Raw genomic sequence first — 57,671 nt, 5'->3', positions numbered from 1 at the left:
GTCATTGTTCAGGTTGTACACCTGAGAATCAAACAACGTCTCGACATGTTCAAGCTCTTGCTGCCGAACCTCTTCTAACCGATCCATTTTTTCTCCTCATAATAATCCTTCCAGATTCCTTCATCCCTAGCTCGTTCTTTCACAATCTTGGAGAAATAGGATTTGAGAATCGAAAGATCTTTTTCATTTTCCTTAGCAATCGTTCCAAGCATGTTCTGAACAAGGCGATCTAAAGCGATATCTTTATCTTCGTAATAATAGGATGTCATCGCACTCTGAACATAGACCGACACGGCTTCAGCCGTACTCATCGTTGCTTGTGGTGTATCGAGCTTATACCCTTCTCGCGTTAATCCTGTGCGAAGCTCCATGAAAGTTGTGGCTAACAGTTCGACCACGTCTGCATTGATATCAATATCAACACCGCTATGTAATAATAGGCTCCGAGCCTGTGACTCAATAATTTTGGCTTCCATTTTGACATTGCTGATCGGTTTGATCGTTTCAAAATTGAAACGACGCTTCAATGCACCGCTCATCTCGTTAACACCTTTATCCCGTATGTTGGCAGTAGCGATAACGTTGAATCCGGATTGCGCAAACAGGACGCCACCATCCAGTTCGGGGATACTCATCACCTTGTCACTCAGAATACTGATCAAGCTATCCTGCGCCTCTGCTGGACAACGGGTAATCTCTTCAAAACGTGTGATGATCCCTTTTTTCATTCCATTATATAGTGGTGACGGTACAAGGGCGGCTTCTGATGGACCTTTATCAAGCAGCATGGCATAATTCCATGAATACTTAATCATATCTTCTGTGGTGCCTGCTGTGCCTTGAATCGTATTTAAGCTCGTCCCTGAGATTGCTGCGGATAGTAATTCGCTAAGCATGGTCTTCGCTGTACCGGGTTCACCTACTAACATTAACCCTCGGTTGCCCGCAAGTGTGACGACTGCCCGTTCAATTAATACATCATTACCGTAAAATTTACGTGTAATGGGAATCTCTTCGCCATTCAATATGGCGGGTTTATCCCTGCCTATAATAAAATCCCTGACGTATACGGGAGATAACAACCAATGCGGAGGACGTTTCCCTGTGTCTTCTTCTCGTAGTGCCCGTAATTCAGTTTCATATAATGTCTCGGCGGGTGGTTTAAGCATCTCCATCGTCAAGATATCTCCTCTCGAATAAACAGATCGTATGTTCTTATAATAGGCATTTTATCACAGCATGCGCTGAACCACCGTAGAAAACGGTAAAAATGGTTGGAACGTCCTTCATCTCTGGCTTCTTATATAAGTCCATGGACATGGGTAGGAGTGTAAATGTGAACTTAAATCCACCAAAAAAGCACAGGCAATAACCTGTGCTCACAACTCTCTATCTTTCACTCTAAATTTTATATTCTACGTTCTACATCCTCCGTCCACAAGAAGCCGAGTATAACTCATACCACTCGTAGCGAGTCAGTTCAGTTTGCACAGCATCCTTGCAGGCTCTAATACGCTCTGGTCGGATGGAGCCGATAATAGGCTGGATACCCGCAGGGTGTTTCATCAACCATGCAAGTACAATAGCCTCAGATGTAACACCACGTTCCTTCGCCATACGTTCAACAAGTTGAGCTGTAGCTTCAATCTCTGGGCGTTGCCCATCAACCACTCTGCCTGTAAAACGTCCCTGAGCAAGTGCACCCCAAGCTTGGAGCTGAATATGCTCCGATTGACAGAACTCCATTGTTCCATAAGGAAATACATTATGAAGCGCTTGAGGGCGATTCACGGTAACTCCAGCTTCGACAAAACCAATTTTATCTAAGCTCATCTCAAGCTGATTCACGATAAAAGGTATGTTGCTATAGGACTGCAGGAGACGAATCTGCTCTGAGCCCATGTTGGAAACACCGAAGTGCCTTACCTTACCGGAATGATGAAGCTTAGCCAAGGATTCTGCAATCTCTTGCGGGTGTGCAAGCGGGTCTGGACGGTGTAACAGTAAAATATCCAAATAATCGATACCCAGACGTTGAAGGATACCATCCACACTGGCGAGGATATGTGAACCTGATGAATCATAACGTTGGGGGCCATCATCATCACCAACGAGGCGGATGCCACACTTGGACTGAATGATGATATGTTCCCTTAAGCCGGCTGACTCTGTTAATATACGTCCAAACACATGCTCCGCCTTGCCTCGTGTATAAATATCCGCTAGATCATAATGATTAATGCCAATCTCAAGTGCTGCTTCTACGGCCTGGTGTCCCTCGTAGACTAGATCATCGGTAATCGGGAGCCCATCCCACTCGCCTCCAAACCGCATACAGCCAAGGACAAGAGGATTTGCTGGGATATGATGATGATGCAGTGGTAATTGAGGATTAGACATGTTACATTTCGCCTCCGTTACATTTTTATAGTTGAAGACAGGTTTCAGCATTTCAATATGGAATATATACATGAATCAAACTTTATGTATGATAGAGCAAAACTTCCCTGTAATTCCTTAAACAAGAATATCACAATTCAAGCTTGTAGATGAAAGGAGATTTACAATTTGAACATGAATGAATCTTCTCAACCGGAGTTTTTTACTAAAGAATTTACACAGAACCCTTATCCCGTATATGAAAATCTTAGAAAGAACGATCCGATCTATAAAGTGATGTTCCCGAGTGGTGAGTTCGGCTGGATCATTACGCGATATGATGATGCTGTTGAGATCCTGAAAGATTCACGTCTGAGTAAAGATGTGGCTAAACGGTATGGAGCCGAGAACCAGAGCATTTTTGTCAATAATATGTTATTCTCCGATCCGCCGGATCACCGCCGTTTACGTGGGCTTGTGCAGAAAGCGTTCACCCCTAAATGGATTGCAGGTATGAGAGATCATATTCAATCTATCGCAGACAATCTACTCGATCAGCTAGAATCCAGGGATCAAATGAACCTGATTGATGATTATGCTTTTCCGTTACCCATCATCGTGATTAGTGAAATCCTCGGTGTTCCACTGGAAGATCAGGATAAATTCCGGATGTGGTCGAACACAATCATTGATGCAACGAGCTCTGAGCACGCCGAGATGTTTGAACAGCATGCCCAAGAGTTTATTGAATATCTAAATGCTTGGTTTGATAAGGTGCGTAAAGAGCCTGGGAATGATCTCATCAGTCAATTAGTCGTTGCCGAAGAAGCTGGTGAGAAGTTAACAGAGAACGAGCTGTTAGGCGTTGTTGCGCTACTCATTATTGCTGGACATGAGACAACGGTTAATCTCATTGGCAATGGTATCCTAGCTTTATTAGAACACCCGAGTCAGCGAGACCTTCTTATTGAACAACCCGAGTTGATTCATCAAGCCATTGAAGAAATGCTTCGTTACAACGGACCTGTTGAATTTAGCACATCGCGCTGGGCATTAGAAGATATTAAGTTCCGTGGTCAACATATTGCTCAAGGTGAGCTTGTGATAGTTGCCCTGGATTCTGCGAATCGAGATGAGCAGCAATTCCAAGATGCAGACGTATTCGACATCACGCGTGAGAAGAGTCCACATTTAGCTTTTGGAAAAGGAATTCATCTCTGTCTTGGGGCTCCATTAGCCCGTCTGGAGGGGGAGATCGCTGTGATGACACTCCTACGTCGATTCCCTAATATGCAGCTTCAAGCTGACGTGGATCAGCTTGAATGGAGACCCGGGATGATCGTCCGCGGAGTGAAAGAGATTCCGTTACAACTCTAATAATCCTTGTTTTAATTGAAAGTGAGGCACAGCATCATGGAAATGAACACAATGATATTCATCGTATTTTTGCTATTCATGTTAATCTCGCTAGTCCGGATGGCCAGCTTACAGCGGCAGGTGAATGAATTGAAAAGAGATGTTGAGCGTTTGGAAAATGGTGCCGGTGTGCCGTCAAATGTTTCAGCTCCATTAACCTCATCCTTATCTCAGCAGCAAAGTTCATCATCGTCGTTCACTGCTTCATCTTCGGCAATAGACACAGCGCCATTGGAATTAGATCAGGAGCTGCTATCCCTGCTTCAGAAGGATCAGAAAATTAAGGCAATCAAGCGACTTCGTGAAGCTAGAGGATTATCTCTTAAAGAAGCCAAAGATTATGTAGAATCCTTGGATCGTTAAGAGACTTGGCCGAGATGTAGTTAATTAGCTGTAGAATTCCACTCATCAATGTTTCAAAAGTAAACTCCCCCGCAAGATGGATCCATTCCGGTTAAAAGGTGTTTAACTTTAACGGAGTAGTGTCCATCTGAGCTGGGAGTTTACTTTTGATTCAAGTCATGGTACAGTTATTTCAATATTTTTAGAAATAAGAAATAAAGATGAAAGGAAGCATGAAAATGCAACAATACACTAATGAAATTGATCAGGCTGTCAAAATTCATAAAGCCTTAGGAGAGCAGACACGGTACAAAATTATTCAGATTCTGTCTAATGAAAGCAATCTATGTCCGGCAGACCTAGAAAATCGTCTTGTTACAGTTGCTCTATCCACCTTGTCCCACCATTTAAAACAATTGTATGATTGTGGTCTGCTTACTTCTCAAAAAAAAGGCACGTATATTTACTACAGCTTGAATACAGAGACTGCACAGAAGTTTGTTCCTTATCTTATAAAGACTTAAAATTTTTAGATATTATTTCTATAATTCTAGAAATATAAAAAATCATTTCAACACTATTACTACTGCAATATAGAGTGGAAAGCGATCAACCGTAAGCATAGTAAGCAAGAATATAATGCCAACAGGGTAGTTATCTATGGCTTCTCTTTTGTCGTTATTTCTATATTTCTAAAAATATAAATTTATATTAGAAAGAGGTAATCTTTTTTATGTCTAACACTTGGAAAATTTATGTTCTAGCTCTGGTTAGCTTTCTTGTAGGAACATCTGAATATGTCATCGCAGGTATTCTTGATCGGATTGCTGATACCATGAACATTTCACTCGTTGCTGCAGGGCAACTTATTTCAATCTTTTCACTTGTATATGCATTAGGTACGCCCTTACTTGTGGCTCTGACATCTCGGATTGACCGACGTAAGTTACTCATCTATTCCCTTGGTTTATTTGTACTAGCAAATCTATTTGCTTATGCCCTACCTGGATTTGGACTTTTTGTTGTTGCTCGGGTATTCATGGCGCTTGGGGCTGGAGTTGTTGTTGTAACTGCATTAACGGTTGCGGCCAAAATTGCAAGTGAAGGGAAACAAGCGAGTGCAATCGCAACAGTTGTTACAGGATTTACGGGATCTCTTATTATAGGTGTGCCTTTAGGCAGATTAGTTGCTGCATCATGGGACTGGAAGCTGATTTTTGTAGGGATCTCTGTTCTAGGTATTCTCGCTATGATCGTTATTGCATTGACCATTCCATCATCTGAAGGGGAAGCACCTATACCGTTGAAAAAACAATTAGCTTTGTTGAAGCAACCACGTATCTTATTTGCACTGTTCGTAACATTTTTCTGGTTAGGTGGTTACTCCATCGCTTATACGTACATCTCTCCATACTTGCTTTCCGTTGCTAATATGAATGAAACCTTGCTTAGCTCAGCTTTACTTGCATTTGGCATTGCCAGTTTAATTGGGTCTAAGATTGGTGGTTATAGTACAGATCGTTGGGGTGTAAAACGTACTCTTCTACTAGGAATGTCATTACACATCGTGAGTTTAATCTCACTGAATTTCAGTTCTCAATCAACAGTTGCTCTACTGATTATATTGGTGTTATGGTCTTTTGCTGCGTGGTCATCGGGACCTACACAACAATATAAACTAGTTACGATGGCGCCTGAATCCTCTGGTATTATGTTGAGCTTAAATAGTTCAGTAATGCAACTCGCGATGGCTGCTGGGGCTGGAATTGGTGGTATCGCAGTCAGTCAGATTTCCATCCAATCCATTACGTGGATTGGAGCTGTTGGTGTAGTTGTGGCAATTGTTATCATGATGATCTCCTATCATGCTGCTTCCTCTAACGCTAGAGAGAGTACGCCTGAAGCTACCTAAACACTAGTATAGTTTCTGTTCTCATTTCCGAATACAAAGAACAAAGAGGCACTGTCAGTTAGACAGATGCCTCTTTGTATTCATTATTGTAATGTTTAACAAGCATATATACGGTGCACGTAAGGTTATATTTGATAACTTACTGAGCAGTTACAGCACCATCAATTGGATATACAGCACCATTAATATACGGAGCTTCGTCACCAAGGAGGAACGCAACCAGGTTCGCAATTTCCTCTGGCTTACCTAAGCGTCCGGATGGAATGCTGTCCACGGTTGCTTTGAACACTTCCGGATTATCCTTACCAAACTGAACAACCATAGGAGTTTCAATCGTACCTGGTGCAATCGCATTGACACGAATGTTATCTTTGCCATATTCGATTGCGGCTGTACGTGTTAATCCAACGACTCCATGCTTCGTTGCTGCATAAGGAGCAACGGCTTGTACGCCTACAATTCCCGCTGTAGAGGCTGTGTTAAGAATGGCACCTCCGCCTGTTTTGAGCATTTCAGTAATCACATATTTCAAACCGTAAAATACACTTCTCAGGTTAATATCGATAATTTGATCAAATTGCTCAATCGTATGTTCGATTAATTTGACGCCAGGTCCCGAGATACCCGCATTATTGAAGAACATATCAATTCGTCCGAATTCCTCGACGGTCTTCTTCACATAGTTTTCTACATCTACTGCCTTACTTACGTCGGCTTGAACAAAGATCGCTTTGCCGCCTAACGCCTCAATCTGTTTCACCGTTTCTTGGCCTGTCGCTTCAACCAGATCAACGACCACAATAGATGCACCCTTCTCAGCGAGCTTCAATGCAGCTGCCTGTCCCAATCCACTTCCTGCTCCAGTGATAATGGCTACTTTTCCTGTATGACTCATTCTGATCTCCTCCATGTGTGTGTATTATCTCGTCGTTGGATCCAATAAATGAATATGATGCAGCTAGTAACACATCATGCAACATATGTATGTCAAAAAGACACCTAATCCTATCTGACAATATTTATTTTATAGGACTTACAAAATAAAAACAATTTTAAATAATATGATGCACGATAATATAGACATATACAACGTGATTAAACAAGGAGCGCCACACTCATGCGAAGCATGGCTAACTCCCTTTTAACAAGCAATCAGTCCTGTAATTATTCCAGAGATGGAACAAGAAATATGTTTCTAGCAAACTCAGCTGTTAGCTTAGTTAAGGTACATATCACTTCTCTACAAGCTCTGCGCTACTTACCGTAGCAGATTAGTCTTGGCTAGTTCAATCAGCTCATCGCCGCGACCATTCAGCACAGCTTTCATCATCCACAACGTGAATCCTTCAGCCTGTTTAATATTAATCTTCGGTGGCAACGAGAGCTCCTGACGATTCACGACAACGTCGATCAGGACAGGACCATCGTGCTGAAGTGCACGCTGGACTGCTCCTTCAAGCTCGGCCGGATCTTCCACTCGGATTCCTTCTATACCCATCGCCTGTGCAACCATAGCGAAGTTAGGGTTTACAAGTTCCGTCCCCGATTCTAGAAAACCAGCAGCCTTCATCTCCAGTTCAACAAAACTCAGTGCACCATTGTTGAATACAACCACATTAATCGGTAGGTTATGCTGCTTCAGCGTTAATAGATCGCCCATAAGCATTGCGATACCACCATCCCCGGATAGTGAGATGACCTGTCTACCTGGATTCGCAACTTGAGCACCAATCGCTTGGGGTAGCGCATTAGCCATTGTGCCATGGTTAAATGAACCAAGCAGCCTGCGATTACGGCTCATTTCAATATATCGAGCAGCCCACACTGTAGGCGTACCTACATCACAGGTGAAGATGGCATTCTCAGCTGCAGCGTCACTAATGATCTTCGTTAAGTATTGAGGATGGATTGGCTTTTTTCCCGGTTTGCCGATGGCTAGCTCGTCCAGCTCTTTACGTACTTTGATATAACGATCAACACTTTTCTTCAGATGTTTGTCAGAGTGTTCTTTAGTTAGATATGGCAACAAGGCTTCAATCGTTGATTTCACATCGCCACAGACACCAAAGTCTAGCTTCGTTCGACGTCCAAGATGCGAGGACTGAATGTCGACCTGTAATACCGTAGCATCCTCAGGATAGAACTGACGATACGGGAAGTCTGTACCCAGCATCAAAAGCACATCACAATCCATCATCGCATGGTAGCCGGAAGAATATCCGATCAGTCCCGTTAATCCGACGGAGTACGGATTGTCATATTCCAGGTATTCCTTGCCTCGTAGCGCAATGACCATGGGTGATTTAAGACGTTCGCATAGTTCCATTAATGGTTCACGAGCACCTGCACAACCAGCTCCGCAGAGTAATGTTATTTTTTTGTCTTGATTCAGGAATTCCGCAAGCTTGATTAGTTCAGGCTCAGAAGGATGCACGACAGGATTAGTCGGATGGTATACATGTTCAGGAACAGGAAGATCTGCCGCTTCTAGAGCCGCTACATCCCCGGGTAACACAACAACCGAAACACCTGAACGAGCGACTGCCGTCTGTATAGCCATCGTTAATGAACGAGGCATCTGTTTGGCTGTGGTAATGACTTCACAATAGTGACTACATTCTTGGAACAGATATTCTGGATGAGTGGCCTGAAAGTATTCACTCCCGATCTCGTCGCTCGGAATGTGGGCGGCAATGGCAAGTACCGGCACACGGTTGCGATGACAATCGTATAAACCATTGATTAGATGTGTGTTTCCCGGGCCGCTACTACCTGCACACACAGCAATACTACCGCTTACTTCGGCATCTGCACCAGCTGCAAAGGCGGCGACTTCTTCATGTCGAACATGAATCCATTCGATTTTACCTGATCGGCGGATCGAATCCAGGACAGCATTAAGAGAGTCACCAACAATGCCATAGATCCGCTTGATACCGGCATTTAATAGGGCTTCGACAAGAACGTCTGCAATTGTTTTCTTCATGATGATCTCCTTTTATTGCTTATTTTGAGTTAGGCTTCCACGTCATGAATATACCTATTCTTATACCCCAATGTTTTGAATATCGAATCAAATTTATATGTATGTATAGATATATTATAAGTGAATACAATAAGAAAAATCCGTCTGTCATAGGACAAACGGATTTCGGGATGAAATGCTTTATTTGACTGTTATGTGGACGTAATAGATGGATTAGATCGCAGGCATTACATTGCCGCCATTAACCGGTATGTATGCACCTGTAATAAATGAGGAAAGATCGGACGCAAGAAAAGCCACGGCATTGGCAATTTCCTGGTCTTCCCCTCTTCGTTTCAACGGCACAGTGCGTGTGTAGCCTTCATCATGTCCCGGTTCACTAGAACGATCACGCTCGCTAATTGTCCAGCCAGGAGCTACCTGATTAACGGTGATTTGATATTCGCCGACTTCTTTTGCTAGTACACGGTACAAGCCATCCATTCCGCGTTTACCCGCGGTATATGCGGACTGTGTCTCGAAATTTTGCATTGCACATTCGGTGTTAATGCCTATAAATCGCCCACCTTTAACCTCTTTCATATAAGGAATAAAGGCTTTGGCTAGATAGACGCTCTGCATTACACAAGACTCGAATTGTCCGAGGTAGTCTTCAGGCGCCTGTTCTAACACCGTTGTCCACGCATATTGAATGACAGCATTCGCCACAACGATATCTACCCCACATAGGCTAGATTGAATTTGTTCTTGCAAACGTGGAGCCGTCTCAGGTTTGGTAATGTCACCTTGAACAATAATGGCTTGTTTGCCCATGCTCTCAATTTCACGTTGAAGCTCCCGAGCCTTGGTCTCATTATTTATGTAATGCAAGGCAATATCAGCACCACAATCAGCGAGGGTACGCGCAATCACTCTTCCTAATTGACCCGTCGCTCCGGTAACCAACGCCGTCTTTCCTGTGAGATCCAACTGTTTCAACATCAACACCTACCTTTATGGAAAACGATTTCGGTATTCCGTATGAACAACTATGATTTTAATTTATGATGTATGTTGGATCAGATCAATTTCTTGGAAACGACTGACTTCTTTTTCCCAGCGTTCGGCTACATATTGGACATGAACCGGGTGGTTGTTGTATGCATCATAAGCGGCTTGATTCGCAAAAACCATCGAAAAGCTGTAATCGAATTCATTTTTCTCGCTCACTTGGCGAAACACTTGAAACTGCTCCACACCTGGGATCGCTGCTAGCGCCGTTTGGCTTTCCTGCAAAAAGGACTCTGCCTCAGGCGTATCCTTGCCCACGTAAAGTGTAAAAGTGACCATATGTGTAATGCTACTCATGTTAATGTCCTCCTTCAATATGATCTTGCTCTGTTTCTTAGTGTACCCTTGAATGTGATGTAAGCGCAATCCTAAATATACAGAATCATGTCTAAAGTTCGTTTGACAACACACATGGCTACCATTCACACGCAGTTCTCAAGAGAAACAAAAAAACCTTGGGAACGAATTCCCAAGGCTTTCATGCAATCTATGGACAGACTAGTTTTTGAGGTTGTATTTACGGTTGAACTTGTCAACACGACCACCGATGTCCACGTTTCTTTGTTTACCAGTGAAGAACGGGTGGGATGCGGAACTAGTGTCCACACGGATTACTGGGTAAGTGTTACCATCTTCCCATTCCATTGTTTCGTTCGAGAATTTAGTCGAAGAACTCAAGAATTTGTAATCAGCGCTTGCATCGTAGAAAATTACGATTTGTGTCTTTGGATGGATATCAGCTTTTGGCATATCTATTTACACTCCTTTAAAATGGGTACTTCCTAGAATCAAACTAAATTTTATTATACTCTTTTTTTGCAAGAAGCACCAGCAGGAATTGATCAAACGTTAAAAATTTTACAATTCGACGTCATTTGCACCTCTTCTGAAGTTATTTCCTTCCCTTCTCCAGCACATCTAACATGTACTCTAGAGCCTCAAGCTCATCCCAACCTCTGGTTTGCAATCTGACAATACTGCCTTGCCTTATAGGCAGAAGAGCCATACCGAGCAAGCTTTTGACATCAACTCGACGTTCATAATCAGCATCCAGAAACGACATTGATATATCGGAGGCAAAACGTGATGCTTGAGAAGAAACAGACATCAGATCATCTCGGTGAAAATCCGTGTGAATCGTAAATTCATGTGTTCTCACAACCTTCATATCCTTTCGCTAACTGTAAAATTAACCTACTCACGTACATACGAGCATGCCATATATTAAAATCTTCCAAGAATTATACCACTTTATATGGGCTTGTATAGCTTATTATGACTGTAAAATAAAAAAATAAGCCCCACTAACCGGGGCTTAACAGCAACGATTATCGAACAACCGCTGCCCGTTCTTATGACCTTTCAAGGATTGGTTATTTCATTACATCCCATTAGGGTAAACCATCACTTTAAGACTTCCGCTTTTGTTGTGCAAAGCTCGCTCCATCGCCTGCTGCGTATCCTCCAGGCTATAACGATCGGTAATCAGCGTCATCACGTCATGTTTACCAGAGCTCAAGAATTCAATCCCTGCACTATACGTATTCGCATAGCGGAATATCCCGTAAATATCGACCTCATTATCCGCAATAAAAGGAACATTCAGCGCTATTTCGTCCTGAGCAGGTAAACCAACAATGGCGAGTTTCCCTCCGCGACGTAGTGAATACAGCGCTGTCTGTAGTGCTTTGGGATTGCCGGCAGTTTCCCACGCGGTATCAACACCTTGACCATTCGTGAGTTCACGAATGATTGAAAGTGCGTCTTCATTCCGTACATTGATTGTGTGCGTAGCTCCGAGTCGGCGTGCGGCGTCAAGTCGAACTTCTTCCAAGTCTGTTACAATAATTCGCTCGACTCCGAACGACTTTGCCACGGCTACAGCCATTAAGCCTACTGGCCCCATGCCCATAATGGCTAACGTTGTTCCCGGAGCAAGCTTGCTACGACGTGCGGCATGAATACCTACCGAGAATGGTTCGTTCAAGGCTGCTTCCTCAAACGAAAGATGGTCTGGAATCGGAAATGCCATATCTTCACGTATCGTCATGTATTGAACAAATGCTCCATCGACAGGAGGTGTCGCCAAGAATTGCACATCCGGACACAAATTATAGCGCCCCTCCTTACAAGCCGAACACCTGCCACAGGTTACCCCAGGTTCGATGGCTACGCGGTCTCCCTGCTTGAGCCTGGTCACATCAGAGCCCACCGCTGCCACGATTCCAGCACACTCATGACCCAGTATAATCGGCTTTTCCACGACGAAGCGCCCAATTCGACCATGTTCGAAATAATGTACATCAGACCCACATACGCCTACAGCCATGACTTGGATGAGTACTTCATCTGCCTTAGGAACCGGAACTTTCTGCTCTTCAATGAGGATGTGCCCTGGTTCCTTCATAACAGCTGCCTTCATTGTCTCAGGAATTGAATGTTGTCTCATGCTGTGCCTCCTTCTTCTGTCCATACACGAGTGAGTGGTCTCCATGATATAGCCTACTAACGTTAATAAATCGTTCTGCCCTGTTCATCATTAATGCCACTCTTACGATAAAAGTAAGTATTAATCATGTCCCGCCATTCTTTCGCATGTTCAGCCTGTTCCTCCTGCAGTGCAGCAACTTTGTCGTATATGCTTGCATCAATCTTGCCTTCAAGGCTTCTCCATAGATTAGCAAGCTCTTCCGCCTGCGCTGCTCCTTCAAAGTGAGTATCATAAATGTGTTGAATGACCGTCTTGCCGGAGTGCAGCACATGCGTATAAGGCACATGATGGAAAAATAATATTAATTCATCTGGACACTGTTCAAGGGATTCATACATGTCTGCGTTCTGCTGGTGATACTGGGAAGTATACCCTGTGCCACTACGTACCGTTCGATCCACACCGATGCCTTCACAATCGGCAAAGTGGTAAGTTCCCCATTTGGAATACTCATATCCATCAACGTTAGGACCGTAATGATGATTCGGATTAACCATCCAGCCTACCCCCAGAGGTGCCGTATAGTTCTCATAAATGTCCAGTGAGCTCAGCAACATGCCTGAGATGGTGCGAATCAACTCTTCGTCTTGTCCAAACGTTAGGCGAATCCATTCCTCAGCGATCTCTTCCGCAGACAACTCGGGATTCCAAGCTAGTCGTCCATACCCATATAAGTTAGCCTGAGCAAGCGGGTGTCCTGTCCAGCAAGCATCTGCACCGATGTTCGAGACGGCTGCAAAGCCACTATAAAGTCTGTTGTACATCGATCCATCGACAATGCGTTTAACCTCAGACCCTTCGCCTTTGGCATACGTATCAAAATCCAAAACATCCTTCCATTGTGGTACCAAATAACACAGATGACGCTGCTGACCCGTATATTCCTGCGTAATCTGAAACTCAATCACTTGATTCGTCTGCTCCATGGCACCAAACAGTGGAGATACTGCTTCACGAACCTGGAAGTCCATGGGACCATTTTTGATCTGCAAAATGACATTGTCCGCAAAACGACCATCGAGCGGAGTGAAATGATCATAAGCCGCACGTGCACGGTCCGTGGAGCGATCACGCCAATCCTGTTTGCAGTTATAGACGAAGCAGCGCCAGATTACAACTCCATTGAATGGACGGAGTGCTTCTGCAAGCATATTGGCTCCATCCGCATGATCACGATTGTATGTGAAGGGACCAGGTCGATTTTCTGAATCTGCTTTTACCAAATAACCTCCAAAGTCAGGTATGGCGGCATACACTTTAGCGGTCTGCACATTCCACCATTCACGAACTTGCTCATTAAGAGGATCTGCTGTATTCAATCCACCGATCTCGATTGGGCTTGCGTAATTGACACTGAGGAAAAGCTGAATGCCATACGCTCTGAACTCAGAGGCAACACGTGCCACATCGCCTAAGAACTGTTCAGTCAGAAACAGGGACTCACGTTGATGCACATTCACATTATTGATGGAAATCGCGTTGATCCCGGTTGAGGCAAGAAGCCGTGCATAATCTCGAATCCGTCCAAGATCGCGGGTGAATTCACCTTTTTCATAGAAGATGGATTCCCCAGCATAACCTCGCTCAATACTGCCATCCACATTATCCCACTGATTAATCATTCGTAGAGAATTGCGTGGTTGTTCTGTAATGTAACGTAATCTAGACTCCAAAGGTTCTGCATCAATCGAACTTTCTTGAGCTAGCGTGAGCTCTCTCAGTACATGAAACGTACCATAAAGGACACCTTGAGCGGATTCGGCTCCAATGGCCAATTGACCTTGCTCTTCATTAAAACGAATAATGTAGCCTTCTCCCTGAACGGAGTTGCGTTCACCCTCACTGAATTGTCCAGCTGCGCTGGATGAACCTGACCAAGTGCCAAGCCATATGCCTGGTGTTACATCTGAGTTGGTTTGAGCGGCTTGAGCTTGATTGAGAGTTGGTTTCACACCATATAGATTCTCTACTCCCTGTATAAGTTCAGCAACAGCCGTAGATAAGACCTCATGCTCTTCATTTACAATAATGTGCTGAATCCAGGAAGGAGCATGTTTCACTACTCCCCCTCTTCTGGATGAACCTGAACGATAAGACAGCCATGCATCATATTGTGGACCCGATAAGTCCGTCTGAACGATGGATTGACTCATTGGACAGCCTCCTTACTTGCGTAGATACGTCCTAATTGATGACCTTTACCTTCAAGCAGCCACAAAATGGAGGTTACTCCGCGCGGATAATATTTACTTCCTACTGCAACGCCAGATAGAATCTGGTCACTCCAGCACCAGTAGGACTCTTCCGGATGCAATAACCAGTTTACATGGGCAGCATCGGCTTGTTTGCCGGATTCGTCCCACTCAAGCCCCAGAATCTCTCGTGTGATGAATTGAGATAAATAGATTTTGCTAAGCCATGAATTGTTGCTTGTCGAAGACAGCTTCCATCCACCATCCTCAAACAGACAAGTACCTGGTACTAGAACTGTGTTCAAATGCGTTCTCAGTGCTTGCAGATAGGAGCTGAAGCGACCATTAACATCAAGCGCACCTTCACATCCTGTGAAATACGGGAATACTAAGCCTTCGATTGCTGGGATGATTCGAGAATCATTGTTCTCCGCAATAACTGCTGGAATATACCCCGCTTCAGTTAACTGTGCTGCCACACTTGCTGCACAAAGATCAGCTTGGCGTCCCGCCTGATGGGACAGATCGGCAAGCTTCTCCGTTGCAAACAGCTTCTCCAGTGCGACATAAACGGCCCAGCATTTTCCTGCCAGATAGATATTGTTACGAGACTGCCCCAGTGACACATCTAGACTATCATAGGTTGTGATCTCTGCTCCGCCTTTGGTACGACTGCTATCCAGCCCCATGAGACCGTTTCGCTGCTGTTCTTCCGGGTGATCTCGGTTAAGCATGCTTTGGAAGCAATCCTGAATAACAGGTAACATTTCTTGGACAAAGCTATGGTCCTGCGTCTGCTCAATGTATACTGTCGCACAGCAGAGCCAGTTCACTAATTCCTCATGGCTCATCTGAGAGAAACAATCGTCAATGCCCACAAGCTCATAAGCGGAATGTCCGGGTCTAGAAAATACATTCGCTACTCCAATATCATGTGTGAACGTGATGCCACCGGGGTATTCTTGCTCTTCACCTGGAAAACGAACATGATCTGTGTAACTGTACCGCTTCACAAACCATTCCAGCTCGTTCCGCACCGTCCACGGATTAAGAGCCAATTCGAAATACAACTGATCTGCCGTCAGATCCAGTGTATTCATCATTCGATATTCCCCTTCGTTGACGATCCAGAACGGCTCTCCGTCCGCGTCAAGCAGCTGTGTGCTTGCATAATAACTGTGAATGGAATGAGCAAGCATGAAAGCCTGATCTTCTGAGAGAGAAGCCGTTCCTAGGCGTTGATCAGCCTCCTCGCAGGATGCTGCCAATTCATTGTACCGATTAAGCGCATACTGCCCTACTTCCTGTATATTTGCAAAATATCGAGTGTACCAATAAGTCGTATCGATTCCAGAGGTAGCAATGCCTCCGCGATAGAAGCAGACTGCAAAACGGTATGTACGCGTCTCGCCTGCTGGAACCTCCATTAACAATGCAGCCGTACCACCCAGGCCAAACGCAAGATTTTCGACATGTTTCTCTTGAAGAATTTTCTCTAATGTGAAACCCAAAGCTGGCCACAGTCCATCATCCGTAGACATGATCGCAGTTAAGCGCCCTTGACCAACACCGGTTAAAGCGCCGCCTTCTGGACCACCAATCATTCTCATTGCTGAATAAGGATCATTGCCTTGATAGCCAAAATACGCTTTGCGTGCCTGTTGTCCCTGCGTATTATCAATCGTCATCTCAACAAGTACCGCAGGTACCAGTGCATCCATCAACGCTTCACGCTCACCCTTCAGCGGCTCTGGTACAGGACGTACCGGTGAGTATATGCGGAAAGTTAAATCTCCTGCTGTCCACATATCTGTTCCGGAAGTGAACTTACGAGTGATCTCCTCATCTCGGAAAGCCGAAATATACGGCTGCTGTGCTCTTGTAGAAGATGCTGTGGATCCTTCAACTTCGGGTTGTCCTGCTTCTTGCTCTGCATCTGCACTTTCCAGCTTCTCCACGTCATATCGAACACTTTCGTCTTCTGTCGCTTCATAAAATGGAAGGGCTTGATATGTCTCGCCATCTCTAGACTGAACACCAATATAGATATTCTGATCCGCTGGCTTTCCCAGCTCCAGTCCGAGTCCACCCTTCGCTCCCTTATAACCTAAAGTAAAACTAGCAAAAGCGCCAATCGGTGAGTGATGGGCATTATAAAAAATAGATTTGGACGCGCTCATAAAATATGACCCCTCTCAAATGGTTTGCATACGTTTTCATTAGCCCCATCCTATCATGGGCATTGAATTGGATACCATGGTCAAATCAATCGGATATTTACCCAAATCGAGCTAATGTAGTACAATACAATAAAGCGCTTACAATTAATTATTAAGTCTTACTATCTATCTTTTAGTAACTGCTCAAAAAAGGCGGTATCCTCTGAATCAACTATTCTAATTATTGAAGGAGAGTTAATATGTCTTCTACTTATCTGCCTCCGCTTCTAGGAGAAAGTGTACATGAAGTCTTTTACCCGGATGTACAGACGACCGTCAATCTATTTGCGATCCACTTGCGCAGTGTTGCTGCAGATTGGGATTATCCGGCACATGAGCATCCTCAATATGAATTGAATTATGTAACAGAGGGCGAACAATGGATGACGGTTAACGGTCACGTATACAAGCAAAAGGCTGGCGAATTACTCCTGATTCCTCCAGGTAGCATTCATTCCAGCCAAAGTCGTAATGATCAAGGTTTTACATACTTCTGCATGCACTTTGATATCGATGACCAATTGTTTCTTTCTCTGCTTGCACGAATTAAACAAGTTCTGTTCAGTTCAGATAGCACAGTGACACAAAAAATTGAGCCTGTACTTCGTAAATTAATGAACACTGCCCCTCATCCTAATCCCAGTGCCATGGTGCAACGTATGCAACTTCAATCCGCTGTATTTGAATTGTTCGGTCACTTGTGGGAAGCTGTTTCGCAAGAAGTAGCTCAGTCATTTACAGACAGCTATGAGAAGATCGAACTCGCTCATCAAATACGGAATCGTCTACAGGGCTTGGTAAGCCAACAATTCAAGCAAGGTCGGGAAACAGATACACACTATGGCATCGACGATATTGCGTCAGAACTGGGAATCAGCTCTTCTCATTGTAATCGGGTATTCAAACAGGTATTTGGGCAATCTCCGCGCGTTGTTTTGTCCGAAATGGTTTTGCATGAAGCGAAGCTGTTACTGGTTAATTCAACTCGATCCATCCAGCAAATTTCATCCATGCTTGGTTACAAGGACATTGCTCATTTCAGTCGTCAATTCAAGCGCTGGTCAGGGATATCACCGTCTCAATACCGATTGGAACGAGCGAATGAGAAGTAACTATTTTAATAACCGCTTGATGGTTTTGAGTTTGCCTGCATAAGGTGGATACAGAATAGGCAGATTCAACTTTGTACTCTTTTTAAGCACACTTTTGAAATGTGAGAATGTCTCAATACTGAATTTTCCGTGATAAGAGCCAACGCCAGAGTTCCCTACTCCACCAAATGGCAGTTGAGGGTTAGCCACATGTGTAATGGTATCGTTAATACATCCACCACCAAAGGATACCTCCGACATAACCTTGTCTTGCAACTGTGTATCTGTCGTGAATAGGTACAGAGCCAGTGGTTTCGGGCGTTTCAGAATACCAGCAATGGCTTCGTTTATGTGTTTGTAGGTGATAATCGGCAAAATCGGTCCAAAAATCTCGTCCTCCATGCTGGCTGCATCCCATGAACTTACGTCAATCAGGGTTGGCTCAATATAACGATCATCTTCATCTGACTGTCCACCGTATATCACCTGAGCCTGATCGCGTTCAATAATGGTTGTTAACCGCTTGAAATGAGCGTTATTTACGATTCGTCCATAATCCCGATTATGCTGGATATCAGAACCGTAGAAGGACTCCACCGCTTGCTTCATCTCCGTGATCAGTTGATCCTTCACGCGTTCATGTACAAGCAGATAATCAGGCGCTATACAAGTCTGACCCGTATTAAGTAACTTACCCCACATAATACGCTGTGCCGCCACTTTCAGATCTGCATGTTCATCTACAATAACAGGGCTTTTGCCTCCAAGCTCTAACGTAACAGGAACCAAGTTTTTGGCCGCAGCCTCCATGACAATCTTCCCGACGGGGACGCTTCCTGTAAAAAAGATATAGTCAAACGGTGCATTAATAAGTGCTGTGGTCGTGTCCTTCGCTCCTTCAACCACTTTTACATAGGAAGGTTCAAATACAGAAGCAATCAACTCACGAACAACGGCCGATACTGCAGGTGTGTTCTCCGATGCTTTGAGCACAGCTGTATTGCCTGCTGCAATTGCACCTACTAACGGTTCGATCAACAGCTGAAATGGATAATTGAACGGTCCGATAATCAGTACTGAGCCATAAGGTTCAGGGATAATATAGCTCTTGGAGCCAATCAAAGCCATTTGTGTTTTCACTTTGACCGGTCTGACCCATTTCTTCACTTTTTTTATCGTGTGCGTGATGCTGTCCAACATAAATCCAACTTCGGTGGTATAGGATTCGAACTCGCTCTTGCCTAGATCATGATATAGTGCTTCGATCAGTTTACTCTCGTATTGTTGAATCGCTTGTTTAAGGCGCTTGAGTTGTTCGATTCGATATTCCACAGAACGTGTTGCTCCTAAGCGAAAAAATTCATGCTGGTGCTGTAGAATCTCCTCAACTTCACGACTGCTGATTTCTTGTAGGGTGCTCATATTATCATGCTCCTTTGAAGTTATAATGATGAAGCGTTTAAACTTACGAACCTATTGATCGCATAAAGTCCAATCGGACTTCACTTGGGGCTATGTTTATCTATATTGGTTTTAATACCTAGTCAATCTCTTGCAAACTTATATGCACTCTTCTTCCATAGCTGCAACCAGTTCCTTCAACAATGCAACCGAGGATTGAAGCGATGCAGAGTAATAACGTTGGGTGCCCTTCTGTTCCACCGAGATCAGACCTTTTTCAAGCAGTAACTTGAGATGATGGGAAATGGCAGGTCGTGACAAGCTGGATTGTTCTGTAATTTCATTAACCGTCATCTTGCCTTGTTCACTAAGCATGAGCAGGATTGATTGCCGATGGTTATCACTGAGTACCTGAAATAAAGGAATGCAATTCTGAAAAATATGTAGCGCTTTTTGTCCCATGGTTCACCTCTATAGTTTCATTAATCGATTGTCTGTTGGTTTAAACATTTAAACTAATGATTGAATATTACTACTTCTGTCGACAAACTGCAATGATATTCAAGCAAATCACATCAAAATCTATACAAAACCACAATAAATCAATATAAAGCGCTTCCATATCATCATACTTGTATGGTAGTATGTTAGTAGAACAAACTTGAAGATCTTTAAGCATTTGATTTTCGGTTAACGCACTACTACAGCTCTATGTCTGCTTCAAAATAGGTACATATTTAAGGTTTGCGCTGCCTTACTTGATTTACAATATGTTGCATCATTCGAGCCCTATCGATCGCACGACACTGATGTAATGATGCAACCATGCTTTCTTACTAAACTTGATGAGGTGAACGTGATGAAAATGGTTTTTCGCTGGTTTGGCGAAGGCAATGATACGGTATCTCTGGATCACATCCGGCAAATTCCGGGTGTCGAAGGCATTGTGTGGGCATTGCATGATGTTCCAGCAGGTGACGAATGGCCAATGGACAAAATCCTGGCAGTGAAAGCTGCTGCGGATCAGGCTGAATTACATTTAGACGTCGTTGAAAGTGTTAATGTGCATGAAGATATCAAATTAGGTCTACCAAGTCGGGATCAATACATTACCAATTACAAAAAAACGATGGAAAAGCTGGCTCAGGTCGGTGTTAAGGTTATTTGTTATAATTTCATGCCAATCTTTGACTGGTTACGCACGGATCTTCATAAGGAACTGGAGGACGGCTCTACTGCCCTCTTCTATGAAAGTAGCAAGATTGCAGATATTGAACCATTGGAACTCGTTCGTAACATTACCGAAAATTCTGCATTAACGATGCCTGGCTGGGAACCCGAACGATTGCAGTATTTAACAGGGCTATTTGAAGCCTATAAAGATGTAACAGAGGATCACATGTGGGAAAATGCTCGTTATTTCTTGCAGGAGATCATTCCAACTGCTGAACAATTAGGCATCAAAATGGCGATCCACCCGGATGATCCGCCATGGCCAATCTTTGGTTTGCCTAAGATCATTATCAATCAGGATAATGTAAGGAAATATCTTGAACTGTATGATAGCCCAAGTAACTGTGTGACCTTGTGTAGCGGTTCGCTTGGCGCTAATCTTAATAATGATATTATCGGAATGATCCATGAATTCAAGCATCGCATTCCTTTTGCCCATATTCGTAATGTAAGGGTCTACGATAATGGAGACTTCATCGAAACCTCTCACCGCAGTCAAGACGGTAATGTCGATATCGCGGGTATTGTCGAAGCCTATCATGATATTGGGTATGAAGGGTATGCCAGACCAGATCATGGACGTCATTTATGGGGCGAACAATGCAGACCGGGATACGGACTCTATGACCGTGCTATGGGAATTATGTACCTTTGGGGCGTGTGGGATTCTCTACAAAGGAGGGCAAAAGCATGAGTGAAGTAATCGGTGAACGCACCTCTCGCTTAGAGGGGAAAGTCGCTGTCATAACGGGAGGCGCAGGTGTGTTATGTCGTTCGATGGCCGAAGAGCTTGCTCGCCATGGCGCGAAAGTAGCTATACTCAATCGTACTGTATCTAAGGGAGAAGCTGTCGTTGCTTCTATTGAAGCTGCTGGAGGTACAGCAATTGCGGTCGCTTGTGACGTTACTCAGGCGGAAAGTGTGCAAGCCGCAGCCGCAGCGGTGCTAGAACAACTTGGACCCTGTGACATTCTGATTAACGGTGCAGGTGGCAATAACGCTAGTGCTAACACAACGAACGAAATTTTTAAACTCGAGGATCTAGACCAAGCGGATGTAACGACTTTTTTTGATGTAAGTGTAGAGGGTTTCCGTCAGGTGATGGATCTTAATTTTGTGGGCTCTCTCATTCCAACACAGATCTTTGCAAGACAGATGGTCGAACGAGATGTGCAGGCAACCGTTATTAACATTTCGTCGATGAGTGCCCCGTCTCCTATGACCAAAGTTCCAGCATACAGTGCAGCTAAAGCAGCAATTAATAACTTCACACAATGGCTTGCTGTACACCTAGCTGAATCTGGAATTCGCGTCAATGCGATTGCGCCAGGATTCTTTCTTACAGAACAGAACCGTAATTTGTTATTGCAGCCAGATGGCTCACCTACAGAGCGTTCTAGCAAAATTATTGCGCATACACCGATGCGTCGTTTCGGCAAACCAGAGGATTTACTCGGCACACTAATGTGGCTTGCGGATGACAGTCAATCTGGTTTCGTTACAGGTACCGTTATTCCAGTGGATGGCGGATTTATGGCGTATGCTGGTGTGTAAGTCTCTTCTATCTTGTACTCTTCTTGTGTGCAGGAAATAGCGAAATTTAATCATTCGATCTTTCATATCATCCGAAGCAGGCTGCAAAGTCCGCTTCGGATTTTTCATTTTCCACTCCGTACTTCCTCACTCCCTCATCCCTTCAATTCGAATAATATGCAATGACGTTGGAAAAACTTGTTATAGTTCTTGGAAAAGTGCTGGATATAAACTCTTCTCTATGAACCTGTAGATATTCGAATCCGCTACCTGTTGGATGAAGTGAAGGCTGGTGAGCATCACATGATGGAAGAAACATGGGTCGTTGCAGTACGATCCATAATCGCATTTTTGACGCTGATGATCTATACCAGAGTATTGGGTAAACAGCAGATGGGTAATCTAACCTACTTTGATTATATTAATGGTATTACGATAGGTTCGATTGCAGGAACGTTTGCGACAGATCTATCATCTAAAGGGTGGATTCATTTTGTGGCTTTAACCATATTCACGATTGTCACCATCATCTTTCAATATATTACGTTGAAGAGTCGTACCATTACGAAATTGCTGGACTCTGACCCCACTTTGGTCGTACAGGATGGCAAAATCCTAGAACATAACCTGAGCAAAATGAGGGTGAAGTTCGATGAACTCACCATGATGCTTCGTCAGAAGGATGTATTCGACATTACCACGCTTAGTTACGCGATCCTTGAGCCCGATGGGAGTATCTCGGTTGTACTCAAACCTGAACATCAGCCATTGACAGCGAAAGATATGCATTTGCACCCACCCAAAAGCCGATTGATGACCGAATTAATTATTGACGGTGTTCTAATCAAGCAAAACCTGGAGGAACGCCACAAAGATATGAAGTGGTTAACTGCGCAATTAAAAAAGAAAAAGCTGACGATTCAGAATATTGCATTTGCCGCGATTTTGCCAAACGACAAGCTTTATATCGATCTTTTCGAAGATCATTTCACCGAGAAAACAGATATGGGAGATTACGAAGGCCCTTTCTAATTCAACGTCTCTCTCTTGATTTCAGACATTTCAAAATTTTCGAAGAGAACGTTCCGTTCATACCGATGCAGGAGGGCTTGGATGAAAATACGAATCTGGTTGCTTTATGTCATTCCGATTACTCTACTTATTTTGTTCTGCGTCATTCTTGCCTCTGGACCGTTTCTTAAAAGGCCTTTCGGTACGGAGGATCGTTTACTGGAGTCGGTACAGTCACTTGAGAAGCAAGTTCAGAATAAGCAGTGGCGTGAAGCCAAGTCTGAAGCAGAGTATGCCATGAACGCATGGGATCACATCGTCAACCGTATCCAGTTCAGCGTAGAACGTGAAACTATCTATGATATTTTGGGTACACTCGCTAGAATCAAGGGTGGAGTTGCTGCGCAAGATGATCAGGCGCTATTGGAGGAGATCCATTACTTTTATGTCTTGTGGGATAACCTGGGAGACTAAATACGTATGTAATGCTAAAAGGGACTTCCCAGATGACAGGAGCCCCTTCTATTTGTATGATCATTACTCACTTTAACCGCGCGAACGCGATGTACGGCCACTTCCACTTTCTTTCCGGAAAAATAACGATAATGCGCCCTTAGCACACCATAGCGCGAACAAGGCAAACAATGTGCCCCAGAACATTGCAGGCATGAACGTTTGCTGCGCCAAATTGGCTGCATCTCCTGCTCTAGAAGGCTGTGTCCAGGATAGTAATCCGACATACATTGCACTCAAGACAGACTCTTCTAAGGTTAGAAATGCGAGGAATAGGTAGTAGAACTTCACAATTTTGGCGCCAAAAATCATAATGACTACGTTTAAGGCAATAAAACCGGTTAGCCACAACATCCCAAACTCTCCTCTTACATAGAACAGCAATGACACAAGGGCTATAGCGGTAATAATACCTAGACCCCACAAGTGTCGTCCTTTCCGGTATAGATAGAACAACAACCAGGCGAACAGTGATGCTAAGATATAGCCTGCTAAGGAGACAAGGATGGATCGGCCTGGCGTGAGCATGGTGGAATAAGTTACTCCGCTATGATCCGCGTATAGTTCAATCCTTAATACCTTGCCAGACAACAGCAGTGTCGTCAGCGCATGCGCGAATTCGTGGATCATCGTATCTAGGTTTCGAAATAAAGATGAGAATGGAATAAATCGTGTGAGAAATACAGAGACGATTAGAAACAATATTGTTTTGAGCCATTTATTCAAGTACCGTCCCACCTCCCTTGCCACAAAAATGATGAATAATTAGACTTATCCGTATATTACGTTACTGAAGAGTTAATCGTTTCCTTTCATAAAATGAGCGGCACATTGTTGCATCCACCAACAGAAACTGCGATTATGTCCGATGAAAAAAGAAGATAAATCATAACGTCCACTGCCTGTCTCCAATGTAACAAGAAGTCTATGACGCATATTTTGTATCGCATATTGGACGAATCGATCGGCTGCTTCACTTTTCACTAGTGTAACATACGCATAGAGGGAATGATCGATAGGTTCATCTAAGGGACTTACACCTGCACAAGAAAACTCAGTAGCAATCCCTGCATTCTGAAGCAGAGTGAGTGCCTCAGCAAGCTCGACATCGACCTCTACACCATTCCACAGAGTCGTCCTTTTCGCCATTACCGTCTGTTTATCACGTTCCGTCCAGAACATTAGCTCTAATTTGCGTCTTCTCCATAGGTGAGCGGGCTGCTCACTCAGAAGCTCTTCTTGATCTGCACTCGCCTGATTCACGGTAAGCCTATCGGACACTATGGAATCAGCTCCGTTTAGTTCCTTGTGGTTCAGGTTCGATTCGATTACATTTAATTCTGGATCAATACTCATATAAAGGCTCCCCCTACTCCCGCTCCATATCCGGTCGCCGCAGACAACGAAGAGAGCACATCCCTGTGCTCTCTGCTTCGCCAGTCGGCAAAGGAATGACATCACGTGCCTTCCTCAGCATATTTTATTATTGTACCTCTTTCGTTAATTTGCATCAAATCAGATATCTATTCGTTCAGCGCTAGTTTCAATGCATCTAAATTCTGTCTCATTACACTAATGTAGTCCATTCCTGCTGCAATCTCTTCCTCCGTCAATCCTTCAATTGGATTCAACACAGCCGTCTTTGCACCCACTTCATTCGCAATTGTCTCAGATACTTTAGAAGAAACGAGTGTTTCGAAGAAAATGGTTTTCACCTGATGTTCCTTCGCAAAATCAATTACCGAGGCCATCTGTGCTGCGGATGGCTCTTGTTCAGGAGACAATCCTGCGATAGGGACTTGCTGCAATCCATATTCCTGTGCAAGATAACCAAAAGCAGCATGCTGTGTAATAAAATCTTTCCGTTTACTATCTGTGACAGCTGCTTTGAAATCGGTATCCAATGCTTCTAGTTTAGCTACGTACGCATCCGCATTTTGTTTGAATTGATCAGCATACTCTGGCGCAGCTTCTGCTAAGCCAGCTTCAATGTTACGGACTTCTTGTATCGCTAATGCCGGTGACAACCATACGTGTGGATCAAGTCCACCGTGATCATGACTATGGCTATGGGCATGCTCCTCTGTCGTTGCTTTGTCTGCATGATCGTGATCATGCTCCTCCGTAGCTTTTTCGTCTCCATGATCATGATTATGTTCTTCTGTCGTTGCTGATTCAGCATGATCGTGGTCATGGTCGTGCTCTTCTGTTGTACCTTCGCTGGCATGATCATGGTCGTGGTCTTCCGCTTCTGAGTCACTATGGTCATGCTCTCCGCCTTCAAGCAGGTTGATGCCTTTGCTTGCTTCGACTTGTATCAGGTTGTCATTACTCAAGCTATCTTTCACTTGATCAATCCAAGACTCCATTCCAGCTCCGTTGTATACAAGCACATCTGCTTTCTCGATGCTAGCCATATCTTGAGGTGTTGGCTCCCAATCATGGGGCTCCATACCAGCCGGAACAAGTGTATGTACATCTGCCAGGTCGCCCGCGACATTTTTGGTGAATTCATACATCGGATAGAAGCTTACTTGCACATTTAATTTACGCTCCGTCGCTGCTGGGGTACTAGCTGTAGATGGATCTGTCTCCGTAGCGGACTTCGTCTGTCCACAACCTGCGACAACAAGTGCGAGGCTGAAGAAAAGTCCAAATGCTGCTGTTTTGCTAAATTTCATATTATATATTCTCCTTTGAATGGATAGATAGTATGGCTCTTTGTTGTGTTTGTGCTACGCGGTGACGTTTACGGTTATATAATGAAATCAGCTTTTGTGCTGATATTCCAGTCAATAGAAATACCAACAGGATTAGTGCAATCGTGCCTCCTGGTGGTGTGTTCAAATGATAAGAAGTTGTCAGACCGCTAAAAATTCCGATAAGTCCTGTGACCACAGCAATAACAATCGCTGTAGCAAAACTACGAGATACTCTTAATGCGAGCGCTGCTGGCAGCACAATGAGTGCAGATACGAGCAACACACCAACTATAGGCATGGCTGCTGCAACCGTCATTCCTGTAAGAACGGCAAACGCGAATGATAACCCTTTAACCTGAACACCACCGATGGAGGCCGTCTCTTCATCAAACGTTAAATTGTATAGCGGTCTTCGTAGCACAATGAAAAAGGCTAAACCGATAATACATACCACGACCATCATCAGCAGCTGTATATTACTGACGGCAACAATGGAACCAAACAGATAGGAGCTGAAGGTTTTGGACAGATTGGTTTTCAAGCTCATAAGTACAACGGCAAGTGCAAGTCCTGATGTCATAATAATGGCGACAGGAACCTCACTATAGGTTCGATAACTTCTCCGCAATTGTTCAACCAGTAATGCACCAATGACCGCAATAGCGAAGCCACTGATGACCGGATTCAAATTCATAACCGAACCAAGCGCCACCCCTGCTAACGACACATGAGATAAAGTATCAGCCATCAGAACCTGTCTTCGAAGCATAAGGTAAACTCCCAAGATGGGAGCAATGACGCCAATTAATCCACCTGCCCAAAAGGCACGCTGCATGAATTCGTACTCAAACACTGCCATTCCTCACTTTCTTGCCGCTCCAACGTGATCGTTCGATCTAATCGGTTGCCCATCTCTTCCAGACCATGTGTAACCATAATGATCGTGAGGCCGTGAACATCTGCGTAGTGGCGCATCAAGTCATAGAAGCCTTCCCGACTGCGTTGATCCATCCCCGTTGTTGGCTCATCTAATACAAGCACTTGCGGCTGTCCTGCCAGAGCTCGTGCAATGCAGATACGCTGCTTCTGTCCACCGGATAGTTCGCCTACTCGCGTATTTCTGTATTCCCACATCCCCACTTCACGAAGGCTGCGCTCCACTATCGCTTCCTGATCGGTGGTAAACTTCCGAAATAGCCCGAGCTTGCGATAACATCCTGATCGTACCAATTCAATCACGGTGCTGGGAAAACCGCTATTGAATGATGCCACCTGCTGAGGCACATAACCAATCTCTAACTTTTTACCGCGGATATTCTGTATGTTCATATGTACCGAACCGCTCCAGGGCTTAAGCAGCCCTAGCAGCAATTTCAGCATGGTTGTCTTCGCAGAACCATTGGGACCTGTAATGCCTACGAATTCTCCCACATGAATATCCAACGACAGTTGATCAATAACAGGTTCTTTACCATATCCAAACACCACATCACGCATGGAGGATAGTAACATGATTCTTCCTCTTTTCGTAATTATTACGATGTAAAAATGACAAAAAAAATTATCGTGTTTCCCGGTGAATCGTCATCTTCTTCAATCGTGGCGAGTATTTCTTCATCTCCAGGCGTTCGGGATGATTACGCTTATTCTTCGTCGTTGTATAGTTGCGATCTCCGCACTCGGTGCAGGCTAAAGTAACAATGACTCTCATGGTTGTTGCCTCCTCCTATTTAATCGTAATTATTACTATTTAATGATACTAGCCTATGCTCTTTCTTTTGTCAACTCTTCAGCTTCTAGTCCACTGTGGAAAAGGATCTTTCAGCTCTCTCCAATTCATATGCATCTCTTCTTCGGTTAGAAGTGTCTCATCGAGAGTACGCTCAATCTCTGCCCGATCCATATCAATACCGATAAATACAAGCTTGGTTACTCGGTCTCCCCACTCATCATCCCAGTCTGGAATTGCGGGTAGCGTGTCGCCAAAATGTAACTGACGCTCCTCTTCACTCATTGCTCCTACCCATATTCCTGCTGGCGAGAGCTGCTTGGATGTACCTGCATGACTGAAAGAGATCGCCATATGGTTCCGTGTTGCCATCCACATCAAGCCTTTGGAACGCACAATCGGTTCTGGCCACTTGGCAATCCAGTGAAGTAACCGTTCTGGGTGAAATGGACGTTTACGATGATATACAAAAGAATGGATGCCATATTCCTCTGTCTCTGGTGTATGTTCTTCTTTCATCAGTTCACGAATCCAACCCGCAGACTGACTTGCTTTTTCAAAATCGAATCGGCCTGTGTTCAAAATTTCATGCGGATCGATCTGTCCATGTGTCGTGCGGATCAATTTGGCTTCCGGTTGCATCGCATGTAATGCTTTTTCGAGCTTAGACAGTTCTTCCTCTGTTGCCAGATCACACTTGTTGAGGATGAGCACATCACAGAATTCCACCTGATCCGTAAGCAGATGCACGATTCCACGTACGTCGTCCTCGCCTGCTTCCTGTCCACGATCCTTCAGCGTTTCTTTCGAGTAAAAGTCGCGCCAGAACTGAGCTGCGTCCACGACCGTAACCATCGTATCTAGACGAGTAAATTGAGTGAGATCTATCCCAAGCTCCTCATCAATATACGTAAACGTCTGAGCAACAGGTACCGGCTCGCCTATGCCTGTGGATTCGATCAATATGTAGTCAAACGAACCATCCAGTGCGAGCCTCTCTACCTCTTTCAACAGATCTTCCCGCAATGTGCAGCAGATGCAGCCATTAGACATCTCTACAAGCTTCTCATCTATACGGGATAATCCACCGCCATCCCGAATTAAGCCAGCATCGATGTTAACCTCACTAAGGTCATTTACGATGACCGCCACACGCATGCCTTCTCGATTATGCAGCACGTGATTAAGTAACGTTGTCTTGCCTGCACCCAGATATCCGCTTAGGACGGTCACGGGCACCTTTTCTTTTATTTGTTGATCCGCCATTGCTGCTTCCTCCAGTCTATTGGGTCTGTTACATTTGCACACGCTAATTCTTTTAATCGGTCTAGTGTACTTTGTTCAAGTTGTTAATCGTAATTATTACGATTAATAACTTACAGAAATATATCGTATTTGTATATTGCTTGTCAACACCATGGCGTTCTAATCGTTCATTAATCGTAAAAATGATGATTAGAGCTTACAAATGATGTATGTCCCTGCACGTACAAGCATATATTCTAGCAAAGTCTCAGTTGTGGAGGTCTGTTTTTGATGAAGATGGCAGCCCATGTGAAGATCTTAACCTTCCTTATCCCTTGTGCCTTTCTAGTTCCTGTACTTATTACACTTGCTCCTGATCTAAGTGCTGCTTGGAATAGCGAAGCTTTGCAAAATATGAAAACCATTTTCGTCAGTATTTTCTTAGAGGCTGCCCCTTTTTTACTAATGGGTGTGCTACTATCGTCACTCATGCAATGGTTTGTCTCTGAAGAAATGGTACGTAAACTTACACCCAAAAATCCGATTGGCGGAGTGCTCGTAGCTGGTCTATTGGGCATTATCTTTCCGATCTGTGAGTGCGGTATGATCCCCGTCGTGCGGCGACTGATGCATAAAGGTATGCCCGCTTACATCGCGGTTACTTTTATTCTGAGTGGACCCGTGGTGAATCCCATTGTATTCACAGCTACGCTGCTGGCTTTTCCCTCTCATCCCGAGATTACGATTGCACGTATGGGACTTGCATTTGCAGTAGCAGCTTCCGTTGGTGGTCTAGTGTATATGTTTGTGCGTCGTAATCCTCTCCGCACGCCAAAAGCAGCTATTACCGATGTGAAGACACATCCCGGTTTTAAGATGGCACAACCACACTCACACGCACACGGAAGTGCTCACGACCACAATCATGTTAAAAATTGGCGTAGCTTCTTCATTCATGCTGGAGACGAATTCGTGGATATGAGCAAATATTTAGTAATTGGTGCCTTGATTACCGCGTGTATCCAGACTTTCATTAGCCGAAGCGATCTGATTTCTCTAGGTAACGGCCCTGTGGCTTCCTATGTTTTCATGATGGGGTTTGCCTATGTATTATCCTTGTGCTCCACATCCGATGCCTTTGTGGCCTCGGCGTTCTCACATACGTTTGCACTGGGTCCATTAGTTTCCTTCCTTGTACTCGGCCCAATGCTTGATTTCAAAAGTACTTTAATGCTGCTCTCTACCTTCCGCACTCGCTTTGTTATTGGACTAAGCCTAGCCATCATTACGCTTGTATTTGCAGGATCATGGTTGATTAATATGCTGGCATGAACCTGATTGTTATATGAAGGACCAATCAATAAAAGAGGTGAAGACAAGATGAACAATCCGGCTCAGACGGTCACGAGAAATATGTTCCACAAGCCAAATAACATCCAATGGCATAGTCTGATTCGTGCAGGCTGGATGGGTGGCATTGCTTTCTATATTTTTCACCTGAATTCAACGGATTCTCTACATTATTACTTAGCACCTACGATGCAGAAGTTACTATTATGCTGTCCGATTCCCTTTTTATTTATTGCCATCATTATGGCGTGGCATGGTCTTTTCAGTAAAAGTGAGGTCCATTGCGACTGTGAACATCCACCACCTGCAGGCTTTGTCCGTAGTTCCGTCGTATACGGCTTGATTGCCCTTCCCTTAGTATTTGGCTTCCTACTGCCAGATCAGGCTTTGGGTAGCTCTATGGCGAGCCAGAAAGGAATGTCGCTCACCTATGCGCCTTCGGAAATTCGGCGTAAAGAGCCTTTGCCTGAGGCCGCAGCCAAACTGAACGTGCAGGACTTGAGCCAACAACAGCCAACAGTTACGACGGCATCCACAGCTGACGTACAATTTATTCCTCCAGATGAATATAGTAGAGAATTTGCCGACTTAGCAGAGAAATTATATGAAGAGTCGGTTATCCAAGTCTATCCTGAGGTTTTCTCCGAAACGCTTGGCACGATCGACATGTTTCAGCGCCAATTTGCTGGCAAAGAAATCTCGTTAACAGGATTCGTATATCGTGACGAAAGTATGGAGCAAGAATCTCATTTTGCATTGGGACGATTTCTTGTGATGTGCTGTCCCGCAGATGCGGCGCCATTTGGTGTAATGATTCACATTGAAGGCGCCAATACCTTCCCAACGGATAGTTGGGTGCAAATTAACGGCACAATTGGTTCTGCTCAAGTAGATGGCAAAGACACCATTGAGATTCGGGCTACACAGGTTACTCCTGTGTCTGAGCCATCCACTCCATACATTTACACAAGTGCAGATTCAGTACTGGCGTATGAGAAACGGAATCGAAATTAACGGAAGTATCTCTTCAGCTTTGAACGGAATATACAACGGTAAGTACGAACTGCAAAAAAACACACTATTCGTTAATAGTGTGTTTTCTTCTGTACATATTTATTGTACTGTACTTCTTTATTGGGAGAAGCTATTTAACCAACCATTCCAGGCTTTCTTGTTGGCAGGCTTTCCAGAATCGTTTAACTTCATATACTCCAAAAGCTGATCCAAACTATTGGATTGATTATCCCGATATTCTTGGATAAATTGCAGCATGGCTTTGTATACAAACAGATCTAGAGGAGAGTAAGAGAGCGTGTCATTCGAGCTTCCATCACCATTGCCGTTCCCACCATTATCAACCGGTGCTTCAGAAGGTACACGAGTTACAGCATGCTCATCAGTGAACGTACCTGTATCTCCAATGTATGTAGGGTAACTAATGGCGATCTCTCCAGTGAGACTATTGCCCACTCGACCAATGTTTGGTTTCTCGAGTGTTGTAATTATACCTTGATTATTCACATTTCCTTTCAGTGCAGGAATCGTAATTCTCGTTGGGAAGTTGCTAGGTACAGCTAAAGGATTATACTGAATGCTCTGTCCAGTGCTGTTATCTACGAAAATAGGCATGACTGTCTGGTAAGTCGATGTTATATCTAATTCTTTGACTGCTGATCGATATGCTGCAAATGCATTGGGAAATTGCTGTGTTGTGAGAGTGCTTGGCCAAATCGTCCGATGCGGATATGTGCTTAACTGTATCTTCCCGTACATGTCTGCATGTACACTATATACATAGTGAACCACGCCACTCATAAACGTACCAAGGTCATATTTAGTTTCTCCTGGCCGGTTTGAAGTTTTTACGGAAGAAGGGACAATAACTGAATTAATTGTAGCTACCTTTTCTATTGTATGGTTTGCATCATTAATCCGCGCACCTGCACCAAAGTATTCATTCCATTTGTTCACCAGATACATGTGTGCATCCGATGACCACTGTAGACTGTACTTTCTATTCGTTCCCCATAAATCATTGTAACCTTCAATGGAAGACGTAATCTCAGATTTCGTCGTTGCATCGGCATCTTGCCATGCCTGTTGTCCAAAGTGATGCACCTGCTCCATAATACTAGGATCGATATTCGTTGCATTCTCCGCAGCTGCCAGAAGCACGGTTCCACCCCATTGCATGATTGCGCCCGCTTCCAGTTCACCTGGGGCAAAATTAGAACTTGCTGCTTCAGCCTTGAATTGCACTGTTGGTGCGAATAGTAGAATCATAATACTTAATACAATACTTGATCTTTTAACAAACTTTTGCTGAGATTTGCTAAACAACGTTAACTCCTCCTACTCGTATGTACTTCATGAAATCTTCAATTTAGAACATTAAAAACATTTGGATCTTGTTAACTACCCTACTTCTTCCCTCCTTAAAAGGTAAAATATAACTCTAATATTATCTCAAATCATCGTGTTTACGTAAATAAAAAATTACATAGCGGCAGCAAGATAAACGTATTCTTGTTCTGTAAAAGAAAACAACCCCCGTACCTATGTCATACATAGATTCGGGGGTTGCATGCTCAACCGCATACTCGGCTGATTGAGTTTTAAATTATTCGGTTACGATATCATGCACCAATACAGGGGCATCTGCTTTATCTGCAATCGTAATATTTTCTTTAATCTTGGCGATTACATCCGCCACATCTTCACGATTAGCGTGGATCGTTACAAGTGATTCGCCTGCTTTGACAGGGTCACCCACTTTTTTATTCAACATCAGACCAACAGCAAGATCAATCTCGGACTCTTTGGTTGCACGACCCGCACCAAGCAGCATCGCAGCTGTACCAATCTCATCCGCAACGATTTCTGATACGAAACCATCTTGGTCTGCAGGTACTTCAATAAGGTATTGAGCTTGTGGCAATCGATCTGGATGATCCACGACAGAAGCATCTCCACCTTGATTCGCCAAGAAATGTTTGAATTTCTCCAGTGCTTTACCGTTCTGGATCACTTCTTTCAATTTCTCTTCAGCCTGCTCTAGTGAGTCCGCTTTGCCAGCGAGGAATACCATTTGGCGTCCAAGTGCCAGACACAGCTCTTCCAGATCCTTAGGTCCTTTACCTTGAAGTGTAAGAATGGCTTCTTTTACTTCAAGTGCATTACCAATAGCCAAACCAAGCGGCTGGGACATGTCAGAGATCACGGCCATCGTTTTACGTCCAACATTGTTACCGATGCTCACCATCGCATGTGCAAGTTCTTTAGCATCTTCTGCTGTTTTCATAAATGCACCAGCACCTGTTTTCACGTCTAATACGATGGCATCCGCACCTGCAGCGATTTTCTTACTCATGATAGAACTAGCGATCAGTGGAATCGAGTTAACAGTTGCTGTTACGTCACGCAAAGCATATAGCTTCTTATCCGCAGGGGTAAGGTTACCACTTTGTCCGATTACTGCTACCTTGTGCTCGTTAACAAGTCGAATGAACTCTTCTTTTTCAAGCTCCACGTGAAAACCAGCAACGGATTCCAGCTTATCTGTTGTTCCGCCTGTGTGACCAAGTCCACGACCAGACATTTTGGCAACGGGTACATCAAGCGCTGCTACGAGTGGCGCCAGTACGAGCGTTGTTGTATCGCCGACTCCACCTGTGGAGTGCTTGTCTACTTTGATGCCTTCAATGGCTGACAGGTCAATCGTTTCACCCGAATTCACCATCGACATCGTCAGATCAGCACGCTCTTTGTCCGTCATATCGTTGAAAAATACAGCCATCGCCCATGCACTAACTTGATAGTCAGGAATCTCTCCTTGTGTATAACCTTGAACGACAAAATCGATCTCTTCTGTTGTTAATTCTTTTCGGTCACGTTTCTTGGCGATAATGTCTACCATTCTCATGATGCTCTCTCCTTGTGTATGTTGATTTTACAGAACACTTTGTGCGGAGTCCGTTCCGGCAATGGATCGTTCTTTCGCTCGCTGTTGTCTTCACATTTCTCTGAATCACCTCTTATGAGGTTGAAATGTGAAGACAAAGGCGAACGCTTCGCTTCTACAGAATCGATTCCATTGCCTCCACTCCGTGCTCCAAACAAAAGTTTCGATAAAATCAAATTATTTTTGGTGCAGTAAACCTTTATGCGGAGTCTGTTTCGGTTCAGGATCGTTCTTACGATCGCTGTTGTCTTCACATTTCTCTGAATCACCTCTACTGAGGTTGAAATGTGAAGACAAAGGCGAGTGCTTCGCTTCTACAGAATCGATTCCATTGCCTCCACTCCGTGCTCCAAACAAAAGTTTCGATAAAATCAAATTATTTTTAGTGCAGTAAAAACGTTGTGCAAAGTTCGTTCTGGCAATGGATGTTCTATTAGTGCGTGTTCAAAAAGGTCGGTTTTCAGTACCGAGAAGATGGGATGAAGATAGAAATGGAGTAGCGGAGCGTAGATTAAGCTACGTGAGCAACGGACATTTCGGCTGGATCCCATATTCGAAGCTAAGATGCCGTCAGGCATCCTTCGTAATCAAAAGCGAACTTTTTGAACAACCTCTATTACAAAGTAATTGCTGTGTCCAGTGCTACGACCATCATGTCATTGAACGTTTTTTGGCGCTCTTCTGCTGATGTTTCTTCTCCTGTGAGCAAGTGGTCGCTTACGGTCAGGATTGTAAGTGCATTAACGCCGAACTTGGCAGCAATGGTGTACAATGCTGTTGTTTCCATTTCTACGCCAAGCACACCGTGTTTCATCAATTTTTCCGTTACGGAACGATCGTCGCGATAGAAAGAATCGGAACTGAAGACGTTACCGACATGGATCTTCATGCCTTTAGCTGTGGCACGGTCGTATGCTTCTTTGAGCAATGAGAACGTTGCGATTGGTGAGAAATCATATCCACCGAATACGTGTTTATTCATACTGGAATCGGTACATGCTGCTTGTGCAAGGATAACGTCACGTACACGTACATGCTCCTGCATCCCGCCGCAAGTTCCTACACGAATCAAGTTTTTCACACCATACTCACTAATCAACTCATTCGCATAGATGGCAAAGGATGGAATCCCCATACCTGAACCTTGCACCGAAATGCGGTGCCCTTGATATGTACCTGTAAAGCCAAGCATACCGCGAACCTCGTTGTAACATACAACGTCTTCTAGATACGTATCAGCAATGTATTTCGCGCGTAGTGGATCTCCTGGCAAAAGGATCGTTTCAGCAATATCTCCAGGTTTTGCTCCGATATGTGTACTCATAGAATAATCTCCTCCAATAAGTTGTATACGTTCGTCTATATAATGGACGAGGAACCGGAGTAACTATAGTTTACCCCGATCCCTGACCATGGTTTACGTTTCAAATTCATGTGTTTGTCTGAAGTTTCGCTTCAGTTAGATTGAATTCTAGAATAGATTCCGTGGTTCAACCCCTACGGACTTATTTCAGATCCTTCAAGAAGCTTGTACCATACTCTGGCATTTTCACACCAAAGTTCTCCGCTACCGTTGCTCCAAGATCAGCAAAGGTACTGCGCAGATCAAGCTGTTTGCCCTCACTGAAACGTGGGGAGTATGCCAACAATGGTACATATTCACGTGTGTGGTCTGTACCACGGTATGTTGGATCATTACCATGATCGGCTGTAATCAGCAACAGATCATCGCTTGTCATTTTTGCAAAGATCTCTGGCAGACGTGCATCATAATCTTCAAGTGCTTGTGCATACCCTTGTGGATCACGACGGTGACCGTAGAGGGCATCAAAATCAACGAGGTTCAAGAAGCTAAGTCCAGTGAACTGCTCGTCCATCGTTTCGGACAACTTGTCCATCCCATCCATATTGGAAACGGTGCGTACCGCTTTGGTCACACCTTCGCCGTCATAAATGTCAGCGATTTTACCCAAAGCAATTACATCAAACCCGCCATCTTTCAACTCATTCATCACAGTGCGGCCAAACGGTTTGAGCGCATAGTCATGACGGTTCGCTGTACGTTTCCAGTTACCCTCTTCACCCACGAAAGGACGTGCAATTATACGACCGAGCATGTACGGATCTTCAAGTGTAATTTCACGACAGAACTCACAGATCTCATACAGTTCCTTCAAAGGAACGACATCTTCATGCGCAGCAATTTGCAGTACCGAGTCAGCGGACGTATATACGATCAGCGCGCCTGTTTCAACATGCTCAGCACCTAGTTCATCCAAAATTTCCGTGCCGCTCGCAGGTTTATTACCAATCACTTTACGACCTGTTTTTTCTTCAATGCGCTGAATCAGCTCATCCGGGAACCCATTTTCAAACACACGGAAAGGTGTATCGATATACAAGCCCATGATCTCCCAGTGACCTGTCATGGTATCTTTACCTTTGGACGCTTCCTGCATTTTGGTGTAATACGCTTTAGGCGCAGCCGCTACAGGAATTCCCTCGATTTCTTTAATATTAGATAGTCCTAGACTCGCCATATGTGGCATCTTCAGACCTCCACGTTCACGGGCAATGTGACCGAACGTATCTACATCAAAATCATCAAATTCTGCTGCATCCGGCGCTTCGCCGATTCCTACAGAATCCATAACGATTAGATGTACTCTTTTGAATGTTGACATGAATGAAGCACTCCTTCCAATAATCCAGCTTACAAGTACAGTCCAGTGATGATCGCAGACAGCACGCTGACAAGCGATGCACCATAAAGCAGCTTCAGACCGAAGCGGGCCACCACATTACCTTGTTTCTCATGAAGTCCTTTAACCGCACCGGCAATAATACCGATGGAAGAGAAATTGGCGAACGATACGAGGAAGACAGATACGATCCCGGTTGTTCTCTCCGACAATGCTGTCTGATTACTAAGATCAAGCATAGCTACGAATTCATTAGATACCATCTTCGTTGCCATAATGCTTCCCGCTTGAATCGCCTCTTTCCAAGGAATCCCCATAACAAAGGCAAAGGGTGCAAACACATAACCGAGCAGTTCCTGGAATGAAATACCGAGCACCGCACTGAAAATACCATTAATTAAGGCAATCAGCGCGACAAAACCGATGAGCATCGCAGCAACCACAATGGCTACTTTGAATCCATCTAGAATGTACTCACCTAGCATTTCGAAGAACGATTGCTTCTCCTCTTCCTGAACCTCCAATATATCTTCTTCCGGTGTAACCTGATAAGGGTTCACAATAGAAGCAATGATAAAACCGCCAAATAGGTTGAGCACGAGCGCCGTCACCACATATTTCGGATCAATCATCGTCATATAGGCACCGACAATGGACATCGATACCGTGGACATCGCTGAGGCACACAAGGTATAGAGCCGATGTTTCGGCAATAAACCAATTTGTTTTTTTACGGATATGAACACTTCAGATTGCCCCAGAATAGCAGAAGCAACCGCGTTATATGATTCCAGTTTGCCCATTCCGTTGATTTTGCTTAATACCAGACCAATATATTTTATAACAAAAGGCAAGATTCGGATATACTGTAATATCCCAATCAAGGCAGAGATGACCACAATCGGCATCAGTACGGTCAAAAAGAACGGAGCACCTCCGCCATCTGCCCCAATGGTTACTAAATCACCAAATACAAACGCAATTCCCTCATTCGCATAGTCCAGCAATGCCTTAAATGCAGTAGAGAACTTGCCTACGAGATACGTACCTGCCACCGTATTCAGCAAGAAATATGCCAGAATAATCTGTAAAACAACCATTACCGCAAGCGGGCGGTAGCGAATCTGTTTCTTGCCGTTGCTGGCGATATAAGCCAGTCCAAATACAACGAGTAAGCCTAGTATAGCGATTAAAAATTTCATGTCATCTCTCCTTTGAAGGTAGTTAAGCCAGTTGTTCGATCAGCTCAAAGGTTCTATGCATTGTAATGTAATGAAAATGAATGTTTACGAAAATATAATGAAGCGCTTACAATACATTACTGCAAATTGCTAAATTTATTTGTCCTGCCTGTTTAAACCCGCATAAGCTGTAAAACAACGATTATGCGGGCATCCAGACAAGCTCAATTCGTTTACATCACTTCTTAATTAATAAGAAGCCGTGGATTGTCCGCCTTGCATGATTTTAACGCCAGAGCTTGCGCCAATTCGTGTTGCGCCAGCTTCAATCATTTTTTGCATGTCTTCAAGGCTACGAACGCCACCGGAAGCTTTCACACCTACATCTGGACCTACTGTACGACGCATCAAAGCGATATCCTCAGGCGTTGCTCCTCCAGTTGAGAATCCAGTTGATGTTTTAACGAAGTCAGCTCCCGCTCTTACAGCTGCTTGGCATGCACGTACTTTTTCATCATCAGTCAACAAGCAAGTTTCGATAATGACTTTGACCAACGCTTTACCTGCTGCTGCTTCAACCACTGCACGAATGTCTTGCTCAACGTAATCGTCTTTGCCATCTTTCAATGCACTAATGTTAATAACCATATCCACTTCAGTTGCACCTTTGGCAATGGCATCTGTCGTTTCGAATGCTTTTGTTTCCGAAGTAGAAGCCCCCAATGGGAAACCAATAACCGTACAGATATCAACGCCAGTACCTTGTAATTGTTCAGCAGCATAAGCAACCCAACCTGGATTCACACATACAGATGCAAATTGATATTGTTTTGCTTCCTCAGTCAGTTTAACCATCTCGCTCTGTGTAGCGTCTGCACGAAGCAAGGTATGGTCGATCATTTTAGCTAATTGTGGTGTAGTCATTCAATATCTCTCCCTTTATATAAACGATGTATTCTATACCTTACACTAACATGAACATATGTAATAATCAAACTGAACTTTTGTTCATGTCGTGCTATTGAGATTCTAACGATGACAAAGTCTTATTTATACTTACCCAAGGACAGCACATCTTAGCTTTTACTCTACACAGCAAAACATCCACCATGTGAACATGGCAGATGTTGTCACTCTTATAACTAAAGACGAAGCAATGCTTGGGCTGTGTACTGATCCGTAACCAGAATGTTCGCATACTGTCCCTGGAGTGCGGCATGAATCGCTTCAATTTTGCGTTGGCCCCCAGCGACAAGAATAGATTTCTCCTTATTTTTCAGCTCAGACAGGTCGATGCCCACGGTTCTGCTATTAATCTCTTCACTGATTAGCTTGCCTTCACTATTGAAGAAACGAGAGCATATATCACCCGCTCCAGTATGTATCAGCAGTTGCTGCTCCTCTTCACTGAAATAACCGAGCTTGAACAAAAGTGCATCTTCCTTCACAGTACCCACCGTAAAAATAGCTATATTCGCCTGCCGGCCTAGCTCCACAATTCTACCGATGTGCCGATCAGCCTCGACCATGTTCTTCACTTCGATAGAATCAAAGATCACCGGGAGAGGTAAATATCGCGGGACGGTATGGAACGCTTCAGCAAATAGATGAACAATCTCGGCTGCATAGGTATTCACATGCGAGTGGCTGACGCCTCCCTTTAATTGAACAACCTCCACGCCCTTGACCTGCTTAGGACGAAGCTGGCGAGCGACGGCATGCATCGTTGTTCCCCACGTTACACCAATAATGTCCGCATCTTGAACAGTATCCTGCAGATAATCAGCAGCTCTCTTACTAATCTGCTTTTGTATCTCTTCATCACTTTTCAGAGGTGCAAAACATACAAGCGCTGTTTCGAGATCATACTTGGCTTTTAATTCCCCAGCGATAATATCGATATCTTCTAAGGGATCCATAATCTCAATTCGGACATAACCCCGGTCTTTGGCATACTGCAGCAATCGGGACACGGTTGGACGTGACACACCGAGCCTTCCGGCAATATCCTGCTGGCTATAATCAGACTGATAATACAATTTGGCTGCTTCTATGCTTAGTCGCTGTTTCTCCAGATCTATTCCCATGTGTGCTCAACCCACTCATCTTCGTTATCGTTAGAAACCATACGTATCTTGTACATCTTATACATACCTTATCAAAATAACCCTAGACAAACAACTAATAGAGGTTGTTCAAAAAGTCCGCTTTGATTACGAAGGATGCACTAGCGGCATCTCAGCTTCGAATATGGGATTCAGCCTAATCCGAGTCATACCCTACAGACATCTTCAATTCAATTCAATTCAATTCAAAAAAGCCCACTTGCTTATCTCTCCATAGAAAGAAGCAAGTGGGCATGGGTATATATTTAGTATGAAAATGAAGTGAATTAAGATTGACCAGAATTAGATCTGCTCATGGTCTCAAGCTTTCGTGTAATTGCGGTACGATCTACTTTCAAGCCCCAGATGGATTCAATAATCTGTTCTTTATCCTCAGCATCCTCTGCATGCTTTAATTGAATTAACAACGCATGCATCTGCTCATTTATATCTTCAAACTGCATCCATAGGTCATGTCTTACTGCCATAGAATCCAGATGGCGATTAGCTTCAACTTCTTCTTTCAATGCAGCTAGGATGGATTGCTCCCATTCTGTGTCCCCTAGTTGCTTAGCCATATTCAGGAGATCCAGATAATCGTCAACAAGAAGCGAGTTCAATTCGGCATGTGTTTTCATCGTTTATTGCATCCCCTTTTCGTCTATTTACCAAGTATTATACTCGGTAATTCAGGATATGCAATAGGTGACGAAAAAAGACGGAATGAATTAGCTTTCAGATTGTAGAGCCAGAGCCACTTCACGAACGAGACCAGGAAACCAGTCTTCCAAAGATTCGAACGTATAACCTGCTTGTTCAGCCTTATCAGTATTCATCGTCCAGGATTCACTTATGCCAAAAGGTGACATATCTTCCTCACCTGTCTCTGATAGGATCTGGGACTGCATCCCCGTTACGGATTCAATCAGCTTCATCATTTCTGACAACTTAATGGCACCTAGGGAGGCAGCATTAACAGGCCCAGTCATGGAAGAATGTCCAAGCCAGGCGAGGAATCTAGCCGCTTCTGTAGAATTAATGAATCCAATCTCCGCTTCCGGATTCGGCATGCCGATCGGTTTTCCCTTTTGCACATGTTCAATATGAAAATGCAGTCGTTTTGTATAATCATCGATCCCTAATACAATTGGAATTCGCATGGCAACAACCGGAAAATTGGCTTCCTGAAAAAATACAGCCTCCGCAAGGCGTTTACCTTCCCCATAAGAAAACTGCTCATGATTTCCATATTGCAGCGGATAAGTATACGGATCAAAATCCTCCTCCGTAAATCCGGGTTTAGGATCACCGTAAACGGAGAGTGTAGAGGTTAGCACATATCTTTTGGTACGACCCGAAAATGCTTCACACGCCGATTTGGCTGCATCGGGTGAGTAACAGATATTGTCATACACCACATCCCACTGGTCTGTTTGAGCAACCTTTGCGAGTGATTGTGGATCTTCACGATCCATCTTAATCCGGTTCACTTCATTCCCGAAATCCACACGTGTTTTGCCCCGAGTCGCAACTGTAATCTGAGATTTCCCTTCCCACAGCAAATGATCCACCAGACGTTTGCCGAAGAACCGTGTGCCCCCAAGAATTAATACCTTTTGCATCCGTTAACCCTCCTTCTAACTATTTATCATTTGGGAAAACAAGTCCGATTTGTTTTCGAATCTGATCCATAACTACCATCGTTTCATATGAACGTTCATACGTATTCATGTCCGATTCCTGTTTACCTGCTTGAACCAGATTTACGAACTCTTGAACTTCATAGAACATCGTTGGATAAATTTGCTCTGTTTCGAGCTTCTCCACTGTACCATCATTGTAACGAATCTCCGCTTGTTCGGGCGAACCAATTTTATCAATCAGAATACTGCCCAGCTCACCCATAATTTCAGTAGGTACATGGGAATTAGAGATTTTGGAATAGGTCACAACCGCGTCCATCTCATCATAATTCAGAATAACACTTCCCTGACCATCCACACCGGATGCCAACATATACGCCTGAGACTGTACTTGATTAGGTGCACCAAACAGCGTAATCAATGGATATAGACAATATACGCCCAGATCCATAAGTGCGCCATTGGCTAGTTCTGGCTTAAACGCGTTGAGAACAATGCCCTCCTTGTACTTGTCATAGCGTGAAGAGTACTGGGAGTATCCTGCTACATACTTGCGAACAGGGCCAATTTTGTGAAGGTTCGATTGAACCGTTTTGAACGTCGGTACTAGTGTGGATTTCATTGCTTCCATTAGCAGAACCCCTGATTCACGAGCAGCATCCACTAATCTGCGAACTTCTGCACTATTGGCAGCTAGCGGTTTCTCGCACAAAACATGCTTCTTATTTCTTAGAAATAACTCTGCCTGCTCCGCATGATATGTATTAGGCGTTGCGATATATACAGCATCAATCTCATCACTTGCTGCCATCTCTTCCATGTTCGTGAATCGGTGTGGTGCCTTGTATTGGTCTGCAAAAGCATCTGCTTTCTCAGCACTTCGCGAATATACGGCAGTCAGTGTGAAACCCTCCACATGTGCTGCGGCCTCAAGTAACCTTTCTGTAATCCAGTTGGTGCCTACGACTCCGAAACGTACCATGCTTACCTACCTCTTTCATTTCTATATTATTGTCCATTGTAGCCTAAATTTCGTACAGAATGAAGTCACCCTGCTTGTCACAACAAACAGGAACAGCCTGGAATCCTTATACAAGGAGACCAGGCTGCGAATCGTAACATGATTTAACTTATTGATCAAGCGTGAATAGAGGAAGATTCTCCGGTAATGCCGCTGGACGCTGACAAGTGCTTTTCATTTGATAAAATGTCTGATCATCCGATGAATCATGGAATGCCCACATTGCTTCTAACACATGGTACGCAAGCTCTCCACTCGCTCGATGCGCTCGCCCACTATGCGCTGCATATGCCATATCCGCTACACCAATTCCGCGCGTATTTTCCTGGTAACCAGGCAGTAGAGGTACCTCTGTCCACTCTTGTTCTCCCAGAAGTCTATAACGGACTGGCCCTCCGAAGGTATTAGGGTCAGGCACCTGTAATGTGCCATGCGTACCATAGATCTCAATCGGAGGCAACACACTGCCACCAAACACATCAAAGCTTGTAATGAGCGTGCCAATAGCACCTTGTTCGAACTGCAGCAGTCCTGTTACATGTGTTGGAATTTCAACAGGAATGGTTTGTCCTCGTTTTTTCTCACTCGTAATTGTCCGTTCATTCATTGCTTTACCCGTCATACCAGCGATGGTTGAGATCGGGCCCAGAAGTTGCACCAGTGCTGTAAGATAGTACGGTCCCATATCGAACATCGGACCGCCACCTGATGCATAATAGAACTCAGGGTCTGGATGCCAGTGCTCGTGACCTCGACCCATCATGAAAGCCGTTGCCGAAACAGGTTTGCCAATCACACCTTCTTCAACTAGTTTAAGGGCAGTTTGAATGCCTGAACCGAAGAACGTCTCGGGGGCACAGCCCACCAACAATCCTTTTCGTTTGGCTGTCTCTAATACGGCAAGACCTTCTTCACGAGTAACCGCAAGAGGTTTCTCTACATACACATGTTTGCCCGCTTCCAGTGCTTGCAGACACACATTCGCGTGAACGGAAGGAATCGTCAGATTGATAATCAGTTCGATCTCAGGATCCGCCAGTATCTCTTCTACCGTATACACTTTAGGAACTTGATAAGCTGCTGCTTGTTCCTCGGCTCGCTTCTGATCTAGATCTGCAACTGCTACAAGTTCAAGCACATCAAACCGATGACAGTTCTCCATATAAATGCCGCTGATTTTACCACAGCCAATAATGCCAACTTTCATAACGCTCATACTTGGGCTCCCTTCGCCTTTGAACAGAAATGTGGAAACATAGGATTATAATTTTGTATGATTATTCTGATACGTAAACGCTTAGAATGGTTGATACACGTTGGCATGTTTGCCATACCCCATCATACTAGTGGGTCTACTACTGTCCTACTGTCCTACTGTCACATTACGTTTGGTTGTCAGCCATACCTGTATACACTTCATTCTTCGTGCCCTTATTCTGCTTCGCAAGTTGTTTGCCTGCGGCTGTCCATTTGAAGCCACTTCTCATCATTTCAGTTACCTGCTCCATCTCAACGATATCGGCATGATGTCCAAGTGAATTATAGAATACACGTCCTGCTCCCCAGCGCTTCGTCCATACTACGGGCATGTCTACAGGTCCATTGGCCGCGTGAGGACCACTTACGACAGGGAAACGAGTTGTAGCTAACACTTCTACTGCAGGGTCTACGTGAAGATAGTACTGCTCTGTTTTCACCTGAAAATCCTCAATGTGGTCAAGCAGTGGACTAGAGCCACGCTTCATATTAATGGTGTACTCCACCCCATCGTTACCTGGATGTGCGACCCACTGGCCACCTGTCATGAATTGCCAATCTACATTATTACGGAATGCATCACACATTCCACCATGAAGACCTGCCAAGCCTACACCACTCTGCACCGCCGCAGATACGTTGTTGACCAGTTCTTGTTCAATCTGTCCCATGGTCCAAAGTGGTACGATCAGATCAAGACCAAGCAGCTTCTCAGCGTCTGCATAAGCCTCAAGTGTATCCGACACCTCAACCTCGAACTGCTCTTCCTTCAAAATACGTTCAAAAATAGCTGCTACCTGCTCGGGTTCGTGTCCATCCCAACCGCCCCATACGATCAATGCTTTACTCATCACTTAATCACTCGCTTTCCTAAGATATCTTCACGTTTAACCTAAAAGCACTCAAACTTACATCTCTTCAAGGGATACCCAACGCCGCTCATCGATGGAGCGTTCAACAGCTTCAAGCACTGCTTGACAGGCTACACCGTCATGGAAACTTGGTGATGGCTGACGACCTTCTGATATCGCAGTAACTAGTTCTAACATCTCGTGAGTGAACGTATGTTCAAATCCAATCGTGTGTCCGGCAGGCCACCAGGCATCGGCATATTTGTGTGCTGGATCTGTTGCCAGTACACGCCGGAATCCTTGTACATCCTCTTCATCTTTGGTGAAATAAACTTCCAATTCATTCATGCGTTCGAAGTCGAACCGCACACTGCCGAGACTGCCATTAATCTCGAAGGAGTTAGTGCTGCGGTGACCGGCTGCAAAACGTGTAGCCTCGAAGCTTCCCAGTGCTCCATCTGCAAACTTCGCCAAGAACAGCGTTGCGTCATCGACGGTAACTTCGCCTTTCGGTGCATCGCTGGTTGCGTTGCCTTTGGCACTTAACCCTGTCATTTCCGAAGCCAGTGGGCGTTCTTTGATGAATGTCTCGCTCATACCGATGACTTCCTTGAACTCACCGACAAGGAAGCGAGCCAGGTCGATCAGATGTGCGCCGAGATCGCCATGCGAACCGGAGCCAGCGACTTCTTTTTGCAATCGCCATACGAGCGGAAAGGACGGATCCATAATCCAGTCTTGCAGGAAAAATGCACGGAAGTGATAGATCTTACCCAAGCGCCCACTCTGCACCAGATCTTTGGCTAACTGCACTGCTGGGGAGAAACGATAGTTGAACCCTACCATGTGAGCGATGCCCGCTTCCTCGGCAGCTTGGAGCATCTCACGTGAATCCGCTAGGGATAGTGCCAGTGGTTTCTCGCAGAATAGGTGCTTACCCTGACGTGCAGCTTCAATTGCAATCTCTTTGTGTGCATCACTTGGTGCGTTAATATCGATAAGATCAATGTCATCCCGCTTCACCAGTTCACGCCAATCCGTTACACTTTCAGACCATCCGAACTGATTAGCAGCCTCTTGTACACCTTGCTCGTTACGCCCGCAGATGACGGACATTTCAGGCTGCAAAGGCGCTGAAGGGAAAAACATCGGTAGACTTCGATAAGCATTACTGTGTGCCTTGCCCATAAATTTGTATCCGACCATTCCTACACGAAGATGTTTTGACATGATCATTTCCTCCTTGGGAATCAAGTTGTTTATCTACCATTAGCGGATCGATGAAGCACGTACAATTAACTCGGTGGGCAGCAGATGTCTGGTTGAGACTGAAGATAAACTGGAGACGTTCGCAGGCTGCGATCCTACCTTCTCGTCAATAAGTTTCCTGGCAGCAAGCTCCCCCATTTCATAAAAGGGAACCCGTACACTGGTTAACGGTGGAACCGCCATTTCGGCGGCATCGGAGTCATCGTACCCTACAAAAGCAGGAAAATCCTGAACCGATATGCCACGTTCACGCAACCCATGCATTACACCAATGGCCATCCGGTCGTTTGCTGCGAATACAGCATCAATCTCATGCAAACGATCAGCTATATGCCCTGCAACTTCCAGACCACTTCGTCTACTGTAGTTACCTTTCAATAACAGGCTGGAATCAAGCTCCATTTGGGCTTCCTGCATCCCCATCTGAACACCCTGCAACCGTTCTTGACTGTTGGAATAGCTGTCTGGTCCATTGAGAAAAGCTATCTTACGGTAGCCCTGATCGGTGAGATGGCGAATGGCTTGCCGGCTACCCTCAATATGATCCGCATCCACTTCCACGAACGATTGACCTGCAAAATGCTGATTCATAACGCAGAATGGATGCCCTTCCTGATGAAGCTGTTGCAATGCCGCCAGCTCTCCCGGATCGTCCCTCGCACCGAGAATGATGCAAGCATCTATCTTCTGTCTGCGGAACAGATCTGTATAATTCATGACCTCATCCGGTGTTCGAAACATGACGAGCAGATCCATTCCACTTTCCCGCGCTTTGTTCCCGATACCACTTAACATTTCTGAGAAAAAATAGGCAGAGAACAAATGAGCTTTGGGAACATAGGGCATCACAACACCGAGATTACCGCTTTTGCTCCTGGCAAAACTACGAGCGAGTGCACTTGGAACGTACCCAAGTTGCTCAGCAGCTTGAAGCACTTTGCGTTTGGTTTCCTCTTTGATCGGACCAACACCATTTAACACACGGGACACGGTAGCCTCAGAGACACCAGCAAGTTCAGCCACTTCTTTACGTGATGCCACGATGTTCACCCCCTTTGACTGAATTACATTGATAGGACATGACCGTTATTCATGTCAATATTCACATATAAGTTTTAAATTTCATCATTTTATGTACGCGCGTACATTTTCTCATGGGTTGTAAACGTTGTCAATGCTTTTGACACAAAAAAATGAGGATCTGCGAAAGGCAGAATCCCCATCTTTATTTGTTATATAGAAGGTCGATTAGTTAGAGCTTAGTTAAAACGCAATTGTCACTTACTTGATCCTATTTTCCAAGCCAGACTAGCCCTTAACCGTGCTCTGCTGAAGTCATTAGACTGTGGTCCACAGAAGATTGGCTAAACTCAGCCTGTTCCATCGTCTTCATATGATTTGGGATGCGATCAGACGGTTCTGGAATGGACTGGAGTTGTCTTACCTTGTGCAACACTTCCTTGTTCGGCAAGAAATGCTGTGAACGAATGAACCGGATCGTTTTCGTTTTGGCACGCATAACAATGGAATCCGTCTCAGCCCGATCATCCGCTAAATAACGTACCCCTCCCAGAATTTCGCCTGGGGTCACACCTGTTGCTGCAAAAATAACATCTTCCGTGCCAATCATATCTTGCATTGTTAATACTTTATAGGGGTTATCAATTCCCATCTGCAAGCAGCGCTGGAACTCGTCGGCATTGGCCGGCATTAAGCGACCTTGAATTTCGCCACCTAAGCATGATAATGCGGCAGCAGCCAGCACACCTTCAGGAGCACCACCAGATCCAACATACAGATCAATGCCCGCTTCCGGGAAAGCTGGAGCCATTGCACCTGCAACGTCGCCGTCACTGAGGAATTTGATCCGTACCCCAACCTTACGCAGCGTTTTGATGGTACTTTCGTGACGGACACGATCCAGAATCATGACAGTCAGATCCGAAATGTTTTTGTTTAGAGCGGCAGCCGCCTTTTCCAAAGTAACTTCAACAGGATCCTCAATGCTGACCTTGCCTACGAGAGCAGGGCCTACAGCTAGCTTCTCCATATACATGTCCGGTGCATGGAGCAGGTTTCCTTTCCCAGCTACCGCAATAACCGATAAAGCATTATTTAGGCCTTTAGCTACGATTTCTGTACCTTCCAGAGGGTCTACAGCTACGTCAACCTCAGGTCCTTCCGCGTTGCCCACTTCCTCACCGATATACAGCATGGGCGCTTCGTCCATTTCACCTTCACCGATTACTACCGTGCCGCGAATAGACACGGAATCGAACATGGCGCGCATGGCCAAAGTAGCCGCTTCATCTGCGCTGTTCTTGTCTCCTCTTCCCATCCATGGTGCTGAGGCTAAAGCAGCCAATTCTGTTACTCTGACAATTTCCAACGCCAGTTCGCGTTCCATTTTCCCACTTCCTTTCCAGTTTTCAAAAGCATACATTGAAAGCGTTGCTAAATCCATCGCAAATCCATATGGAAATGATCTAAAAACCGCGTAACAGCCCTATTTCTCAACTTTTTGCTCCATCGTGCCATTAGCAAGAAAGGACGGTTTTTTTACATTTTCAAGGTCTGTTTTGAAGCAAAAATGGAGTTGTATCTCTCATAATATCCATATCTCCGTTTCCTTTTAAACCATATAATTACATTATTAATTAAGCGACTGACAACATCGATGAATTTATACGTCATTAGTTCGATAAACAACGATTTTATAAGCGTATTCTTTCGAATACAGGAACCAAATTGAATGATTAGGAGAGATATCGAAAACGATTATAAACTTCATCTTATTGATTAATATAATCATTAATTCTAGAAATTTTAAGGTAAATAACTTAATACGTTCCGTTTAATCGCAAGGGTCATAAAACAGCTCCATAAGCCCCAAAAACCGCTTATGGATTTCTAAAAGCTTATAGACACAGCTTATGGCTGATATCGAAAATAATAAGTTTACATAATATTTATTACGTATGTTTAATACGAGTCAATTACAGTATTTTTTTAGATAGCTTCATTTCAAAGCCAACAAATGTTCAAAATATCGATGGAATGAATGCCTTATTTACAAGTTGGTGCTTCGCCCCCATCGTGTTCTCACCTTTTCAATCGAGCTTATTATGAAGATACACGGCCAAATGGAGCTAATCCTCGTGCCCAAAAGACGTATTAACGTGCCATCGATTCGTTAACATTCCGAAAATAGAATTTTGCCGCTATTAAGAGCAATCAGGTTCGTTAGAGATGAAGCTTCTTTTTTAGATAGCTAACTAGCACGAGCTTTACACAGAAAAGACCGGATGCGTTATGGAAAAATCCACTCCAGCACCCGGTCTTATTAACGTTATGATTCTAAGACTCCACTACACCATAATCATTTCGTTCCTTCTCCTTATTCTTAATAACCGTATCCGCTGCGCACAAGCTCTCTCCTGCCCGCTTTACGGCACGAAGTATACCGCCATATCCAGTACAACGACATAAGTTGCCGCAGAGACCAATTTCAATCTGTTCTTGCGTTGGCTGCGGGTGTTGATCCAGCAATGCTTTGGTGGATATCACCATCCCGGGCGTACAGTACCCACATTGGAATCCTCCTTCTTCAACAAAGGCTTGTTGAATCGGGTGGAGATCCCCTTGTTGTTCTCCGCTCAACCCTTCAATCGTTGTGATCTCACGACCTTGGCATTGATAAGCCATCATTAAGCAGGAATTGACTGGATCGCCATCGACCAGAACCATGCATGAACCGCAGCGACCTACCTCGCAAGATATTTTGGTACCGGTCAGATTCATATGTGTCCTTAGAATATCAACAAGCCTAGTCGTTGGACTGACCTGTAATCGCTGCTCTTCACCATTAATAACGGCTGTCCAGTAGTTACCTAGCGGTTCACTCATGAGGGTTGCACTCCTTCCTGTAGCGGTACATCGACTGGCTTCATCAGTTGTTCACGCGGCACAGGCAAGCGGTTCAACCATACACCTGTCGCATGTTGAATCGCAGCAGTTATTGCTGGAGCTAGCGCCACAGATCCAATCTCGCCAATCCCTCTTGGCCCAAACGGATCGCCCTCAGGTAGATCTTCAATTGCCTCTACCTTCAAGTCAGTATGAATATCTCGAATAGTCGGGATTAAGTAGGTATCAAGGTTGGTTGTTACATAGCGGCTATCCTGCATAAGTGCATCCTCAGTTAATGTAAATCCGAGCGCCATCACACTGCCGCCTTCAATCTGTCCAATGAAACCCATAGGATTGATGACAGGGCCTGCGGCAACGACATGGTGCGTATCCAGTAACTTGGCCTCTCCAGTTAATGTGTTCACTTCAACCTCTGCAGCAACGGCTGCATACGTGTATAGATAGTGGCCACCTACGACCTCATCTGGCGTTGTTGGGTATGCGAATTGTGTATCAAAAATCCATTCTTCCTCTTCACCTTGCTGCACTAAATCCTCATAGGAAATCAGCATTCCGGTTGACTGTAGCTGACCTTTCCGCCAGATCCCCCCAGGCCCGGTTACAAGTTCATCTTCTGCAAGTCCCACATGTGCAGCAGCGACTGACAACAGTTTTGAACAAAATGGTGTATGCAAACGTTGCAGTGCCATCCACGCCATCGTGGTTGAACGGGATGCGGTGCTGGAACCGCTATGAGGCACCCGATCTGTATCTCCTATGATGATGCTAAGATCCGACGTACTGCATTGAAACAAGTCACAGAGCATAATCTCCAACGTAGCGATGAGACCTTGACCAAACTCTTCGTAACTGAAAGCCACCTCAATCTTCCCATCCTTGTTCAAGGATATCCGGCCTCCAGCTGGATCAGGAATTCCATAGCCTAACCCTGCGCCATGCATAGCCAGAGCTGCACCAACTCCACGTTTGATCCATGGAGGAAGCGAAGCACTGGAAGATGACTGCTGATGTTTTTGCCATAAATCAGAGCGTTCCATTGCCTCCCACACCTGAGAGAGACCATCAGTAACGAGAATGCGCTGATTAAGCGGCCCGGGATCTGATTTACCTCTCATATTACGTCTCCTGAATTCCCATGGGTTCATTTTCATTATTTCAGCCAGACGATCGATCTGCCCTTCCATTGCAAAGATTGCTTGATTCCCACCAAACCCACGAAACTCTCCAGATAAACCGTTATTGGTATACACAGAGACCCCTTCCACATCAACATGCGGAATAGAATAGGGACCAAGACAATGCTCTGTTGCAAAATTAAGCACGGGCGCCCCTAACGTGGCATATGCACCGGTATCCGCCGTAATTCGAACTCGATGAGCCTGAATAATACCTTCGCGGCTCATACCTGTCTGCATCTCGATCTTCATCGGATGCCGTTTCAGGCCAGCACGAACAGATTCTTTCCGCGAATTATGCATCTTCACAGGACGTAAACAGCGAAGAGCTAAGAGTGCACCATAAGGCTGGACGTTCAATTCATCTTTTCCACCAAAAGAACCACCGATCGGTGAGGAGACAACCCGGATATCTTCCTCTGGACAACCAATAATTCGTGCGAGCTGCATCCGGTCTTTATACCCGTGTTGTGTAGCTGCATACACGTGAAGCCTACCCGCGTCATCCGGAACAAAAAGTCCACCTTCTGTCTCCATATATGCATGCATCTGGCGAGGTGTATAATACGTCTCACTCACCACATGTTCACAGGCTGCAAAAGCTTCCTCGATATTGCCACGTTTAATTTCGGTACGATGTAATACGTTGCCCGGTCCATGCTCATGCAGTTCAGGTGCACCTGGAGCAAGTGCTTCATCTGTACTGTCCAATGGAGCTAATTCTTCGTATTCAACACAAATGGCATCCAACGCAAGTGCTGCACGCTCAGGAGAGATGGCAGCCACCGCTGCAATCGCATCTCCAACATAACGTACAACATCCTCACAGAATACAGGTTGATCTGGAGTTGCGATGCCAAAACGATTCAGGCCAGGTACGTCTTTCGACGTAAGAACGGCCAGAACACCTTCCATAGCTTCCGCTTCGGTCGTATCAATTGAAATAATTCGTGCAAAAGGATAGACGCTTCGAAGCACTCTTCCATAGACCATTTCCGGGTGTGTCATATCCGTCAGATATTGGAGTTGTCCTGTCACTTTACCGATCCCATCTGGGCGCAAATGCCAGCGTTTCCCACTAACTTCTCGATTCAATAGCATCCTCGTCTCCCCCTTCCTGATCGGTTACATCCCAATCAATTCAATGCTTCCCACAGACCAGCACCAAGCAAATTGCCAGCAGTTTGTTTCCGATATTGTTCAGAGGCGAATGCATCGCCATACGTTATGAATTCAGTTATAACCGTCGATGCAAGAGCAGCTGCTTGCCCTACTGAGGCTACTTCATCACGAAGCAGCTGTTCAGACAGAGGTAGTCGCATTGCCATACCCGATCCTCCGCCAGCAGCGATCGCAATCTGTTTCCAACGACCATCCAGGCCAATTTCGCCATGCATTGCGATCGTCACTAGTGAAGCACTAAAGGTTTCACGCCGCCCTAACTTGCGATAGTAACTTATCTCCTTATTGATTGAACCATAGTGCTCAATTCCAGCCGACATCGAATCCTTGTCTTGCATCGGAATATGAATGGAGACCAGCACATCTTCCGGATTTCGGCGTCCGTCCTCTCCTCCATTTAGCCATGAGGCCAAGCTACACCTTTTCATACCTTGATCTGTCATCCAGTTTATCTCTGCATCGTAGACTAACAAGGCAGGGATTGTGTCACCTACACCAGAAACAATATTGCCACCTAACGTTGCCACGTTTCGGATGGAAGGAGCAGCAATCACGCGAATAGCCTCCTGCAAGAGCGGAAATTGTGCCACCATTGTATCTGCCTCACATCTGTTCAGACGAGTCAATGCACCAATCACCAACTGATGCTCTTCCATATATATATCACTTACGCCCGGAAGCCTGGAAAGGCATATCAAATGCTCAGGAGAAGCAATCAAACCACCTTCCCACTGCGTTCGAAGTAACGTTCCACCAGCAGCAAAGCAATATCTACCTTGAAGCCTACTCTTCAGCTCTCTCAGTTCATGTAAATCCTGGGGCTGCCATACTGTTGGTATTGCACCTGATCCGTACGCTGGCATGACCATCATCCCACTCCTTTCTCTCTCTTCATTTAACGGGAGGGTGGCTATGACCCATATGTCGTTGATACGTTTGATTAGATCTATTTTGCGACATGCTTTATAAGATCCGAATAATTGTTCAAATCATATTGGAGTACAGTTATAACGTCAATTATGTTTACATGCTTTTGGATAAATGTATAAAACAAAAGTTAGAATTGTGCTTAATGCATGGTAAACCGATTCAAATGTGACATAGGAAAACACAAATAGACCAGTCCATCGGACTGGCTGACCTATTAAGAGATATGGTTTAGATAATATAAGGTGATGTGAATTTTTCTCCTATCTATTCTATTTCAATGGATGTGTATCTCGGGATGAATGATCATACTCAATATGTCGCACGATCCGTTCTAACTCCTCTTCCGTATCCGCGTCCCAGAAGCTAGGAGCAGAGAAGGGGACGTATGTGCCGGTGAACTGGGGGTTGTGCATGATCCTCCGTGCACCCTCATCACCGCTAAGAGATAAGAGTTGACCAAGCAAATGGGAGCGAAAAGCTACAGGCGGTTTACCACCTGCGCAATCTGTGGCTGCAACATAATCGGATTGTTTATGAGTTTGGAAAATCGTTATAATCTCGTTTATCTGCGAAGTTTCTACAAGTGGCTGATCTGCCAGCATGATCATATACCCATCTGGCTCATATTGTTTGGCAGTTTGTAATCCACAATGTAACGAGTGAGCCATGCCCATGGCGTAATCATCACAGATGGAGATTAACAGCTTCGCTTCAGATTGATAAGCATAGGATGCTGAACTCAGCCACTCTCTTGGCATCCACGATAAGGTATCCTCTGGTTTGACAACACATATAACTCGCTCTAATGTTGAACCTAGCGCGGCTTCCAAAGACCAGGCTGCCAATGCCCTCCCGTCAGGCATCACCACTGATAACTTATCCCGACCCAGGCGAGTGCTTTTACCTGCTGCAAGCAGAATACCCGTCAGTCCCATGTTCGACCTCCTTCTGAGCCTTTCGACGCGCAGCGGCCACGCTCCGTTTACTGGCGATAAGCTCTGCTGCGATGCTAATAGCAATCTCATCCGGACCTTCTGCTCCGATGCTTAGCCCGACAGGAGAATGAACATGAGATAACGGTGGTAGTCCGTTTAATAGACGCTCTGTTCTTGTCTTCGAGCCCATAATACCTAAATATGCATACTCCACCTCGCTAAGTAGCTCCAGAATCTCTCGCTCCCTTGGGAATTGATGACTCATTAAGAGAATGTAGTCTTCTCTATTCAACTGAAGAGCAGAAAGAATCTCGCGCGGAAATCCTAGACACAGCCCTACGCCTGGAAAACGTTCAGCCGTACATAACGACTCTCTCCAGTCAGCAACGACGATGCGAAAACCTGCTAATTGAGCCAGCTTCACTACCGGAAGTACATCATTACCTGCCCCAATAATGACTAATCGGGGTTTAGCATAATAAGTGGAAGTAAGTAGAGAAGGTAAATCCCAAGGGTTGGCCTTCACTGAAGCTGATTCAAGTTTGGTTCCATTGTACACACTCTCTGTTTCTTTCAGTCTTGAAATAGGCTGAGGTTTAGCGTGGTCGCTGGATTCGTTAGCTCGAATATGCTCCGTTAGGGCACTCTGTTCCAATTCAAATATATAGGCTTTTTCATCTGCAATGCCTGTGAGACTCAGACGATAATCCATCTTGGAGAACCCTTGCTGAAATATACGTGTAAATTGAACAACAGTTCCCGTTTGTAAACATTCGTTCATCTTCACTAGCATGGATTGCAGGGTACCTTGAACTGGCTCAAGCAGAACAATGACCAAACCACCACAGCCCACCGTTTCACCCCATGACAGATCATCCTCAGGACGCATATCATATTCCACGATCTCTATTTGTCCAGTATCCAGAATGCGCTCCACACGAGCCTGTAGATCACTCTCCAGACATCCCGGGCTGATGCTACCGTACATGCTGCCATCTTCGGTCAAAAGCATAGAGACACCTTGTTTACGGTAAGCATGACCCTCTACCTTGATTGCTGTGGCAAGTACACAGCGTTTGCTACAAGTCGCTGCAATTGCACTCAGATCATGCATCTCCATATTCGTCTCCACCTTTCTTGTAAATCCGGCCAACCTTCACGAAGAATGCACTGTTTAGCTAGACTCCGAATTCGTCGTTATATCGGTTAAATCCGCTTCATCAATCTGGCAATGCTCTTGTCTGATTCGCGCAGGACAATGCCTCGATCAATGGTTTGGATCTTACGATGGTTGAGCACAATAGCTCCGTCTATAATGACGGTGTCTACACAGCTACGTGTCGCTGAGTAAACTACACGCGAATACACATCTGTCTCATATGAGGGATAGGTATGGAAATCATCCAAATCCAGCAGAACCATATCTGCCTTCTTGCCAACTTCAAGACTTCCAATCTCCTTGGACATGCCAAGCACTTCTGCACCTCCCATAGTTGCCATGCGCAGCACAGTACGTGCATCCATTACGGTAGGCCCATGTGGTACCTTTTGAATTAGCGCAGTTAGGCGCATTTCCTGAAACATATCTAGGTTATTATTGCATGGAGCGCCGTCCGCACCGATCCCTACCGCGATTTGTCGATTGAGCAGATCAGGAATATCCGCAATGCCAGAAGATAGCTTCATATTCGATCCGGGGCAGTGGGTGACTTTGACACCACGTTTACGGATAATCTGTTTCTCTTCTTCACTGAGCCACACACAATGAGCCAGTACCAGTCTAGGCGTAGCTAATCCAATATGATCAAGGTACACGATGTTACGCATACCGCGCTCGTGTTCAACCAATTCAATCTCTCCGCGATTCTCAGAAGCATGCGTATGCACCTTCACATGATATTGGTTCGATAAGTCACGAACTTCGATTAGCAGTTCTTCTGTGCAAGACACTACAAACCGTGGACAAAACGCATATTGAATTCGTCCACCGCCGAACCCGTTCCATTTCTCCAGCAGATCGACACTTTGTTGCAAGGAAGTAGCGGTATTTTCACGCAAAGGTTCAGGGACTTCATCACCATGATCCATCATGACCTTGCCAGAGATCACACGTATTCCACTCTCAGCCATGGCCTGAAACGCTGATTCGGTATGGTGCACAGTCTCCATATCCAGAATGGTTGTCGTTCCGCTTGAGATTAACTCGCCTAAGCCAAGCATAGCCGAATAATAGACGGACTCCTCATCATGCGCTGCTTCAAGCGGCCAGATTCGTTGACGTAGCCAATCCATTAATTCCAGATCATCCGCTCGTCCGCGAAACAAGGTTTGACACAGATGAATATGTGTCTGAACAAAACCAGGCAGGAGCACTTTGCCACGAGCATCTATGACTTGATCTGCTTCAACATTAATGTTCACGGCAATTTCTTTAATTTTGTTATCCTCGATTAGTAGATCTCCCGTGAATACGTCTTCCATCGCATTCATCGTGACCAACTGTGCACCTTTTAGTAGAATTGTTCCCATCGTAATCTCCCCCATCATATCGCGATCCGTCTCTATTTATTGGCTTTGTTACTATTTATCAATTGACTATCATTAAAATTAAAAGTGGGACGTTACCAGCCGATAGCCATACCATCGCCTCTTGGGTCTGCCGCTCCACTGATCATGCCATCCGCACGAATAACAATGCCTTGCGACTGTCCCATAACATCATCCCACGGTGCTC

At 44.8% G+C, this 57,671-nt stretch carries 54 protein-coding genes (2 of these 54 only partly in view); 11 read left to right on the top strand and 43 right to left on the bottom strand.

Features of this window, described 5'->3' with window-relative positions; genetic code table 11:
- The 3 genes from M3636_RS08345 to M3636_RS08335 all read right to left on the bottom strand — a co-directional run.
- Nucleotides 1–87: the beginning of a DUF5682 family protein gene (locus M3636_RS08345; protein ID WP_251382062.1), read on the bottom strand. 2,322 nt of this gene lie to the left of the window's left edge; the window shows 87 of its 2,409 coding nt (coding positions 1–87); it begins with the start codon at nt 85–87; its stop codon lies off the left edge, out of view.
- Nucleotides 75–1,175: an ATP-binding protein gene (locus M3636_RS08340; RefSeq protein ID WP_251382060.1), complete on the bottom strand. Its 1,101-nt coding sequence runs from the start codon at nt 1,173–1,175 to the stop codon at nt 75–77. Before M3636_RS08340 ends, M3636_RS08345 begins: the two co-directional genes overlap by 13 nt.
- A 247-nt stretch (nt 1,176–1,422) precedes the next feature.
- Nucleotides 1,423–2,400 (bottom strand): aldo/keto reductase, encoded by a 978-nt coding sequence (locus tag M3636_RS08335; protein ID WP_251382058.1) that lies wholly within the window; start codon nt 2,398–2,400, stop codon nt 1,423–1,425.
- Between the two features lie 168 nt (nt 2,401–2,568).
- On the opposite strand from M3636_RS08335, the gene M3636_RS08330 reads away from it, so the two are divergent.
- From M3636_RS08330 to M3636_RS08315, 4 genes are all read left to right on the top strand, one after another.
- Nucleotides 2,569–3,756 (top strand): cytochrome P450 family protein, encoded by a 1,188-nt coding sequence (locus M3636_RS08330; protein WP_251382056.1) that lies wholly within the window; start codon nt 2,569–2,571, stop codon nt 3,754–3,756.
- A 36-nt stretch (nt 3,757–3,792) separates the two neighbouring features.
- On the top strand, nt 3,793–4,158 hold the full coding sequence (locus M3636_RS08325) for a ribosomal protein L7/L12 (protein WP_251382054.1): 366 nt from the start codon (nt 3,793–3,795) through the stop codon (nt 4,156–4,158).
- Between the two features lie 218 nt (nt 4,159–4,376).
- On the top strand, nt 4,377–4,661 hold the full coding sequence (locus M3636_RS08320) for an ArsR/SmtB family transcription factor (protein ID WP_145408641.1): 285 nt from the start codon (nt 4,377–4,379) through the stop codon (nt 4,659–4,661).
- Nucleotides 4,662–4,870: 209 nt separating this feature from the next.
- On the top strand, nt 4,871–6,049 hold the full coding sequence (locus tag M3636_RS08315) for an MFS transporter (RefSeq protein WP_251382052.1): 1,179 nt from the start codon (nt 4,871–4,873) through the stop codon (nt 6,047–6,049).
- Between the two features lie 139 nt (nt 6,050–6,188).
- On the opposite strand, the gene M3636_RS08310 is transcribed toward M3636_RS08315, so the two are convergent.
- The 9 genes from M3636_RS08310 to M3636_RS08270 form a co-directional block, all read right to left on the bottom strand.
- A complete protein-coding gene (locus M3636_RS08310; protein WP_128102183.1) occupies nt 6,189–6,944 on the bottom strand; it encodes an SDR family NAD(P)-dependent oxidoreductase in 756 nt (251 codons plus the stop codon).
- Between the two features lie 363 nt (nt 6,945–7,307).
- Nucleotides 7,308–9,035, bottom strand: a complete 1,728-nt coding sequence (gene poxB, locus M3636_RS08305; RefSeq protein ID WP_251382050.1) for a ubiquinone-dependent pyruvate dehydrogenase — start codon at nt 9,033–9,035, stop codon at nt 7,308–7,310.
- Nucleotides 9,036–9,248: 213 nt separating this feature from the next.
- Entirely contained in the window at nt 9,249–10,016 is a 768-nt protein-coding gene (locus M3636_RS08300; protein WP_251382049.1) for an SDR family NAD(P)-dependent oxidoreductase, read from the bottom strand.
- A 60-nt stretch (nt 10,017–10,076) separates the two neighbouring features.
- Entirely contained in the window at nt 10,077–10,382 is a 306-nt protein-coding gene (locus M3636_RS08295; RefSeq protein ID WP_174715295.1) for a Dabb family protein, read from the bottom strand.
- 201 nt (nt 10,383–10,583) lie between these two features.
- Entirely contained in the window at nt 10,584–10,835 is a 252-nt protein-coding gene (locus tag M3636_RS08290; RefSeq protein ID WP_056691355.1) for a type B 50S ribosomal protein L31, read from the bottom strand.
- A 142-nt stretch (nt 10,836–10,977) separates the two neighbouring features.
- Nucleotides 10,978–11,244, bottom strand: coding sequence for an HPr family phosphocarrier protein (locus M3636_RS08285; protein WP_251382048.1), 267 nt, complete (start codon nt 11,242–11,244; stop codon nt 10,978–10,980).
- A 222-nt stretch (nt 11,245–11,466) separates the two neighbouring features.
- Nucleotides 11,467–12,534 (bottom strand): NAD(P)-dependent alcohol dehydrogenase, encoded by a 1,068-nt coding sequence (locus M3636_RS08280; protein ID WP_251382046.1) that lies wholly within the window; start codon nt 12,532–12,534, stop codon nt 11,467–11,469.
- 62 nt (nt 12,535–12,596) lie between these two features.
- Complete coding sequence (locus M3636_RS08275; protein WP_251382044.1) at nt 12,597–14,729, bottom strand: alpha-glucuronidase family glycosyl hydrolase; 2,133 nt, start codon at nt 14,727–14,729, stop codon at nt 12,597–12,599.
- Nucleotides 14,726–16,948, bottom strand: a complete 2,223-nt coding sequence (locus tag M3636_RS08270; protein WP_251382041.1) for a glycoside hydrolase family 52 protein — start codon at nt 16,946–16,948, stop codon at nt 14,726–14,728. Before M3636_RS08270 ends, M3636_RS08275 begins: the two co-directional genes overlap by 4 nt.
- Before the next feature lie 239 nt (nt 16,949–17,187).
- Between M3636_RS08270 and M3636_RS08265 the strand changes: the two genes are divergently transcribed.
- Nucleotides 17,188–18,099, top strand: a complete 912-nt coding sequence (locus M3636_RS08265; protein WP_251382039.1) for an AraC family transcriptional regulator — start codon at nt 17,188–17,190, stop codon at nt 18,097–18,099.
- Here M3636_RS08265 and M3636_RS08260 read toward each other — a convergent pair whose 3' ends face one another.
- Together M3636_RS08260 and M3636_RS08255 are read right to left on the bottom strand one after the other, a co-directional pair.
- Entirely contained in the window at nt 18,100–19,524 is a 1,425-nt protein-coding gene (locus tag M3636_RS08260; RefSeq protein ID WP_353056287.1) for an aldehyde dehydrogenase, read from the bottom strand. It lies immediately after the preceding gene.
- Between the two features lie 114 nt (nt 19,525–19,638).
- Entirely contained in the window at nt 19,639–19,941 is a 303-nt protein-coding gene (locus M3636_RS08255) for an ArsR/SmtB family transcription factor (RefSeq protein ID WP_128102177.1), read from the bottom strand.
- A 397-nt stretch (nt 19,942–20,338) separates the two neighbouring features.
- On the opposite strand from M3636_RS08255, the gene uxuA reads away from it, so the two are divergent.
- From uxuA to M3636_RS08235, 4 genes are all read left to right on the top strand, one after another.
- On the top strand, nt 20,339–21,406 hold the full coding sequence (uxuA, locus tag M3636_RS08250) for a mannonate dehydratase (protein WP_251382036.1): 1,068 nt from the start codon (nt 20,339–20,341) through the stop codon (nt 21,404–21,406).
- Nucleotides 21,403–22,266, top strand: a complete 864-nt coding sequence (locus tag M3636_RS08245; protein WP_251382035.1) for an SDR family oxidoreductase — start codon at nt 21,403–21,405, stop codon at nt 22,264–22,266. Before uxuA ends, M3636_RS08245 begins: the two co-directional genes overlap by 4 nt.
- A gap of 282 nt (nt 22,267–22,548) precedes the next feature.
- Nucleotides 22,549–23,277, top strand: a complete 729-nt coding sequence (locus M3636_RS08240; protein WP_251382034.1) for a DUF421 domain-containing protein — start codon at nt 22,549–22,551, stop codon at nt 23,275–23,277.
- An 81-nt stretch (nt 23,278–23,358) separates the two neighbouring features.
- Nucleotides 23,359–23,730, top strand: coding sequence for a DUF4363 family protein (locus M3636_RS08235; protein ID WP_251382033.1), 372 nt, complete (start codon nt 23,359–23,361; stop codon nt 23,728–23,730).
- A 72-nt stretch (nt 23,731–23,802) separates the two neighbouring features.
- Here M3636_RS08235 and M3636_RS08230 read toward each other — a convergent pair whose 3' ends face one another.
- The 7 genes from M3636_RS08230 to M3636_RS08200 all read right to left on the bottom strand — a co-directional run bounded on the left by M3636_RS08230 (nt 23,803) and on the right by M3636_RS08200 (nt 29,466).
- On the bottom strand, nt 23,803–24,495 hold the full coding sequence (locus M3636_RS08230) for a M50 family metallopeptidase (RefSeq protein ID WP_251382032.1): 693 nt from the start codon (nt 24,493–24,495) through the stop codon (nt 23,803–23,805).
- Between the two features lie 72 nt (nt 24,496–24,567).
- Nucleotides 24,568–25,125 carry a hypothetical protein gene (locus M3636_RS08225; RefSeq protein WP_251382031.1) on the bottom strand — a complete coding sequence of 186 codons (558 nt, stop codon included), beginning with the start codon at nt 25,123–25,125 and terminating at the stop codon, nt 24,568–24,570.
- A 167-nt stretch (nt 25,126–25,292) separates the two neighbouring features.
- Nucleotides 25,293–26,450 carry a metal ABC transporter solute-binding protein, Zn/Mn family gene (locus tag M3636_RS08220; RefSeq protein WP_251382029.1) on the bottom strand — a complete coding sequence of 386 codons (1,158 nt, stop codon included), beginning with the start codon at nt 26,448–26,450 and terminating at the stop codon, nt 25,293–25,295.
- A 1-nt stretch (nt 26,451) separates the two neighbouring features.
- Nucleotides 26,452–27,330, bottom strand: a complete 879-nt coding sequence (locus M3636_RS08215) for a metal ABC transporter permease (RefSeq protein WP_128102171.1) — start codon at nt 27,328–27,330, stop codon at nt 26,452–26,454.
- Nucleotides 27,276–27,983, bottom strand: a complete 708-nt coding sequence (locus M3636_RS08210) for a metal ABC transporter ATP-binding protein (protein WP_251382027.1) — start codon at nt 27,981–27,983, stop codon at nt 27,276–27,278. The genes M3636_RS08215 and M3636_RS08210 overlap by 55 nt, the downstream gene beginning before the upstream one ends.
- Nucleotides 27,984–28,032: 49 nt before the next feature.
- Complete coding sequence (rpmG, locus tag M3636_RS08205) at nt 28,033–28,182, bottom strand: 50S ribosomal protein L33 (RefSeq protein WP_036613813.1); 150 nt, start codon at nt 28,180–28,182, stop codon at nt 28,033–28,035.
- Nucleotides 28,183–28,260: 78 nt separating this feature from the next.
- Nucleotides 28,261–29,466 carry a GTP-binding protein gene (locus M3636_RS08200; RefSeq protein WP_251382025.1) on the bottom strand — a complete coding sequence of 402 codons (1,206 nt, stop codon included), beginning with the start codon at nt 29,464–29,466 and terminating at the stop codon, nt 28,261–28,263.
- Nucleotides 29,467–29,736: 270 nt separating this feature from the next.
- Here M3636_RS08200 and M3636_RS08195 point away from each other — a divergent pair, with 270 nt between their 5' ends.
- Nucleotides 29,737–30,777 (top strand): permease, encoded by a 1,041-nt coding sequence (locus tag M3636_RS08195; protein WP_251382023.1) that lies wholly within the window; start codon nt 29,737–29,739, stop codon nt 30,775–30,777.
- A gap of 48 nt (nt 30,778–30,825) precedes the next feature.
- Nucleotides 30,826–31,809, top strand: coding sequence for a TIGR03943 family putative permease subunit (locus tag M3636_RS08190; protein WP_251382021.1), 984 nt, complete (start codon nt 30,826–30,828; stop codon nt 31,807–31,809).
- Between the two features lie 117 nt (nt 31,810–31,926).
- Here M3636_RS08190 and M3636_RS08185 read toward each other — a convergent pair whose 3' ends face one another.
- The 22 genes from M3636_RS08185 to ggt form a co-directional block, all read right to left on the bottom strand.
- Entirely contained in the window at nt 31,927–33,135 is a 1,209-nt protein-coding gene (locus M3636_RS08185; RefSeq protein ID WP_251382020.1) for a hypothetical protein, read from the bottom strand.
- A 280-nt stretch (nt 33,136–33,415) separates the two neighbouring features.
- A complete protein-coding gene (locus M3636_RS08180; RefSeq protein ID WP_128102168.1) occupies nt 33,416–34,717 on the bottom strand; it encodes a pyrimidine-nucleoside phosphorylase in 1,302 nt (433 codons plus the stop codon).
- A gap of 655 nt (nt 34,718–35,372) precedes the next feature.
- The gene (gene deoD, locus M3636_RS08175) at nt 35,373–36,080 is read right to left on the bottom strand and encodes a purine-nucleoside phosphorylase (protein WP_056691414.1); all 708 of its coding nucleotides are present in this window, start codon (nt 36,078–36,080) and stop codon (nt 35,373–35,375) included.
- Between the two features lie 181 nt (nt 36,081–36,261).
- Nucleotides 36,262–37,440 carry a phosphopentomutase gene (gene deoB / locus M3636_RS08170; protein ID WP_145408552.1) on the bottom strand — a complete coding sequence of 393 codons (1,179 nt, stop codon included), beginning with the start codon at nt 37,438–37,440 and terminating at the stop codon, nt 36,262–36,264.
- A gap of 29 nt (nt 37,441–37,469) precedes the next feature.
- Nucleotides 37,470–38,660 carry a NupC/NupG family nucleoside CNT transporter gene (locus M3636_RS08165; protein WP_128102166.1) on the bottom strand — a complete coding sequence of 397 codons (1,191 nt, stop codon included), beginning with the start codon at nt 38,658–38,660 and terminating at the stop codon, nt 37,470–37,472.
- A 228-nt stretch (nt 38,661–38,888) separates the two neighbouring features.
- A complete protein-coding gene (gene deoC / locus M3636_RS08160) occupies nt 38,889–39,563 on the bottom strand; it encodes a deoxyribose-phosphate aldolase (RefSeq protein WP_251382018.1) in 675 nt (224 codons plus the stop codon).
- A 218-nt stretch (nt 39,564–39,781) separates the two neighbouring features.
- On the bottom strand, nt 39,782–40,720 hold the full coding sequence (locus M3636_RS08155; protein WP_145408638.1) for a DNA-binding transcriptional repressor DeoR: 939 nt from the start codon (nt 40,718–40,720) through the stop codon (nt 39,782–39,784).
- A gap of 311 nt (nt 40,721–41,031) precedes the next feature.
- Entirely contained in the window at nt 41,032–41,382 is a 351-nt protein-coding gene (locus tag M3636_RS08150) for a hypothetical protein (protein WP_128102164.1), read from the bottom strand.
- A 90-nt stretch (nt 41,383–41,472) separates the two neighbouring features.
- Nucleotides 41,473–42,366 carry an NAD-dependent epimerase/dehydratase family protein gene (locus tag M3636_RS08145; protein WP_251382016.1) on the bottom strand — a complete coding sequence of 298 codons (894 nt, stop codon included), beginning with the start codon at nt 42,364–42,366 and terminating at the stop codon, nt 41,473–41,475.
- 19 nt (nt 42,367–42,385) lie between these two features.
- Nucleotides 42,386–43,369, bottom strand: coding sequence for a Gfo/Idh/MocA family protein (locus M3636_RS08140; RefSeq protein ID WP_145408549.1), 984 nt, complete (start codon nt 43,367–43,369; stop codon nt 42,386–42,388).
- Between the two features lie 148 nt (nt 43,370–43,517).
- Nucleotides 43,518–44,624, bottom strand: coding sequence for a Gfo/Idh/MocA family protein (locus tag M3636_RS08135; protein WP_128102161.1), 1,107 nt, complete (start codon nt 44,622–44,624; stop codon nt 43,518–43,520).
- A 166-nt stretch (nt 44,625–44,790) separates the two neighbouring features.
- Nucleotides 44,791–45,516: a ThuA domain-containing protein gene (locus M3636_RS08130; protein WP_128102160.1), complete on the bottom strand. Its 726-nt coding sequence runs from the start codon at nt 45,514–45,516 to the stop codon at nt 44,791–44,793.
- Between the two features lie 57 nt (nt 45,517–45,573).
- Nucleotides 45,574–46,746, bottom strand: a complete 1,173-nt coding sequence (locus tag M3636_RS08125) for a Gfo/Idh/MocA family protein (RefSeq protein ID WP_128102159.1) — start codon at nt 46,744–46,746, stop codon at nt 45,574–45,576.
- Between the two features lie 39 nt (nt 46,747–46,785).
- A complete protein-coding gene (locus M3636_RS08120; protein ID WP_128102158.1) occupies nt 46,786–47,835 on the bottom strand; it encodes a LacI family DNA-binding transcriptional regulator in 1,050 nt (349 codons plus the stop codon).
- A 265-nt stretch (nt 47,836–48,100) separates the two neighbouring features.
- Entirely contained in the window at nt 48,101–49,192 is a 1,092-nt protein-coding gene (gene glpX, locus M3636_RS08115; protein ID WP_128102157.1) for a class II fructose-bisphosphatase, read from the bottom strand.
- Between the two features lie 950 nt (nt 49,193–50,142).
- On the bottom strand, nt 50,143–50,691 hold the full coding sequence (locus tag M3636_RS08110) for a (2Fe-2S)-binding protein (protein WP_251382015.1): 549 nt from the start codon (nt 50,689–50,691) through the stop codon (nt 50,143–50,145).
- A complete protein-coding gene (gene pucD, locus M3636_RS08105) occupies nt 50,688–52,991 on the bottom strand; it encodes a xanthine dehydrogenase subunit D (protein ID WP_251382014.1) in 2,304 nt (767 codons plus the stop codon). Before pucD ends, M3636_RS08110 begins: the two co-directional genes overlap by 4 nt.
- A 35-nt stretch (nt 52,992–53,026) precedes the next feature.
- On the bottom strand, nt 53,027–53,935 hold the full coding sequence (locus M3636_RS08100; protein WP_164848705.1) for an FAD binding domain-containing protein: 909 nt from the start codon (nt 53,933–53,935) through the stop codon (nt 53,027–53,029).
- 336 nt (nt 53,936–54,271) lie between these two features.
- On the bottom strand, nt 54,272–54,937 hold the full coding sequence (locus M3636_RS08095) for an NTP transferase domain-containing protein (protein ID WP_164848704.1): 666 nt from the start codon (nt 54,935–54,937) through the stop codon (nt 54,272–54,274).
- Complete coding sequence (locus M3636_RS08090) at nt 54,903–56,057, bottom strand: XdhC family protein (protein ID WP_251382013.1); 1,155 nt, start codon at nt 56,055–56,057, stop codon at nt 54,903–54,905. Before M3636_RS08090 ends, M3636_RS08095 begins: the two co-directional genes overlap by 35 nt.
- A gap of 86 nt (nt 56,058–56,143) precedes the next feature.
- On the bottom strand, nt 56,144–57,466 hold the full coding sequence (locus M3636_RS08085) for a 5'-deoxyadenosine deaminase (protein WP_128102153.1): 1,323 nt from the start codon (nt 57,464–57,466) through the stop codon (nt 56,144–56,146).
- Nucleotides 57,467–57,558: 92 nt separating this feature from the next.
- Nucleotides 57,559–57,671, bottom strand: partial view of a gamma-glutamyltransferase gene (gene ggt, locus M3636_RS08080; RefSeq protein ID WP_251382012.1) — the end only. 1,483 nt of this gene lie beyond the right edge of the window; the window shows 113 of its 1,596 coding nt (coding positions 1,484–1,596); its start codon lies beyond the right edge, outside the window; the stop codon is at nt 57,559–57,561.

This window comes from Paenibacillus sp. MER 99-2 (assembly GCF_023714095.1).
Lineage (GTDB): Bacteria > Bacillota > Bacilli > Paenibacillales > Paenibacillaceae > Paenibacillus.
This window is presented reverse-complemented; position numbering and strand designations above follow the sequence as displayed.

Coding starts and splice junctions, on each gene's coding strand:
- M3636_RS08340 (WP_251382060.1), bottom strand. CDS start 1,175: ATGGAGATGCTTAAACCACCCGCCGAGACATTATATGAAACTGAATTA.
- M3636_RS08335 (WP_251382058.1), bottom strand. CDS start 2,400: ATGTCTAATCCTCAATTACCACTGCATCATCATCATATCCCAGCAAAT.
- M3636_RS08325 (WP_251382054.1), top strand. CDS start 3,793: ATGGAAATGAACACAATGATATTCATCGTATTTTTGCTATTCATGTTA.
- M3636_RS08320 (WP_145408641.1), top strand. CDS start 4,377: ATGCAACAATACACTAATGAAATTGATCAGGCTGTCAAAATTCATAAA.
- M3636_RS08315 (WP_251382052.1), top strand. CDS start 4,871: ATGTCTAACACTTGGAAAATTTATGTTCTAGCTCTGGTTAGCTTTCTT.
- M3636_RS08310 (WP_128102183.1), bottom strand. CDS start 6,944: ATGAGTCATACAGGAAAAGTAGCCATTATCACTGGAGCAGGAAGTGGA.
- poxB (WP_251382050.1), bottom strand. CDS start 9,035: ATGAAGAAAACAATTGCAGACGTTCTTGTCGAAGCCCTATTAAATGCC.
- M3636_RS08300 (WP_251382049.1), bottom strand. CDS start 10,016: ATGTTGAAACAGTTGGATCTCACAGGAAAGACGGCGTTGGTTACCGGA.
- M3636_RS08295 (WP_174715295.1), bottom strand. CDS start 10,382: ATGAGTAGCATTACACATATGGTCACTTTTACACTTTACGTGGGCAAG.
- M3636_RS08290 (WP_056691355.1), bottom strand. CDS start 10,835: ATGCCAAAAGCTGATATCCATCCAAAGACACAAATCGTAATTTTCTAC.
- M3636_RS08280 (WP_251382046.1), bottom strand. CDS start 12,534: ATGAGACAACATTCAATTCCTGAGACAATGAAGGCAGCTGTTATGAAG.
- M3636_RS08275 (WP_251382044.1), bottom strand. CDS start 14,729: ATGAGTCAATCCATCGTTCAGACGGACTTATCGGGTCCACAATATGAT.
- M3636_RS08270 (WP_251382041.1), bottom strand. CDS start 16,948: ATGAGCGCGTCCAAATCTATTTTTTATAATGCCCATCACTCACCGATT.
- M3636_RS08265 (WP_251382039.1), top strand. CDS start 17,188: ATGTCTTCTACTTATCTGCCTCCGCTTCTAGGAGAAAGTGTACATGAA.
- M3636_RS08255 (WP_128102177.1), bottom strand. CDS start 19,941: ATGGGACAAAAAGCGCTACATATTTTTCAGAATTGCATTCCTTTATTT.
- uxuA (WP_251382036.1), top strand. CDS start 20,339: ATGAAAATGGTTTTTCGCTGGTTTGGCGAAGGCAATGATACGGTATCT.
- M3636_RS08245 (WP_251382035.1), top strand. CDS start 21,403: ATGAGTGAAGTAATCGGTGAACGCACCTCTCGCTTAGAGGGGAAAGTC.
- M3636_RS08240 (WP_251382034.1), top strand. CDS start 22,549: ATGATGGAAGAAACATGGGTCGTTGCAGTACGATCCATAATCGCATTT.
- M3636_RS08235 (WP_251382033.1), top strand. CDS start 23,359: ATGAAAATACGAATCTGGTTGCTTTATGTCATTCCGATTACTCTACTT.
- M3636_RS08225 (WP_251382031.1), bottom strand. CDS start 25,125: ATGAGTATTGATCCAGAATTAAATGTAATCGAATCGAACCTGAACCAC.
- M3636_RS08220 (WP_251382029.1), bottom strand. CDS start 26,450: ATGAAATTTAGCAAAACAGCAGCATTTGGACTTTTCTTCAGCCTCGCA.
- M3636_RS08215 (WP_128102171.1), bottom strand. CDS start 27,330: ATGGCAGTGTTTGAGTACGAATTCATGCAGCGTGCCTTTTGGGCAGGT.
- M3636_RS08210 (WP_251382027.1), bottom strand. CDS start 27,983: ATGTTACTATCCTCCATGCGTGATGTGGTGTTTGGATATGGTAAAGAA.
- rpmG (WP_036613813.1), bottom strand. CDS start 28,182: ATGAGAGTCATTGTTACTTTAGCCTGCACCGAGTGCGGAGATCGCAAC.
- M3636_RS08200 (WP_251382025.1), bottom strand. CDS start 29,466: ATGGCGGATCAACAAATAAAAGAAAAGGTGCCCGTGACCGTCCTAAGC.
- M3636_RS08195 (WP_251382023.1), top strand. CDS start 29,737: ATGAAGATGGCAGCCCATGTGAAGATCTTAACCTTCCTTATCCCTTGT.
- M3636_RS08190 (WP_251382021.1), top strand. CDS start 30,826: ATGAACAATCCGGCTCAGACGGTCACGAGAAATATGTTCCACAAGCCA.
- M3636_RS08180 (WP_128102168.1), bottom strand. CDS start 34,717: ATGAGAATGGTAGACATTATCGCCAAGAAACGTGACCGAAAAGAATTA.
- deoD (WP_056691414.1), bottom strand. CDS start 36,080: ATGAGTACACATATCGGAGCAAAACCTGGAGATATTGCTGAAACGATC.
- deoB (WP_145408552.1), bottom strand. CDS start 37,440: ATGTCAACATTCAAAAGAGTACATCTAATCGTTATGGATTCTGTAGGA.
- M3636_RS08165 (WP_128102166.1), bottom strand. CDS start 38,660: ATGAAATTTTTAATCGCTATACTAGGCTTACTCGTTGTATTTGGACTG.
- deoC (WP_251382018.1), bottom strand. CDS start 39,563: ATGACTACACCACAATTAGCTAAAATGATCGACCATACCTTGCTTCGT.
- M3636_RS08150 (WP_128102164.1), bottom strand. CDS start 41,382: ATGAAAACACATGCCGAATTGAACTCGCTTCTTGTTGACGATTATCTG.
- M3636_RS08145 (WP_251382016.1), bottom strand. CDS start 42,366: ATGCAAAAGGTATTAATTCTTGGGGGCACACGGTTCTTCGGCAAACGT.
- M3636_RS08140 (WP_145408549.1), bottom strand. CDS start 43,369: ATGGTACGTTTCGGAGTCGTAGGCACCAACTGGATTACAGAAAGGTTA.
- M3636_RS08135 (WP_128102161.1), bottom strand. CDS start 44,624: ATGAGCGTTATGAAAGTTGGCATTATTGGCTGTGGTAAAATCAGCGGC.
- M3636_RS08130 (WP_128102160.1), bottom strand. CDS start 45,516: ATGAGTAAAGCATTGATCGTATGGGGCGGTTGGGATGGACACGAACCC.
- M3636_RS08125 (WP_128102159.1), bottom strand. CDS start 46,746: ATGTCAAAACATCTTCGTGTAGGAATGGTCGGATACAAATTTATGGGC.
- glpX (WP_128102157.1), bottom strand. CDS start 49,192: ATGGAACGCGAACTGGCGTTGGAAATTGTCAGAGTAACAGAATTGGCT.
- M3636_RS08110 (WP_251382015.1), bottom strand. CDS start 50,691: ATGAGTGAACCGCTAGGTAACTACTGGACAGCCGTTATTAATGGTGAA.
- pucD (WP_251382014.1), bottom strand. CDS start 52,991: ATGCTATTGAATCGAGAAGTTAGTGGGAAACGCTGGCATTTGCGCCCA.
- M3636_RS08100 (WP_164848705.1), bottom strand. CDS start 53,935: ATGCCAGCGTACGGATCAGGTGCAATACCAACAGTATGGCAGCCCCAG.
- M3636_RS08095 (WP_164848704.1), bottom strand. CDS start 54,937: ATGGGACTGACGGGTATTCTGCTTGCAGCAGGTAAAAGCACTCGCCTG.
- M3636_RS08090 (WP_251382013.1), bottom strand. CDS start 56,057: ATGGAGATGCATGATCTGAGTGCAATTGCAGCGACTTGTAGCAAACGC.
- M3636_RS08085 (WP_128102153.1), bottom strand. CDS start 57,466: ATGGGAACAATTCTACTAAAAGGTGCACAGTTGGTCACGATGAATGCG.